The sequence below is a fragment of the Delftia sp. WSY_22 genome, assembly GCF_043104185.1.
In the GTDB taxonomy this organism is placed as follows: Bacteria; Pseudomonadota; Gammaproteobacteria; order Burkholderiales; family Burkholderiaceae_C; genus Comamonas; species Comamonas tsuruhatensis.
Map to the genome: position 1 here is coordinate 1 of NZ_JBICKN010000017.1, position 57060 is coordinate 57060.

The 57060-nt window shown below is 66.6% G+C and carries 48 protein-coding genes, 1 pseudogene and 1 riboswitch (1 of these 50 only partly in view); of the genes and pseudogenes, 24 read left to right on the top strand and 25 right to left on the bottom strand.

Annotated elements, in window-relative coordinates; genetic code table 11:
• Positions 1-136 precede the first annotated feature (136 nt).
• From ACF8NF_RS08645 to ACF8NF_RS08665, 5 genes are all read right to left on the bottom strand, one after another.
• A complete protein-coding gene (locus ACF8NF_RS08645) occupies positions 137-850 on the bottom strand; it encodes an ABC transporter ATP-binding protein (protein ID WP_013801790.1) in 714 nt (237 codons plus the stop codon).
• On the bottom strand, positions 850-1644 hold the full coding sequence (locus ACF8NF_RS08650; protein WP_016453222.1) for an ABC transporter ATP-binding protein: 795 nt from the start codon (positions 1642-1644) through the stop codon (positions 850-852). Before ACF8NF_RS08650 ends, ACF8NF_RS08645 begins: the two co-directional genes overlap by 1 nt.
• Entirely contained in the window at positions 1641-2591 is a 951-nt protein-coding gene (locus tag ACF8NF_RS08655; protein ID WP_016450646.1) for a branched-chain amino acid ABC transporter permease, read from the bottom strand. The genes ACF8NF_RS08650 and ACF8NF_RS08655 overlap by 4 nt, the downstream gene beginning before the upstream one ends.
• A 2-nt stretch (positions 2592-2593) precedes the next feature.
• On the bottom strand, positions 2594-3514 hold the full coding sequence (locus tag ACF8NF_RS08660; protein ID WP_016450647.1) for a branched-chain amino acid ABC transporter permease: 921 nt from the start codon (positions 3512-3514) through the stop codon (positions 2594-2596).
• Between the two features lie 110 nt (positions 3515-3624).
• Complete coding sequence (locus ACF8NF_RS08665) at positions 3625-4800, bottom strand: ABC transporter substrate-binding protein (RefSeq protein WP_016450648.1); 1176 nt, start codon at positions 4798-4800, stop codon at positions 3625-3627.
• Between the two features lie 197 nt (positions 4801-4997).
• Here ACF8NF_RS08665 and ACF8NF_RS08670 point away from each other — a divergent pair, with 197 nt between their 5' ends.
• Together ACF8NF_RS08670 and ACF8NF_RS08675 are read left to right on the top strand one after the other, a co-directional pair.
• Entirely contained in the window at positions 4998-5903 is a 906-nt protein-coding gene (locus tag ACF8NF_RS08670) for an alpha/beta hydrolase (RefSeq protein ID WP_065347527.1), read from the top strand.
• The gene (locus tag ACF8NF_RS08675) at positions 5900-6388 is read left to right on the top strand and encodes a MarR family winged helix-turn-helix transcriptional regulator (RefSeq protein WP_034395585.1); all 489 of its coding nucleotides are present in this window, start codon (positions 5900-5902) and stop codon (positions 6386-6388) included. The genes ACF8NF_RS08670 and ACF8NF_RS08675 overlap by 4 nt, the downstream gene beginning before the upstream one ends.
• Positions 6389-6410: 22 nt before the next feature.
• Here the strand turns inward: ACF8NF_RS08675 and ACF8NF_RS08680 are convergent, their stop codons facing one another.
• The 3 genes from ACF8NF_RS08680 to ACF8NF_RS08690 all read right to left on the bottom strand — a co-directional run bounded on the left by ACF8NF_RS08680 (position 6411) and on the right by ACF8NF_RS08690 (position 10412).
• A complete protein-coding gene (locus ACF8NF_RS08680) occupies positions 6411-8024 on the bottom strand; it encodes a diguanylate cyclase (protein ID WP_392450457.1) in 1614 nt (537 codons plus the stop codon).
• A gap of 250 nt (positions 8025-8274) precedes the next feature.
• A complete protein-coding gene (locus ACF8NF_RS08685) occupies positions 8275-9171 on the bottom strand; it encodes an oxidoreductase (protein WP_392450458.1) in 897 nt (298 codons plus the stop codon).
• A gap of 161 nt (positions 9172-9332) precedes the next feature.
• Positions 9333-10412, bottom strand: coding sequence for an SDR family oxidoreductase (locus ACF8NF_RS08690; RefSeq protein WP_016450652.1), 1080 nt, complete (start codon positions 10410-10412; stop codon positions 9333-9335).
• A 72-nt stretch (positions 10413-10484) separates the two neighbouring features.
• Here ACF8NF_RS08690 and ACF8NF_RS08695 point away from each other — a divergent pair, with 72 nt between their 5' ends.
• The 3 genes from ACF8NF_RS08695 (at position 10485) to ACF8NF_RS08705 (ending at position 13451) form a co-directional block, all read left to right on the top strand.
• Positions 10485-10874, top strand: a complete 390-nt coding sequence (locus tag ACF8NF_RS08695) for a MerR family transcriptional regulator (RefSeq protein WP_016450653.1) — start codon at positions 10485-10487, stop codon at positions 10872-10874.
• A 202-nt stretch (positions 10875-11076) separates the two neighbouring features.
• A complete protein-coding gene (locus ACF8NF_RS08700) occupies positions 11077-11760 on the top strand; it encodes an energy-coupling factor ABC transporter permease (RefSeq protein WP_016450654.1) in 684 nt (227 codons plus the stop codon).
• Between the two features lie 524 nt (positions 11761-12284).
• Positions 12285-13451 carry a GGDEF domain-containing protein gene (locus tag ACF8NF_RS08705; RefSeq protein WP_392450459.1) on the top strand — a complete coding sequence of 389 codons (1167 nt, stop codon included), beginning with the start codon at positions 12285-12287 and terminating at the stop codon, positions 13449-13451.
• A 96-nt stretch (positions 13452-13547) separates the two neighbouring features.
• Here ACF8NF_RS08705 and ACF8NF_RS08710 read toward each other — a convergent pair whose 3' ends face one another.
• Positions 13548-14264, bottom strand: a complete 717-nt coding sequence (locus ACF8NF_RS08710) for an aspartate/glutamate racemase family protein (RefSeq protein WP_392450460.1) — start codon at positions 14262-14264, stop codon at positions 13548-13550.
• 73 nt (positions 14265-14337) lie between these two features.
• On the opposite strand from ACF8NF_RS08710, the gene ACF8NF_RS08715 reads away from it, so the two are divergent.
• The 5 genes from ACF8NF_RS08715 (at position 14338) to ACF8NF_RS08735 (ending at position 20373) form a co-directional block, all read left to right on the top strand.
• Complete coding sequence (locus tag ACF8NF_RS08715) at positions 14338-15153, top strand: helix-turn-helix domain-containing protein (protein WP_034367637.1); 816 nt, start codon at positions 14338-14340, stop codon at positions 15151-15153.
• A gap of 369 nt (positions 15154-15522) precedes the next feature.
• Positions 15523-16755 (top strand): EAL domain-containing protein, encoded by a 1233-nt coding sequence (locus ACF8NF_RS08720; RefSeq protein ID WP_034367634.1) that lies wholly within the window; start codon positions 15523-15525, stop codon positions 16753-16755.
• Positions 16756-17070: 315 nt separating this feature from the next.
• Positions 17071-18180: an acyl-CoA dehydrogenase family protein gene (locus ACF8NF_RS08725; protein WP_026062547.1), complete on the top strand. Its 1110-nt coding sequence runs from the start codon at positions 17071-17073 to the stop codon at positions 18178-18180.
• A gap of 49 nt (positions 18181-18229) precedes the next feature.
• Complete coding sequence (locus ACF8NF_RS08730; RefSeq protein WP_016450660.1) at positions 18230-19096, top strand: phosphate/phosphite/phosphonate ABC transporter substrate-binding protein; 867 nt, start codon at positions 18230-18232, stop codon at positions 19094-19096.
• A gap of 8 nt (positions 19097-19104) precedes the next feature.
• The gene (locus ACF8NF_RS08735) at positions 19105-20373 is read left to right on the top strand and encodes a ferritin-like domain-containing protein (RefSeq protein ID WP_016453232.1); all 1269 of its coding nucleotides are present in this window, start codon (positions 19105-19107) and stop codon (positions 20371-20373) included.
• A gap of 53 nt (positions 20374-20426) precedes the next feature.
• Here the strand turns inward: ACF8NF_RS08735 and ACF8NF_RS08740 are convergent, their stop codons facing one another.
• Entirely contained in the window at positions 20427-23285 is a 2859-nt protein-coding gene (locus ACF8NF_RS08740) for a midcut-by-XrtH protein (protein ID WP_392450461.1), read from the bottom strand.
• A gap of 300 nt (positions 23286-23585) precedes the next feature.
• Here ACF8NF_RS08740 and ACF8NF_RS08745 point away from each other — a divergent pair, with 300 nt between their 5' ends.
• From ACF8NF_RS08745 to ACF8NF_RS08755, 3 genes are all read left to right on the top strand, one after another.
• Positions 23586-23936, top strand: a complete 351-nt coding sequence (locus ACF8NF_RS08745; RefSeq protein WP_128422723.1) for a hypothetical protein — start codon at positions 23586-23588, stop codon at positions 23934-23936.
• 181 nt (positions 23937-24117) lie between these two features.
• Entirely contained in the window at positions 24118-25311 is a 1194-nt protein-coding gene (locus tag ACF8NF_RS08750) for a helix-turn-helix domain-containing protein (RefSeq protein ID WP_074924035.1), read from the top strand.
• A 93-nt stretch (positions 25312-25404) separates the two neighbouring features.
• A complete protein-coding gene (locus tag ACF8NF_RS08755) occupies positions 25405-27222 on the top strand; it encodes a methyl-accepting chemotaxis protein (protein WP_392450464.1) in 1818 nt (605 codons plus the stop codon).
• A gap of 7 nt (positions 27223-27229) precedes the next feature.
• Here ACF8NF_RS08755 and ACF8NF_RS08760 read toward each other — a convergent pair whose 3' ends face one another.
• The 9 genes from ACF8NF_RS08760 to ACF8NF_RS08800 all read right to left on the bottom strand — a co-directional run bounded on the left by ACF8NF_RS08760 (position 27230) and on the right by ACF8NF_RS08800 (position 36997).
• Positions 27230-28027 carry an SDR family oxidoreductase gene (locus tag ACF8NF_RS08760; protein WP_154834033.1) on the bottom strand — a complete coding sequence of 266 codons (798 nt, stop codon included), beginning with the start codon at positions 28025-28027 and terminating at the stop codon, positions 27230-27232.
• A gap of 1 nt (position 28028) precedes the next feature.
• Entirely contained in the window at positions 28029-29039 is a 1011-nt protein-coding gene (locus tag ACF8NF_RS08765) for an ABC transporter substrate-binding protein (RefSeq protein WP_046239925.1), read from the bottom strand.
• A gap of 38 nt (positions 29040-29077) precedes the next feature.
• On the bottom strand, positions 29078-29839 hold the full coding sequence (locus tag ACF8NF_RS08770) for an ABC transporter permease (RefSeq protein WP_046239926.1): 762 nt from the start codon (positions 29837-29839) through the stop codon (positions 29078-29080).
• Complete coding sequence (locus ACF8NF_RS08775) at positions 29836-30621, bottom strand: ABC transporter ATP-binding protein (RefSeq protein WP_016450563.1); 786 nt, start codon at positions 30619-30621, stop codon at positions 29836-29838. The genes ACF8NF_RS08770 and ACF8NF_RS08775 overlap by 4 nt, the downstream gene beginning before the upstream one ends.
• A gap of 1 nt (position 30622) precedes the next feature.
• Entirely contained in the window at positions 30623-32110 is a 1488-nt protein-coding gene (locus ACF8NF_RS08780; RefSeq protein WP_392450465.1) for an acyl-CoA reductase, read from the bottom strand.
• Positions 32107-33225, bottom strand: coding sequence for a long-chain-fatty-acid--CoA ligase (locus ACF8NF_RS08785; RefSeq protein ID WP_047475310.1), 1119 nt, complete (start codon positions 33223-33225; stop codon positions 32107-32109). The genes ACF8NF_RS08780 and ACF8NF_RS08785 overlap by 4 nt, the downstream gene beginning before the upstream one ends.
• Before the next feature lie 66 nt (positions 33226-33291).
• Positions 33292-33383: riboswitch (TPP riboswitch) on the bottom strand.
• Positions 33384-33443: 60 nt separating this feature from the next.
• On the bottom strand, positions 33444-34493 hold the full coding sequence (locus ACF8NF_RS08790) for a DUF418 domain-containing protein (protein ID WP_046987487.1): 1050 nt from the start codon (positions 34491-34493) through the stop codon (positions 33444-33446).
• Positions 34490-35116, bottom strand: a complete 627-nt coding sequence (locus ACF8NF_RS08795) for a TetR/AcrR family transcriptional regulator (RefSeq protein WP_252653308.1) — start codon at positions 35114-35116, stop codon at positions 34490-34492. The genes ACF8NF_RS08790 and ACF8NF_RS08795 overlap by 4 nt, the downstream gene beginning before the upstream one ends.
• Before the next feature lie 51 nt (positions 35117-35167).
• Positions 35168-36997 carry a CocE/NonD family hydrolase gene (locus ACF8NF_RS08800; RefSeq protein ID WP_203400745.1) on the bottom strand — a complete coding sequence of 610 codons (1830 nt, stop codon included), beginning with the start codon at positions 36995-36997 and terminating at the stop codon, positions 35168-35170.
• A 216-nt stretch (positions 36998-37213) separates the two neighbouring features.
• Here ACF8NF_RS08800 and ACF8NF_RS08805 point away from each other — a divergent pair, with 216 nt between their 5' ends.
• A complete protein-coding gene (locus ACF8NF_RS08805; protein ID WP_016453244.1) occupies positions 37214-37714 on the top strand; it encodes a MarR family winged helix-turn-helix transcriptional regulator in 501 nt (166 codons plus the stop codon).
• A 6-nt stretch (positions 37715-37720) separates the two neighbouring features.
• On the opposite strand, the gene ACF8NF_RS08810 is transcribed toward ACF8NF_RS08805, so the two are convergent.
• Entirely contained in the window at positions 37721-38608 is an 888-nt protein-coding gene (locus ACF8NF_RS08810) for an amidohydrolase family protein (RefSeq protein ID WP_392450466.1), read from the bottom strand.
• A 195-nt stretch (positions 38609-38803) separates the two neighbouring features.
• On the opposite strand from ACF8NF_RS08810, the gene ACF8NF_RS08815 reads away from it, so the two are divergent.
• From ACF8NF_RS08815 to ACF8NF_RS08835, 5 genes are all read left to right on the top strand, one after another.
• Positions 38804-40513 carry a tannase/feruloyl esterase family alpha/beta hydrolase gene (locus ACF8NF_RS08815; protein WP_160854530.1) on the top strand — a complete coding sequence of 570 codons (1710 nt, stop codon included), beginning with the start codon at positions 38804-38806 and terminating at the stop codon, positions 40511-40513.
• A gap of 194 nt (positions 40514-40707) precedes the next feature.
• Positions 40708-41856, top strand: coding sequence for a porin (locus ACF8NF_RS08820; RefSeq protein ID WP_016450572.1), 1149 nt, complete (start codon positions 40708-40710; stop codon positions 41854-41856).
• Between the two features lie 47 nt (positions 41857-41903).
• Positions 41904-42896 carry a tripartite tricarboxylate transporter substrate-binding protein gene (locus ACF8NF_RS08825; RefSeq protein WP_016450573.1) on the top strand — a complete coding sequence of 331 codons (993 nt, stop codon included), beginning with the start codon at positions 41904-41906 and terminating at the stop codon, positions 42894-42896.
• A 71-nt stretch (positions 42897-42967) separates the two neighbouring features.
• Complete coding sequence (locus ACF8NF_RS08830; protein ID WP_016453247.1) at positions 42968-43453, top strand: Rrf2 family transcriptional regulator; 486 nt, start codon at positions 42968-42970, stop codon at positions 43451-43453.
• Complete coding sequence (locus tag ACF8NF_RS08835; RefSeq protein ID WP_016450575.1) at positions 43440-44339, top strand: NAD(P)/FAD-dependent oxidoreductase; 900 nt, start codon at positions 43440-43442, stop codon at positions 44337-44339. Before ACF8NF_RS08830 ends, ACF8NF_RS08835 begins: the two co-directional genes overlap by 14 nt.
• A gap of 87 nt (positions 44340-44426) precedes the next feature.
• Here the strand turns inward: ACF8NF_RS08835 and ACF8NF_RS08840 are convergent, their stop codons facing one another.
• From ACF8NF_RS08840 to ACF8NF_RS08850, 3 genes are all read right to left on the bottom strand, one after another.
• Entirely contained in the window at positions 44427-44645 is a 219-nt protein-coding gene (locus ACF8NF_RS08840; protein WP_016450576.1) for a hypothetical protein, read from the bottom strand.
• Between the two features lie 61 nt (positions 44646-44706).
• Positions 44707-45519 (bottom strand): class D beta-lactamase, encoded by an 813-nt coding sequence (blaOXA, locus tag ACF8NF_RS08845; RefSeq protein ID WP_338500416.1) that lies wholly within the window; start codon positions 45517-45519, stop codon positions 44707-44709.
• A 143-nt stretch (positions 45520-45662) separates the two neighbouring features.
• The gene (locus tag ACF8NF_RS08850) at positions 45663-47354 is read right to left on the bottom strand and encodes a long-chain fatty acid--CoA ligase (RefSeq protein WP_016450578.1); all 1692 of its coding nucleotides are present in this window, start codon (positions 47352-47354) and stop codon (positions 45663-45665) included.
• A gap of 227 nt (positions 47355-47581) precedes the next feature.
• Between ACF8NF_RS08850 and ACF8NF_RS08855 the strand changes: the two genes are divergently transcribed.
• Positions 47582-48121, top strand: a complete 540-nt coding sequence (locus ACF8NF_RS08855) for a pyridoxamine 5'-phosphate oxidase family protein (RefSeq protein WP_034369154.1) — start codon at positions 47582-47584, stop codon at positions 48119-48121.
• A 1-nt stretch (position 48122) separates the two neighbouring features.
• On the opposite strand, the gene ACF8NF_RS08860 is transcribed toward ACF8NF_RS08855, so the two are convergent.
• Positions 48123-48626: a hypothetical protein gene (locus tag ACF8NF_RS08860; RefSeq protein ID WP_016450580.1), complete on the bottom strand. Its 504-nt coding sequence runs from the start codon at positions 48624-48626 to the stop codon at positions 48123-48125.
• Positions 48627-48628: 2 nt separating this feature from the next.
• Complete coding sequence (locus ACF8NF_RS08865) at positions 48629-49531, bottom strand: LysR family transcriptional regulator (RefSeq protein ID WP_016453252.1); 903 nt, start codon at positions 49529-49531, stop codon at positions 48629-48631.
• A 257-nt stretch (positions 49532-49788) separates the two neighbouring features.
• Here ACF8NF_RS08865 and ACF8NF_RS08870 point away from each other — a divergent pair, with 257 nt between their 5' ends.
• The 4 genes and pseudogenes from ACF8NF_RS08870 to ACF8NF_RS08885 all read left to right on the top strand — a co-directional run.
• Positions 49789-54813 (top strand): DUF6765 family protein, encoded by a 5025-nt coding sequence (locus ACF8NF_RS08870; RefSeq protein ID WP_392450467.1) that lies wholly within the window; start codon positions 49789-49791, stop codon positions 54811-54813.
• Positions 54798-55823: a right-handed parallel beta-helix repeat-containing protein gene (locus ACF8NF_RS08875; protein WP_343740403.1), complete on the top strand. Its 1026-nt coding sequence runs from the start codon at positions 54798-54800 to the stop codon at positions 55821-55823. The genes ACF8NF_RS08870 and ACF8NF_RS08875 overlap by 16 nt, the downstream gene beginning before the upstream one ends.
• 239 nt (positions 55824-56062) lie before the next feature.
• On the top strand, positions 56063-56740 hold the full coding sequence (locus ACF8NF_RS08880; RefSeq protein WP_392450468.1) for a hypothetical protein: 678 nt from the start codon (positions 56063-56065) through the stop codon (positions 56738-56740).
• Positions 56725-57060, top strand: a pseudogene (locus tag ACF8NF_RS08885) (hypothetical protein) (its annotated part continues 621 nt past the right edge of the window); the annotation flags it as partial. The gene ACF8NF_RS08880 and the pseudogene ACF8NF_RS08885, both read left to right, overlap by 16 nt.

Genomic DNA, 57060 nt, shown 5'->3' on the forward strand with positions numbered 1-57060 from the left:
CCTGTAAATGTAAGCAATTTCCCATCTTGGATACAGGCATGTATTTGAATGGCATGCCACCCATTGATCTTCAATGCCATTCAACCCTCCATCGCGTCTTGAATTTCGCCTTGAACTGCGAATGCATTGCGCGTGCTCACACTCCCAAATACCGTTCCCACAGCGCTCTGTCCCCATCCAGCGCGGCCGAGTCTCCGCTCCATACGACCTTGCCGCGCTCCAGGATGAGGTGGCGGTCGGCCAGGCCCAGCAGGCGCTCCACGTATTTGTCGATGACCAGGATGGTCTGGCCAGCGGCGCGCAGCTGGGCCAGGCAGGACCAGATCTCTTCGCGGATGCGGGGGGCCAGGCCCTCGGTGGCTTCGTCCAGGATGAGCAGGCGCGGGTTGGTGACCAGGGCGCGGCCTATGGCCAGCATTTGCTGTTCACCGCCCGACAGTTGGTTGCCCATGTTGGAGGCGCGCTCGCCCAGGCGGGGGAACAGCGCGAACACGCGCTCGGGCGTCCAGGGCTCGGCCGCGCCGGGACTGCCCGAATTGCGATGTGCCACAAAGGCCGTCAGGTGCTCGCGCACCGTGAGGTTGGGAAAGCACTGGCGACCTTCGGGCACGATGGCCACGCCGGCGCGGGCGATGCGGTCGGTGGCCCAGCCGGCGATGTCCTGCCCGGCAAACACCATGCGGCCAGCGCGCAGGGGCAGCTGGCCCAGCAGCGTGCGAAGCAGCGTGGTCTTGCCCATGCCGTTGCGGCCCAGCAGGGTAACGACCTGGCCTGCCTCGATGCGCAGGTCCACGCCGAACAGCACCTGGCTGGGTCCGTAGCCGCTTTGCACGGCCTGCATTTCGAGCATCACGCGCCCTCCTTCACTTCTTCGTCTCCCAGGTAGGCCTGGCGCACATCGGCGTTGCCACGTATCTCGTCGGGCGTGCCGGTGGCGATGATGCGGCCGTAGACCAGCACGGAGATGCGGTCGGCCAGGCGGAACACGGCCTGCATGTCGTGCTCCACCAGCAGCATGGCGGCGCGGCCGCGCAGGGATTCGATCAGCTCGGTCAGGCGCAGTGTTTCATCAGGCCCCATGCCGGCCATGGGTTCGTCCAGCAGCAGCACGCCGGGCCGTGCGGCCAGGGCCAGCGCGAATTCCAGCTTGCGCTGCTCGCCATGCGGCAGCGTGCCTGCGGGGCGCTGCAGCAGGCTGGCGTCGATGGCGCATTCACGCGCCAGCTCGCGGGCCTGCTCGTAGAGCGCGGTCTCGGCCGCGCGCGGGCGCCAGAAGCGGAAACTGCTGCCGGCATGCGCCTGCACGGCCAGCACCAGGTTGTCCAGCACGCTGGACTGCTTGAAGATGTTGGTGATCTGGAACGACCGCGACAGCCCCGCCGCCACGCGCTGGTGAGCGTTGAGCGCGCTCACGTCGCGCCCGGCCAGTGCCAGGGTGCCGGCGTCGGCCGCCAGCGTGCCCGACAGCAGATGGATGAGCGTGGACTTGCCCGCGCCATTGGGGCCGATCAGCGCATGGATCTCGCCAGGCGCCAGCGACAGCGAGACATGGTCGGTGGCCAGCAGCGCGCCAAAGCGGCGCACCAGGCCCTTGGCCTCCAGGGCCGGGGTGGGGATGGAGATAGGTGTGGCCGCGCCGCTCATGCCTGCCTCCCGCGTGCGGACCACAGGCCCGTCAGGCCGCGTGGCGCGCCGAACACCACGCACAGCAGCAGCAGGCCCAGCGGCAAGTGCCAGTACCCGGTCCACATGCGAAGCACTTCCTCCAGCGTCAGCATGACGACGGCGCCGGCCACGCCGCCCCAGCGCAGGCCCACGCCACCGACCAGCACCATGATCAGCAGGTTGGCCGACTGGGTCCAGTGCATGAGGCTGGGCGAGATGAACAGGTTGTGGTTGGCCAGCAGCGCGCCCGCCAGCCCCGCCACCGCGCCGCTGAGAACGAAGGCCACGAGCTTCAGGCGGTAGACCGGGTAGCCCAGCGACTCCATGCGCGACTCGTTCTCGCGCACGCCCTGCAGCGCCTTGCCGAAGCGCGAATCCACCAGCCGGCCGAACAAGGCCATCAGTACCGCGAACAGCGCCAGCACCACGTAGTAGAAAGAAACGTCGTGGCCCAGGTCCAGCCCGGGCAGCACGGAATGGCCGGGCAGGTTGAGCCCGTCCTCGCCGCCGTACTGGCGCAGCGAGATGAAGATATAGAACAGCATCTGCGCAAAGGCCAGCGTGATCATGATGAAGTACACGCCGCGCGTGCGCAGCGACACGGCGCCCGTGGCGGCGGCCAGCAGCCCGGCCAGCAGCGCGGCGGCAGGCCAGGCGACCAGGGCCGAGGTCACACCGTTCATGGCCAGGATGCCCACCGCATAGGCCCCCGCACCGAAGAAGGCCGCGTGCCCCAGGGCCACCATGCCGCCATAGCCCAGGATGAGGTTCAGGCTGGTGGCGGCCAGCGCGTAGATCAGCACGCGGCGCACGAAGGAGATGTAGAAGTCCAGCCCCAGTGCAGGCGCCACCAGCGGGAACACCGCCAGCGCCAGCAGGGCCAGCGCCGTCCAGACGAATGTGCCGCGGAATCTGCTGTGTTCCATGCTCAGCCTCGCGCAGGGAAAAGGCCGGAAGGACGGTACACCAGCACCACCGCCATCAGCACGTAGATGGAAATCGCCGCCAGCGTGGGCCCCACGCTGGACGCCACGGCCGGGGAGAACACCTGGCGCAGCAGCATGGGCAGGAAGGCCCGCCCCGCCGTATCCACCATGCCCACCAGCAAGGCGCCCACCAGGGCGCCGCGTATGGAGCCTATGCCACCGATGACGATGCACACCAGCACCAGGATCAGGATGTCCTCGCCCATGCCCACCTGCACCGAGGTGATGGGTCCCAGCAGCGCGCCCGCCACCGCCGCCAGCATGGCGCCCAGCGTGAACACGCCCAGGAACAGCAGCGGCACGCGCACGCCCATCAGCGTGGCCATCTGGCGGTTGGAGGCGCCTGCCCGCACCAGCACGCCGGCGCGCGTGCGCGTCACGAACCAATACAGGCCCAACGCGGCGGCCAGGCCGAAGACGATGATCATCAGCCGGTAGGCCGGGTACATGAGATCGGGCAGCAGCTGCACGGGCCCGGACAGCGCAGCCGGCATGTTGAGCATCACCGGCGCCGGGCCCCAGACCATCTTGACCAGGTCATTGGCGATGAGGATGACCGCATAGCTGCCCAGCACCTGGGCCAGGTGGTCGCGCACGGCAAGGCGCCGTATCAGCACCAGCTCCAGCACCATGCCCGCCACGCCCGTGGCCACGGCCGCCACCAGCACCGCCGCCGTGAACGAGCCCGTGCGCTGCAGGGTCTCTGCCGCCACATAGGCGCCCGCCATGTACAGCGAGCCATGGGCCAGGTTCATGATGTCCATGATGCCGAACACCAGGGTCAGCCCGGCCGCGATCAGAAACAGCATCAGCCCGAACTGCAGGCCATTGAGCAATTGCTCCAAGAGCAGCGTCCACGTCATCCACACGCCCCTTGCCGCGGGCGCATCGGCCCGCGCGCGGTCAACAAATCATCCGGCTTTGAAAATCAAGATCAAGGCACGCCGCGCCCGACGGGGGCGCGGCGGCGGGGTCACATCTTGCAGTCGTTGACGTAGACGTCCTGATATTTATCGAACACCTTGCCCACCAGCTTGTTGGTGATGCGGCCGCTGCCATCCTTCTCGATCACGCGCTGGTAGTAGGCCTGGATGGGGTAGTGGTTCTTGCCGTACGTGAAGGGGCCGCGCACCGAGGCGTAGTCGGCCTTCTCCAGCGCCTTGACGATGGCCTGGCGGTCCGAGGCCTTGCCGCCGGCCTGCTTGACCGCCGCATCCATGGCCATGATCACGTCATACGCCTGGGCCGCGTAGACCGAGGGGTTGCGGCCCTTGTACTCCTTGCGGAAGGCCTCGACGAAGGCCTTGTTCTGCGGCACGTCCAGGTCATGCGCCCATTGCGCGGTGTTGACCATGCCCAGCATGGGCTCGCCCACGGCCTGGATCACGTCCTCGTCGGCCGAGAAGCCCGGGCCGATCAGCTTGACGCTTTGCGACAGGCCCGTGGACACGAACTGCTTGACGAAGTTGATGCCCATGCCGCCCGGCAGGAAGATGTAGACCGCATCGGGCTTGGCCGCGCGGATCTGGGCCAGCTCGGCCGCGTAGTCGATCTGGCCCAGCTTGGTGTAGACCTCTTCGCCGGGCGCGGTCTTGTAGCCGCGCTTGAAGCCGACCAGCGCATCCTTGCCGGCCGGATAGTCGGGCGCCATGATGAACATCTTCTTGAAGCCACGGTCGGCGGCCAGCTTGCCGGCTGCCTCGTGGAAGGCATCGTTCTGGTAGGACGTGCCGAACCAGAACGCATTGCACTGCGCGCCCGCGAACTGGCTGGGGCCGGGATTGTTGGACAGGTAGGGCACCTTGGCGCCGAACAGCGCCGGGCCCACGGCCAGGGCCACGTTGGAGCCGATGGGGCCGGTGAAGAAATCCACCTTGTCGCGCTGTATGTAGCGCGTGACCAGCTGGCGCGCCTGGTCGGGGTTGCCGCCCATGTCGGTCTGCAGGAACTCGGCCGGCTGGCCGCCCAGCTTGCCGCCCAGCTGCTTGATGGCGAGGTTGAAGCCGTCACGCGCCTCGGCGCCCAGCGCGGCAAACGGCCCGGAAATATCGTTGGCGATACCGACCTTGATGGTGTCCGCCTGCGCGAGCGCGGGAACAAAGGCAGGGGCCAGGGCCGCTGCGGCCAGGAAGGGGGTGAGGAAACGCATGCTGCTGTGCTCCTTGCGCGGGCCGCGCGGATGACAATCGGTGGTGAGGCAGTCTTCCGTCACGCTGGACGGGAAACTCTGTAAGGGCTGGAACGGTTGGCGCGGTTCTTAGTTTAGGTTTAAAGTATTTTGCAGAACAAGTCTGGGACTTGTACCAATACCTGCCATACAAACCATTTCGCGCCATCTCCGTTCCAATGCCCGCACTCTACCGTCACTACGACCGCGCCGGACTCGATGTCCAGTACAACGCCCGCGCGACGGTACCCGACATCACCCCCATCATCAAGGCCTATGCCGACGACAGCCGGGCTGCGCGCCAGAGCCTGCCCTGCGCGCTGAACGTGGCCTATGGCGAGCATGCCGACGAGCTGCTGGACATTTTCCCGGCAGCAACCGGGGCGGCAGGCGCCCCTGTTCTCTTCTTCATCCACGGCGGCTACTGGCGGCTGCTGTCCAAGGACGACTCCAGCAGCATGGCGCCCACCTTCACGCGCGCCGGCGCCGTGGTGGTGGCCCTGAACTATTCGCTGGCGCCCGCCGTCACGCTGGACCGCATCGTGGACCAGACACGCCGCGCCCTGGCCTGGGTGCATGCGCACATCGCCCGCTACGGCGGCGACCCGGGCCGCATCCATGTCTGCGGCAGCTCGGCCGGCGGCCACCTGGCGGGCATGCTGCTGGCCGGCGGCTGGCATGCGGACTACGGCGTGCCCGAGGACGTGGTGCGCGGCGCCGCACCGCTGTCGGGCCTGTTCGACCTGCGCCCGCTGGTGCACACCCACATCAACGAATGGATGCGCCTGAGCGAGCAGGACGCCATTCGCAACAGCCCCGCCCTCCTGCCGCACGGCGCGGCCTGCCCGCTCATCGTCAGCTACGGCGAGAGCGAGACCGATGAATTCAAGCGCCAGAGCGACGACTACCTGGCCGCCTGGAACCAGCGCCGTGGCCCCGGTCCATCGTCAGGCCAGTACGTGGCCATGCCCGGCACCAACCATTTCGACATCGTGCTCACCCTGAACGACCCGGCCAGCCCGCTGACGCGCGCCATCCTCGCGCAGATGGGCTTGAGCGCCCCCACACCGCAGAACCAGCCATGACCCACGCTCCCGACCTGGAGTCGCGCGCCGCGCCCGACGACCACCATGCGCTGCGCCTGTGGCTGCGCATGCTCACCTGCTGCAACCTCATCGAAGGCGAGATCCGCAACCGCCTGCGCAGCGAATTCGACACCACCCTGCCCCGCTTCGACCTCATGGCCCAGCTGCAGCGGGCGCCAGAGGGCATGAAGATGGGCGAGCTGTCGCGCCACATGATGGTGACCAACGGCAACATCACCGGCATCACCGACCAGTTGGAGAAGGAGGGCCTGGTGGTGCGCACCAAGGTGGAGTCCGACCGGCGCAGCTCCGTGCTGCACCTCACCCCGCTGGGCCGCAAGACCTTTGCGCGCATGGCCAAGGCGCATGAGTCCTGGGTCATGGGCATGTTCGGCGACATGCCGCAGGCCAGCCGCAACGACCTGTACCAGGCGCTGGGCGACCTCAAGCAGCAGGTGGTGGCCCACCGCTCGCCCATGGACTGAGCGCGCGCAGACCCAACCCCATTCAGCCCTGCACGCAGTTGCGCCCTGCGGCCTTGGCGCGGTACAGCGCACGGTCGGCCGCTTCCACCAGCGCCACGGCGGCACCTTGGGTGGAGCCGTGGGTAGTGCCTTGTGTAGCGCCTTGTGTCGCGCCAGCCTCACCGCACTGCGCTGTCGCCACGCCGATGCTGGCCGTCACATGGCCGAAGCGGCTGCTGCGGTGCTCCAGGCCCAGGCCCTCGATGCGCGCACGCAGCCGCTCGGCCACCTGCAGCCCGCCGGCCTGGTCCGTATTGGGAAGCACCACGGCCAGCTCCTCCCCGCCGTAGCGCGCCGCCATGTCGCCGGGCCGCTGCACGGCCTGGGCCAGGGCGCGACACACTGTCTGCAGGCAGGCATCGCCTGCCACATGGCCGTAGGCGTCGTTGTAGCCCTTGAAATGGTCCAGATCGATCAGCAGCAGCGACAGCGGCGTGCCCTCGCGCACGGCGCGCCGTGCCTCGCGCTCCAGCACCTCGTCGAAGCGGCGCCGGTTGGCCAGGCCCGTGAGCTGGTCCTGGGCGGCCAGCACCTCCAGCCGGCGGTTGGCCTGCAGCAATTCCTCGCGCGCGCTGACCAGGGAGCATTCGGCACGCGAGCGCAGCCGCATCGCCGCCGTCAGCCGCCAGCCGATCAGCGCAATCGCCAGAAACAGCCCCAGCACCACGGCCAGCGTCAGCTGCGCCTGGCGCTGCCAGGAACTGAGCGCCTCGTCGCGGCCCAGGGCCACCGTGGTCACCAGCGGATAGCGCTCGCTGCGCAGGAAGGCATAGATTCTTTCCGTGCCATCCAGGCCCGAGCGGAACGACGCCGTGCCCGACATCGCCCCCGCATAGTGGCGCAGGAAATTGGGCGACTGCGAGAAGTCCCGGCCCAGGTCCTGCTCACGGAAGGGGTGGCGCACCAGCAGTTGCCCGCCCGGCGTGCTCAGTGAAATGGCGCCCTGCTCGCCGATGTCGATCTTGCCGAACAGCCGCAGGAAATTTTCCACACCCAGCGTCACCACGACCACGCCGGCAAACTGGCCCTCGCTGTCGGTATAGCGCCGGCTGATGGTGATCACCCATTCGCTTGTGGAGCGGCTGCGGATCGGCGGCCCGATGTAGATGCCTGACGACGGGTCGTCGCGGTGGTGCGTGAAGAAGTCGCGGTCCGCGCTTTGCGTTCCTGGGGGAAACGTCCCCTTGGACGACATCAGCCAGCGCCCCTGCGCGTCCACGACCAGCAGCTCGTTGAGCTGGTTCAGCAGCTGCTCCTGGCGGTTGACCAGATGCAGCACGCGCTCCAGGTGCGCGGCACCGGCGCCATCCAGCTCCAGCCTTTCGGCAATGCCCAGCAGCAGCATGGAGCTTTGGGTGATCACGCCTTCGGAATAGGTATTCAGCGTCTGCGCCAGATTGCGGTTGACGGTATCCACCTCGGCCAGCGTGCGCTGGCGTGCAGCCACCAACTGCCACACCGTGGCCGCCGATACCGACACGAACACCACGGCCAGCAGCCAGCCCACCAGGCGGGTATCGCGTTTGACGGGCCGACCGCTGCGGCTGCGGCAGGCCCTTGTCCACCAATCCCTCTTCGTCACATGCACCTGCGCCATCTCGGCGGTCTCGCCGCCGTCCGATCTTGGGGTTTTCTGCGTCCGGGTTCAACGCCAGTGCAGCTTCCTTCCGCAAGCGATTCCCGTCCTCGACCCAGGTCGAGCCGGAAAAACCCGCGAACCCGGTATTGTCCCCGGCTTCGGAAAAATCGGCCGGCAGGGTTGGGATTGGGGGGTGCTGCCGGCAGTTTCAGGCTGAATGCGGATGGCAGACCTGTGATCACAGGCCTTATCGTCAAGGCATGGGTGATCAGCCGGGGCCGTCGCTCGCGGCAGCAAGAAGCGGCACCAAGACATCACCGATCGGGGTCGGAACCCCGCGCGCCCGGCCGCGGCGCGCGATAACGCCGTTGCGGATATCCCATTCGAGCGGACGGCCTGCTTCGCGATCCGCCAGTATGGACGTGCCCAGGTCGGCAGGGGATGCCTGGAACTTGTCGAGGATCGCCTGCGGGACCTCATCGCCCAGTTCAGCACCTTCGGCGCGTGCCACGGCCAGGCACTCCTGCAGGTAGTCCAGTGTGAGCTTGGAGATATCGTGCCGGCCGTACATGCCCGAGCGGCGATGCGTGAGCGCCATGAGTCCGGCCGCCGCGTTCTGCAGCAGCTTTTGCCAGGCCAGAGATCTGAAATTCGAAACCAGGTCTACCAGGCACCGGGAGCCTTGCAGTGCCTGCGCAACCACGAGGGAGGCCGCTTCGTCAGGCAGACTGATCCGAGCATCGCTGCGCAGGAGCACCGACCCATCGGATTGCGCCTGCGCAGGGAACCACACGACTGCAGGAACGACTCGCCCCTGAGGGCACAGCGCAGTGACACTCTCCAACTGCTCGATCCCGTTTTGCAGGACACACACGACGGTTTGCGGGCCGCTCAACGCCGCAAGCCATTGCGCAGTGGCAGCGGTCTGAGTCGCTTTGACCGCGAGAAAAACGAGGTCCACCGGGCGTGCAATCTGTGCTGGATCCGTTCTCACCGGCCCGGGAACAACGATGCGAACACCGCTACCTTGCAGCACCAGGCTGTCGCGCGGCGTACGGCCGCAAAGCATGGGCGTACGGCCGACTTCGTGCAACGCAGCAGCGACGGTGGTCCCGATCGCACCGGGCCCCAGGACAGCGATTCTTGTATGGACTTGTTGATTCACTGAAGCGGATTCCTCGAAACGGATGCTCGGCGCCGGCCTCGACACCTGAAAAAGACAATTATGGAGTGCCACGGGCGCAGTGGAGGGCTGCTCTTGGCTGTGCCTGCATAGGTGCAATGCATCTTGATAGTTTCTCAGTATTCATCCCGGCAAAATACACGTCAGTGGACTCTTTCATTGGGCATGCAATATGAGTTGACGAACATTGCAGTATTCCGTAACGATTGACGAATATCCGGCTTTGATATTCCGTGCCTTTTGGCGAATTGCTCGACCGCCGCTGTGTCAAAACGCGTAGTCTGGATGAAGTCCAGGGCTTCGGCATCCGTATTCAAAAACCGTGCGACCGGAGGAATGCTCAAAAGCCATTTCAGCAATCGGAGCGAAATATGATGCTTTGGGGACTTTATTCCAAGAGGTTGTGCCACCTCTGCCAGGAGTTCTCGCAAGTTGGGACTTTGGTCGTCAAGCGCCAGAAGCTCCTGACCGGCCATGGAAGGATCAAAAGCGCAAGCCGAAACCAGCTCGACCAGATAATCCACAGTGACCAATGGCAACCAGTGCTCTGCGCTACCGGGCACTGCAGCCAGTTTTCCCTGCGCCAGATTGCGTATCAGATCCACCAGTGGCTGGCTGCAAGGTATATGTCCCGTGCGGCTATGACCACAGACCGTTGCGGGGTGCACGACGGTCATTTTCCCTCCCTTGGCAGCCATGAACTCCAGGGTCGCGAAATGCGCCTCCAGTTTGCTCCCCTCGTAAGCGCCGACACGCCGATAGACGGCAGGCCAATGAGTCCTTTCCGGATGGCCGGGATCAATTCCGATGCGCTGCAGATGTTCATTGTTCTTCAGCATATAGCCGCCGATCATCACCAGCCGGCTATCTTGCTGCGCTGCCAACAACGCCACGCGCTTTGCACCTTCCACATTCACTGCACGCGAATGCTCCATTGAAAGGCCCCACGCGAAGTGGGCGCCCAGGTGGAACACAACTTCGGCCTGCCGCAAAGCCTCTCGATCGGAAAGACTCAAGCCGAGGCTCTCCTGCTCCAGATCGCCAGCCACGGCAAAGACACGGTTTGCGACACCTCCCAGATTATCGACCTGCTCCCGCAGTTGCGCCAGGCGCTCCGGGCGACGCATCAGCACCCGAATCGTGTGACCTTTTGCGCTCAGGCATGACACCAGATGCTGGCCGATGAAGCCGGTCCCTCCCGTAACAAAGCACTCCACGCTCATTTTTCTGCTCCTTGGCACGATGAAAAATCGAGTGTAGACTGTCGACCCAACTCTATAGTCAAGCGTTTTTTCATGAATATCGGCGAACTCGAGGTCCGCAGCGGCGCCAGCCGCCATACCCTGCGCTACTACGAGAAGATCGGCCTTATCGCACCATTGCGGCGAAACAACAATTACCGTGTTTACACACCACAAACCCTGCAGGATCTTGGATTTATCCAGCGCGCACAAAGCATGGGATTTTCTCTTGCGGAAATAGGCGAAATTCTGGACGCGCAGAGAAACAAGTCAATCGATTGTGCCGAGGGTGCCAAGTTGATTGAAAAGAAAATGCTGGAGATCAGAAAGAAAATCACTGAGCTCAAAAGCATTTATCGGTATTTGGACGAGGAGCGTGCAAATCTCGAGGCCAGCGCTGCCAAGCAACTTGAGCTTCAGCGACTCAACAACGCCTTGAAGTGAGCTGTCGGCATCCAGACAACAGCGGCAATCGCTGCATGGCTGCCCCCGGCATCACCCGAGTGCATCCGCGCAGCCTGGACAGAAAACGCATCTGCCGCGCCAAGGCATGGCGCAGCCATTCATCCACGGCTATGCTCAATACCTTTGCCGTTGCGCAGCCGGCGCCCGCCCTGCAACGGACCTTGACTGTTCAGGACCTCCCATGCACATCGAACCCGGCGTCGTCAGCCCCGAAAAAATCGCCCTCAGTTATGTCACCGCCGCAGCGGCCTTCGGCCTGACCGCCGCCCTGGCACGGCAAAGCCTGCGCGACAACGGCGGCTGGCTCGCGCTGCTGGCCCGCAGTGTCATCACCACCGCGCTGGTGTTCAGCTTCTTCGAGGTGTTTCCGCACGAGCCGGTCGGCGTGTCCGAGGTCCATCTGATCCTGGGCTCGACCTTGCTGCTGATGTTCGGCGCGGGAGCTGCGGCCATCGGCCTGGCGTTCGGCCTGCTGGTGCAGGGCCTGTTCTTTGCCCCCTTCGACCTGCCGCAGTACGGCATGAACGTCACCACCTTGCTGGTGCCGCTGTATGCGGTGAACCAACTGGCGCGCCGGCTGATTCCCGCCGGCACGGCCTATGTGGACATCAGCTACAGGCAGGCCCTGGCCCTGTCCACCACCTACCAGGGCGGCATTGTCCTGTGGGTCGCGTTCTGGGCCATCTACGGCCACGGTGCCAGCCTGACAACCTTGACCGAGGTGGCAAGCTTCGGTGCTGCCTACATGTGCGTCGTGCTGGTGGAACCCCTGGTGGACCTGGCGGTGCTGTGGCTGGCCAAGCGCCTGGCGACCTTCACCCAAGGGCCGCTTTTCAATACCCGCCTGCACGCCGTTGCCGTCTGACAGGGCCGGCTCCCCCGGTCACGGTTGACGCCCCATAGGGCATCTTGCCCCGGTGCTCCCGCCTTGCCGCCCCCGGGCCACCATGGCAAAGCGGGGAGCGGCAGGTGCATGGACGGCCCCGCGCGCAGCCGTGGCCGCTTCCTCTTGGTCCAGCATGACCAGGTCCCTCTTCATCAGCCTGCCGGCAAGCGAGCTCGGCAAATCCACCGCCTTCCACAATGCCCCGGGCTTCCAACAGAGCCCGCAGCCCAGCAGTGAGGACGGCTTCGCCATGGCCTGGAGCGGCGGGATGCCTGCGCAGTGCAAGGACCCGGCGTTCGCCTCCGCGACGTGGCCTTGGCAACGCGGCCGACGCCGGAATCGCTGCAGCCGGGTGATCGGGCAAGCCTGAAAACCCGCTTCCTGCGACAATCCGCCCCGCTCGCTTTGCTCCACTGCATCGCGACGGCACGGACCGTCGCCGCATTGCTCCTTGTCTGGCGGCTCTCACAAGGAGCGCGCCTGCGCCGATACCTCCATCGCCCATGGCTCTCGACCCCTTCACCCTGCTCGTTCTCACCACGGCCATGGCGGCCGCTTCGGCGCTGTATCTGGCTGCGGAATGGAGCAGCGTGCGCGAACGCTCGCTGCTGCTGTGGAGCGCGGGGTTCGCCATCATCGTCGTGGGCTGCGTGCTGGCCCTGCTGCGTTCCAGCGGCCATGTGCTGCTGGGCATCTGGTTTCCCAACGGCCTGCTGATCGCCGCCCACTGGCTGTTCCTGGCCGGGGTCGCCGGATTCATGCGCGTGCGGCTGTCGCACTTCTGGTGGCTGCTGGCCGTCGTCTGGCTGGCCATGCTGTTTCTGCCAGACGGGCCCTGGTGGTCCAAGGCGATGCTGGGCATCCAGTCGCTGCTGATCGCCATCACCACCTTGCGCGCCGGCCTGCTGCTGCGCCCGCATGGCGGCGCGCTGGGCATGGGCGCGGCGCAGTTGAGTTTCGTGCTGCTGGCCCACGGCCTGTTCTACCTCGCCAAGGCCGGATCGACTGTGGCGCTGGACGCCTTCGTCAACCTGGGCAATTTCCGCGGCACGGTGATCCTGATCTCGCTGGTGGAGGGCGTGATGGCGATCATGCTGCTGGCCATGTCCATGACCGGGACGGAGCGCCATCGCCGCGAGGAGCGCATCGCGCAGATTGCCGCCCGCGATCCGCTGACCTCACTGGACAACCGCCGCGCGCTCTATCTGCGCGCACCGGCGCTGCTGGCACAAGCCTCGCCGGCCCGCCCCGGCGCCCTGCTGCTGATCGACATCGACCACTTCAAGCAGGTCAACGACCTGCACGGCCACGATGCCGGCGACCGCCTGCTGGTGACGCTGAGCGACCTCATCCGCAGCGTGCTGCCTCGCGGCGCACTGGCCGCGCGGCTGGGCGGGGATGAGTTCGTGATCCTGCTGCACAACGTCTGCGGCACGGCCGCACAGGCGCTGGGCCAGGACTTGCGCGAGGCGTTCGTGCAGCAGGCGCGCGCGATGTTCGCGACGCCGCAGCCCGTGTCCCTGAGCATCGGTGCGGCCTTGTTCGACCAGCCCGGAACAGAGCTGTCCCACTGGCTCAAGCAGGCCGACGAGGCCCTCTATGCATCGAAGCGCAAGGGACGGGACCGGATGGAACTCGCCCCGCTTGCGCCAGGGCGGCCCCACGGATGATCTGCTTGCCGCAGGTGGGCCGCTTGCGTGCGCTTGCAGGTCACATCTGCCGCTGATAGGGGTCCGGGCCGGTTCAGTCCGGGTCGTTTTGGCGCCTCAAGGCGTCAATGCAAAGTCCACCGCAGCCTCGGCATGCAAGGCCGTGGTGTCCAGCACGGGCACGGGGCAATGCGCCTGCTGCACCAGCAGGCTGATTTCCGTGCAGCCCAGCACCATGGCCTGGGCGCCCTGCCCGGCCAGCTGCGCCATGATGCGCTGATAGGTGCGCCGCGACTCTTCCCGTATCCGGCCTGCGCACAGTTCCTCGTAGATGATGCGGTGCACTTCGGCGCGGTCCGCCTCCTGCGGCACCATCACCTCCAGCCCCTGCTGCCGCAGGCGCTCGCGCATGAAGGGCTGCTCCATGGTGAAGCGGGTGCCCAGCAGCCCCAGCCTGCGGTGGCCTGCCGCCCGGGCCGCATCGGCCACCGGGTCGGCAATGTGCAGAAAAGGGATGCGCACCGCTGCCGCAATGCGGTCTGCCAGCTTGTGCATGGTGTTGGTGCACAGCAGCACCCCATCCGCCCCGCCATCCTGCAGCCGCCGCGCGGCATCTTCCAGCAAGGCAGCTGCGTCATCCCAGCGGCCTTCATGCTGGGCCAGCTCGATGGGGCCAAAATCCACGCTGTACATGAGCAGTTTTGCAGAGCGCAGCGGACCCAGCCGGTCGCGCACGCCCTGGTTGATGAGCCGGTAGTACTCGGCGCTGGACTCCCAGCTCATGCCCCCGATGAGACCGATGATGCGGTGAATTTCCGTGTGGTTTGCGTTCATGCCTTCAGTGTGGGCAGCGCCCGGTTTCCCGTCTATCAAGAAATTTCAGTTCAAGACACAAGGCGCCAGGGTGATGAAAGTTCAGGAACTACCGGGATTCGAGGTGCAGCTGCTGGGCCGCGCGGCCTATAGCAGCCATGACCCGACCCGCCTTCATTCGCTGGGCATTGCGCTGGAGCGCCAGCAAGGCGTGCATGCCATTGGCAGCGACCGCCGCGTGGACTTCGACACATGGCCCGGCACGGTGGCACGCACGCCACCGGGGGTGGATGTGTTTTCCGAATCGGCCACGGGCGGCGAGTACCTGGTGGTTCGCTGTACCCCTGCGCAATGGGAGCAATGGCTGGACGACGCAGTGCCTGACACCGAAGCCCGGCGCGTTGTGCACCCTGGCCAGCGCGCCGCCTTGCAAATTGCGCACCAGCTGCGGCAACTGCTGCTTTGCCCCGAGACGGACACCCTGGCAATAGAGCAGGCAGCCCTGCACTTCATGGCCCGGCAATGCGTCGATGCGAGGGATGTGCCCCATGCGCCCATCCCGCGCATCGATGCATTGCGCCCGGTGTATCGGCCGGTTCTGGAGCGCATGGCGGCCGAGTTTGCACAGCCGTTGAGCATTGCCCAGCTGGCCCGGATGACCCGTCGCACCCCGCTGCGTTTTCTGCGTGAGTTTTCCCAGCTGCTTGGCATGACTCCGCATGCCTATCTTGTGGAGACCCGCATACAGGCGGCCCGCTCCATGATGCGGGCGGATGCCGATTCGCTGGCCTGTATCGCCCACGATTGCGGCTTCAGCCATCAATCGCACATGGGAGCCGCGTTTCGCAAACATCTGGGGCTGACGCCCAGCCAGTACCTGGCCCGCATTCGCCATACGGCCAGGCAGTGACCGATGGAGCACCTGGACCCGTCACGCCCGGGGCATGCGGCATGACCGGTGTTCCAGGCGGTGCAATGAACTTGCAAGTTCCCGCGTTGGCTTTTCATTCCCATTGTCAATCCGAACAGACGGACTCGACCTGCGCACTTCAACCGCGCATACTTAGGGCCATTGCTCTCCCCCTGTTCTGATTTGCGATGGCGCGGCACCCCCAACCTTGCCGTGTTCCTGCCAATGGAGCGGACTACCGATAATTCATTCCCGTTATCAACGGCATATCGTGCCGCTCGGCCATGCCGGGCAGAACTGAGGACCGCCAATCCGCCAGCAGCGTGCCCATTCAATGTGCGTACACATCTGATAGAGCAGATCAATGAAATGACCCCTCGAAAATCCACATTCGCACCTTTGAGCAGAATTTTTGCTTTCGCCATTGAACTGGATGGAGTGGACCGTGTGCTGTCCGTGGTCCGGCGGCATCTTGGCATGGATGTGGCCTTTGTGGCCCGATTCCGCGAAGCGGATCGGGTGCTGGAGCATGTGGACGAGAGCACTGGCGGAGTGATTTTCCGGCAGCAGAAGATTCCATTGAACGAGGGCTATTGCCAGAAGGTGGTCAATGGCGAATTGCCGCAGTTGATTCCAGACACGTCCCGTTTACCCGCTGCACAGGGAATACCGGAGACGCACACCATTCCCATCGGCTCGCACCTGAGCGTACCGATCCGCCTGGATGACAACCGTCTGTACGGCACCTTGTGCTGCTTCAGCCACCAGCCCAATCCCGCGCTGGGTGAGCATGATATGTCGCTGTTGCGGGCATTCTCAGATTTATTGGGACTGCATTTCAGTGCAACTTCTGCGGTCCAGCATGCAAGGGACAAAGCGGCCAACGAAATCCGCCTTGCCATGCAGGGCAATGCGCTGCGCCCTGTATTTCAGCCCGTATACACCATCGCGACAGGCAAGCTGCACGGTTTTGAGTGCTTGTCGCGCTTTGACCTGGAGCCATTTCGCCCGCCAGACCAATGGTTCAAGGCAGCGCACGAAGTAGGCCTGGGGCTGGAGCTGGAGCGCCATGCAATCGACACGGCGCTTGGCGCGCTCGGTCGCCTGCCAACCGATTGGCTGCTCGCAGTCAACTGCTCGCCGCAGCTGATCCAGTCGGGGCAGCTGCCCCGGCTTCTGGGTTCGGACCAGGATCTGTCGCGCGTGACGCTGGAAATCACGGAGCATGCCGCCGTGGATGACTACAGGGCTTTGGCCGATGCACTGGCTCCGCTGCGGCGCCGGGGCGCGACCTTGGCAGTCGACGATGCCGGTGCCGGCTACTCCAGCATGCGGCACATCCTGCATCTTCAACCGGACATGATCAAGCTGGACATGAGCATCACGCACGACGTCGATACCGACCGCAGCCGCCGTGCGCTCGCCAAGGGGCTCACGAGTTTCGCGCACGAAATAGGAAGCGTGGTGGTCGCCGAAGGTGTGGAGACTGCCGAGGAATTCAATGCGCTGGCAAGCCTTGGCGTGGATCTGGCCCAGGGCTACTTCTTTGCCAAGCCGATGGGGTCAGCACAGGCGCTGGCCATGGGGCTTGCCAGGGCCTAGGGCCCAGGCGTTCAAGCTTTCGAGCCTGCGTGAATGCGTGAATGCGTGAATGTGCTGTGGCGACGCAGCGTTCTCCCGCCACCTTGACCGGGATCAAGCGCACACCAGCCATGGTGCCCGAGCAAGGCGCCCGTTGCGCGAAGCCGTAGTGCACCCGGCGCATAATCGCCTGCATTCTTTCCCCAGCCCATCCGCCATTGCAGGTCTGCATGCGGCAGGCGCGTCCAGCGGCCATCGCGGCGCCCCAGCATTTCCCCAGACTTCCAGCAACAGCCTCCCGGCAGGCGGTCATGGGCATGCCTACGGTGAACCCAGATGGAAGTTTTGAAGCAACTCGAACCCCTCATGCGCGACATCATCGCGCCCCAGGCCGCGCAGATCGACGAGCAGGCACGCTACCCGCGCGCCGCGCTGGATGCACTGGCGGCAGCCGGCCTGCTGGGCCTGATCAGCGCCAGCGAGGTGGGCGGCCTGGGCAAGGGCCTGGCCGAAGCGGTGCAGGTCGTCGAGCGCATTGCCCAGGACTGCCCCTGCACGGCCATGGTGCTGACCATGCACTACTGCGGCGTGGCGCTGATCGAACCCTTTGCCGACGACCCTGTGCGCCGCGAGATCGCGGCCGGCCGCCACCTCACCACGCTGGCCGTGTCCGAAGCCGGCTCGCGCAGCCATATCTGGGCGCCGACGGGCACGGCGACCGCCGCTGAAGATGTCATCCACCTGAACGCGCTCAAGAGCATGATCACGTCGGCCGGCGAGGCCGATTCCTATGTCTGGATCTCGCGCGCCACGCAGGGCGAGGGCAATACGCTGTGGCTGGTGGACAGCCGGCTGCCGGGCCTGTCCATTCCCGGACGCTTCAACGGCATGGGGCTGCGCGGCAATGCGTCCTCGCCCATCGAGGCACGCAACGTGGGCGTTCCACGCGCCCGCATGCTGGGCGCCGACGGCGAGGGCGAGGCCGTGAAGGGCCGCTATCTGATGCCCTTCTTTCCCACGCTGATCGCCACCACGTCCATCGGCCTGATGCAGGGCGCGCTGCGCCGCGCCGTGGCCCATGTGGCGGGCACGCGCTTTGCGGAAAGCGGCAGCTCGCTGGCCGACCTGCCCACCATCCGCGCCTACCTGGCCCGTGCCCAGCTGCGCCTGGAGCAGGCCCGCCTGCTGCGCGACGATACCGTGGCCGCCGTGCAGGCGGCCCGGGCCGATGCGCGCACCCGCCTGCTGCAGAGCAAGGCCGCAGCCGCCGAGGCCGCACTGGAAGTGACCGACATTGCCATGCGCGTGTGCGGCGGCGCCGCCTTCCGCAAGGAGCTGGGCATAGAGCGCCTGTTCCGCGATGCGCGCGCCGCCTCGGTCATGGCGCCCACCACCGATGTGATCTACGACATGCTGGGCAAAGGCATGTGCGACGCCGCCGCCTGAGCCTGAACGGCAGAACCCCCTCCTCCCCCATCCAGCAAAGGACTTCCGCATGACGACAACCGCCCCCGTGATCAAGCTCGGCGCCGTGGCCTACGCCCCCAAGGTGATCACCATCTGGGAAGGCTTCAAGGCGTATTTCATCGAGCGCGGCTACTACTTCGACTACGTTCTCTATTCCAACTACGAGTCGCTGACCGAGGCGTTGATGGCAGGCGATGTGCACCTGGCCTGGAACTCGCCGCTGGCCTTTGTGCGCGCCGACCGCATGGCCCGCGCGCGCGGCCTGCGCGTGGAGTCCATCGCCATGCGCGATACCGACCTGGACCTGCATTCGCTGCTGGTCGTGCCCGCAGACAGCCCCATCCAGAGCGTGCAGGACCTGCGCGGCAAGACCGTGGGCTTCGGTGCCGTGGATTCGCCCCAGGCCACGCTGATCCCGCTGGACCATCTGCGCCAGCAAGGGCTGGTGGCCGGGCGCGACTACACGGCACGCCGCTTTGACGTGCTGGGCGGCAAGCACGGCGACCACATCGGCGGCGAGCGCCTGGCCGCCGCCGCCATGGTGGCCGGCGAGATACAGGCTTCATGGATGGTGGGCAAGAACTACCTGGCCTTTGCGCGCGAAGGCACGCTGCCGGCCGGCGGCACGCGCGTGCTGGCCACCTCGGGCGCCTTCGACCACTGCAACATGACGGCCGGCCCGCACATCGATGCCGGGCGTGCCGCCGCCTTCCGCGACATCCTGCTGGCCATGTCCTGGGACGACGCGGCCGTGCGCCCGCTGCTAGAGCTGGAAGGCCTGAAGGTCTGGCACCCGGGCCGCGGCACGGGCTACGGCCTGCTGGAGCGCGCGGTGACGGACGAGGCCTTCTACGACGCCGAAGGCCGCATCACCGTGCAGGACTACCGTTACTGATACGCGCCATGGCCATGCCTGATTCCGACAGCGGCGCCCTGCCCGCCTCCACCCAGCCCGCCTCCACCCTGCCTGTCATCGACCTGCAGGGCCTGGGCTTCGATGCCGGCGCCCATCTGCTGGTCAAGCACGCGCTGGCCGCCCTGCCCGTGGGCGGGCAACTGCGCGTGACCGGCAGCGCGCCGGCCTGGCAGGCCCAGCTGTCGGGCTGGTGCAGCGACCAGGGCCATGGCCTGCGCTGGGAGGATGGCGTGGATGCAGCACAGGCCATGGCCATCGTGGCGCGCGGCGGCGCCCAGGCCGGGCGCTGGCGCGGCGCGGCGCAGACGGGCCGCAGCGATGCGCGCTCGGGCGACGGTGCCGTGGCCGCGCAGGCCCAGCCTTTCTGGGGCCTGGCCGCGCGTGGCGCGCAGGTGGAAGCCGGCGCGCCGGCCTTCCATTTCCGGCTCAGCGACAAGCTGCAGGTCTGGACCGACAGCGCCTCCGACCTCTACGCCCAGGCCGCGGCCGCGCAGTGGAATGCCGACACCGACATCGACTGGAACGACGCACCCGAGCTGCCCGCGCCGGTGGAGGACGCCATCGTCCAGCTCATGACCTACATGGTCGAGAACGAGAACGCGGCCCTGCTGGTGCCTGCGCGCTTCCTCGGCCAGCTGCACCCGCACTACCGCGAACTGCAGGCTGCGCTGGCCATCCAGGTGGCCGACGAGGCGCGACATATCGATGTCTTCACGCGCCGCATCCGCCGCCATGGCCGCGAGCCCGCGCTGTCCACGGCGGGTGGCCAGGCCTCGCTCAAGAGCCTGCTGGACGAGACGGATTTTTCCGTGGCGGGTTTCCTGCTGTCGGTACTGGGCGAAGGCACCTTCGTGCACCTGCTGCAGTTCCTGCAGACCGAGGCGCCCGACCCCCTCACACGCCAGATCTGCCGCCTGGCCGCGCGCGACGAGGCGCGCCATGTGGCCCTGGGCATGTCCCACCTGCTGTACCGCCTGCAGCACGAGCCCGGCTTCCAGCACCAGCTGGCCCAGGCCGTGGAGCAGCGCTTCGACAACCTGGCCGGCACCTCGGGCCTGAACGAGGAAGTCTTCGACGCCCTGATCCTCATCGCCGCCGGCGCCCTCACCCCCGAAGCCCTGGCCCGCGGCGCCGCCCGCGTGCAGCAGCTCATGCGCGACATGGCCGACGGCCGGTTTTCCAAGCTGCTGCGGCTGGGCTTCGAGCGCGGGCATGCCGAGCGGCTGGCTTCGCTGCATACGCGCAATTTCATGTAGGCACGAGAAACGGACCCGGTGCGCGGTGCGCGGTGGCATAGGACCGGCGCCGGTCAATCCACGATCAATTTGCTGTTGTTCAGCAGCTGCGTGATGATCTGCTGATCCGTGGCGGCACCGGAATACAGCGTCTGCAGATTCACGCCTTCCAGGATGATCTGCTGGGTCTCGGCCGATGCCGAATAGCTTGCACCCACCGCATGGGAGTCCGCACCGAAGCCGCCCGTGTGGCTGACATGGACCCAGGTATCACCTCCTGTGATCTCGAAGTGCAGGTAGTCGGCCAGGTTGCCTGCGGCATTGCCGGGGCCTGCGGATTCACCCTGCAGCAGGTCGCGCAGGTCCAGTACATCACCGCCTGCGCCGTTGGCTCCCGCGGCCGCCATGGCGAAGTTCTGGATTCGGTCCATGGCCGGCGTTCCTGCCGCCCCCTGGTCTCCCAGCGACCAGGCAAAGACATCCACGAAGTTCTCGCCCGCATCACCGCCGCTCATCAGATCGTTGCCGGGGCCACCGGCCAGCAGGTCCGTGCCCGACCCCGCATTGAGGGTGTCGTCGCCGCTGCCACCCATCAGCACATCGGAGCCTGCGCCCGCCGACAGGTTGTCGTCGCCAGCGCCTCCGAAAACGATGTTGTTTCCGTTGTTGGCGCTGATGGTGTTGGCGCCGTTGCCACCGGTGATGTACTCGTTGGCCGAGCTGCCTGTATAGCTGCCGCTATGGGTCGTGGTGACATCCACGGTCGTATATGAGGCCTTGAGCGTGACCACGGTGGATGTCGATGCCGTGAAGCCGCCGCTCACCTCCGTCGCCGTGACCTGGACCGTGAGATTGGTGGCGTTCGTGGTGTAGCTGCCAGGCAGATTCAGGATGAGATTGGGCAGGTCGGCTTCGGTGAACTGCCAGACACCACCACCCAGGTTCGTGCCCGCATTGAATGACAGATTGGTGGGCAGTCCACTGATCCTGATCGACAGGGTTTCCGAGCCATCCGTATCCACCAGCTTCGTGGTTATCGGAAACCTGACGCTGGCCCCGCCTGTGCCTTGTGCGATGGCCAGCAGGGACTTCAGGACAACGACCGGAGAAGCGCTGGCCGCTCCAACCGACAGATTGACCGTGCCGATACTGGTACCGCCGCGCCCATCGGTGACGTCGTAGAGAAAGCTGGCCGGTCCTTCGTAGCCTGCCGCGGGCGTGAACAGCACCCCGCCCGCCTGCGATGCAAGGCTGCCATTGATCGGCGAATGAGCCAGGGTGATGGTCAGGCTGTCGCCGTCGGCATCCGTGTCATTGGCCAGCAACGTGGCAAAGCTGATGCTCCGCGGGATGTCCGTGGCAACCATCCATTGATCTGCCACGGCAACCGGTGCATCGTTCACGGGAGTGACCGTGATGGAAACGGTGACGATGTTTCCCATGGCCAGCCCATCGCTGGCACGGTAGGCAAAGCTGTCGGAAACCGTCTCGCTGCCGTTGTGGATATAGGTGAAGGTGCCATTGCCGTTCAGCGTCAGGGACCCGTTCGCCGGACCCGTCACCAGCACCGCGACGAGCGGATTGCCGTCAGGGTCCGTGTCGTTGGCCAGCACGCTGGTTGCACCGCTGGCAAGGACCGTGGCCACAGCGCCCTCGGCCACCACTATCGCATCGGAGACAGACACTGGCGGTTGATTGCCGGCGGGCGAAGCAGCAACCGTCACCGACACGCTGGCCGTGGCAAAGCCGCCCCTGCCGTCGCCAATGGTGTAGGTGAAGCTGTCGCTGCCGGTGAAGTTGGCGTTCGGCGTGTAGACCGGATTGCCCGTGACGGCATCCACGACCACGGAACCGTGGGCGCCCTGGGTGATGCCGGAAACGGTCAGGCTGTCCCCATCCGCATCGCTGTCGTTCCCGCGCACGGCGATGGCGACGGATGTATCGGCATCGGTGGTGGCCGTATCGTTGCCGGCCACGGGCACCCGGTTCACGAAAACACTCAGCGTGCTGGACGCGCCGGTCTGCACGGTGTAGCCGATGGCCAGCGGATGGCCGCCGCTGTAGTTCGCATCCGCCTGGAAAGTGAAGCTGCCGTCTGCCTGCAGCGCGAAGGTCCCGCGCCCCGCCACGTTCCGGGAGCTGCCGGCCGCCACGGTCTGGCCTTCATAGGTGAAGCTGGCGACCACGAGCGCCCCATCGGCATCGGAATCGTTGGACAGCACATTGCCCGTGCGCTGCCCGGCCGTGTCCACCTGCACGCTGTCGGGCGCAAGCACGCTGGCGTGGCTGCCGTGCGCGGCGGCCGCCGCGTTGGCGCACAGCTGCGCCACATCCACCCAGCAGGAGCCGCCCGCCTCCAGCGTGGCGCCGACCGCGCAGGCGCTGCCGGGACGTGGGGCCGTCGTAGGAATCGTGCCCGGCACGCCCAGCGGAAAGCAGGTGTTCCACACAGGGTCCGTGATGCCGGTGATTTTCAGCCGTAGCGATGTCTGGTTGCGGTAGACCACGGGCAGGAAGCCCTGCGGCGCTCCAGCGGCGCCCAGGGCGCTCGCCTGCACGGGAATGACAAGCGTCTCGCCCGCAGCCTGGTTGAAGGCTTCCTGCAATTCCTGTATCTGGGCCTGCACCCGGTCGCCCCAGGCCGCCGTGGCCGCTGTCGCCACGACAGCACCGCCCAGGGCCCAGGCGCGCAGGCTGGCCGGGGAAATCCGCCCTGTGCGCACCCCCCATGCAAGGCAGGCCCCCATGGCCAGTGCCAGCAGCGCAAGAGCGCCAGGGTGGTCCACAGGAATCGCCGCCGGCGCCACGGCCGCCAGCGGTGCCGCAGTGATGCTCTGGGCCTGGGCTGCCGGCACGGCACAGGCCACGGCCAAGGCGCCCAACGCCTGTGCGAGCCACGTGCCGCGGGCAAGGAATTGGAAAAGTTGCAGCATGGGTCTGGCCTGGAAGAAAAGATCCGAAGATCCGAACAGGCGGGGAGCGGTCCCCGCCACTGCCTTCAGGCAGGCTACAAATGACTGCGCTGCTGACAATTTCTTACTTTAGACGACGGCCTGCGCAGCGCATATCCCTGAAAGCAGGTAATTGGCCAGCGGGCACCGGCTCTGGCAAGGGCCGCTCGAAGGCCGCACGACCCCTCCAATGCGCCCAGCTCGTCCGACCGCCCGCCCTTGCCTGGCAGGTACCGGCCCAGATCCACCCCGCCCACATGCGGGCCGCATATCACTCGACTTGTGACAACCCTAGAAAACTCAGGGATTTTCTCGCGGGCCTTTGTGATTTTTCCCATCAGAAAAACCGAGCCGCATCAGCGAATTAAGTCAATGGAGCCGGAGAAAGTTTCGCAAAAAGACAAACGCCTGCGCAATCTGACAAGAGAAAGCTTTTCCAAATGTAAACAATTGTTTATTCAGCCTGTAAGATTCCTCCAGTCAATCAGTGTTTCCCATGGGACAGGCCTGCGCCACCCCACAGATGCATTCATCATGAAAATGCATCAATCGAGCAGGATCATTGATTTTTTCATGCAAGAATTCTTACTCAATCCATCTTTTGACGCACAACATCCACGGCCACCCAGATGAGAGCGCATCCAGATTGTGGAGAATAATATCCGACCATCACCAGCGTACTGATCAGGGAAACAATAAAATCAGCCGGGCCGAGCAATTGCTGCAGGCCTGCAAATGGCCGGAGCCGCCGATATATCCATCATTGGTACTCAGGCATATTCAGGAAGCGCAGGCGATTTTCGAATTGCACCGCATGCCTGACCGCGCGGTGTCGTCGCGCATCGCAGCGGCCTTCATCCATTGCCAGCTGGGTGAGGAGCGCAATGCCATTTCACTGGCCACGGCGGCCATGGCCAATCCCGCGCTGCTGCCGCCCGAGGCCCTGGTGCGCGCCACCTATGTGCTGGCGCTGGCGCATGGCCGGCTGGGCGAGCTCGATACCGCCCTGCAATTGATCGAAGGCAAGGACCATGATTTTGCGCAAATGGCGCCCGGAGACAGCCCCTGGCTGCCCGCCCTGATCACCTGGGCCAGGGCGCAAATCCTCTGGAAGGTCTTTCTTTATAAAAACCACCAGGACCTGTGGTGCGGGCCGCCGCCCGATTCAGGCCTGGTCCAGCTGGGTGCCGCTGCGCCCGACAGCGCTGCCTTGCAGGACCTGCTGGGGAATGTGGGCCGCCAGCTGCCAGCGGGCCTGGCCTGGCCGTACAGCGAGCTGCTGCGGCTGTCGCTCAAGGGGTTGGAGTCGGGCCGGCGCGAGGCTGCCGCCGTGGTCCGCGCCATTGAGCGCATCGGCATCCACTACCAGGCCAAGAACCCGCCCATTGCAGGCTGGGCCTGGCTCAGCAGTGCGCTGGTGCATTGCAGCAAGCGCCAGTACGGACAGGCGCTGCAGGCCGCCGTACTGGCCAAGTCCACGGCGCAGACCTACCAGTTGGAGGGCCTGTACCGCAATGCGCTGGTCTATGAGTACCACATACAGGAAACGCAGGGCGATTTCGCGGGCGCACTGTCCACGCTGAAGGCGCTGAACATCATGCGACTCAAGAGCATGGCCATCAGTCCTTATCTGGAGAAATCACGATTCACGGCCATGGACGAGGCGCGGTTGCATGACCTGGAACCTGCCTATGTGAAACGCGCCCTTCAATACATAGAAGACAACCTGGACAAGAAACTGCTGGTGCAGTCCATTGCCGACCATTGCCGCGTCAGCCGCCGCACGCTGGAAGTTTCATTTCGCCATAGCCGATCATGCAGCATTGGTGAATATATAAGACAAAGCCGTATCCACCTGGCTGCGGAATCCTTGCTGACCACGGATCAAAGCATAGGACAGATTTCCTCCCGGCTTGGATATTCCTCCCTCTCCACATTTTCCAGGGATTTTTCCGGCCATTATGGGATACCGCCATCGGCCTGGGTTCGGCACCACCGGCTGACGTGATTTGAAAAATCCTGGAATGCATATGACGGGCGTGTATTCAGGCCCTACCGATCACCCGAAGCAACACGCAAAGTAGGACGCAAAGGAAGACGCATGAAATATCTGAAGAATATGAAAACGGGCTCCATGCTGGGTCTGGGTTTCTCGGTTCTCATCCTCATCGCGCTGTCGATTGCGCTGCTGGGCCGAGCGCGGCTGATCCAGGCCTCGGACGATGTCTCCTACCTGGCCGACACGCGCATCACCAGCCTGCTCAGGCTGGTGGAGGTCAAGAGCTCGGTTGAGTTCATCTTCCGCGGCGTGCGCAGTCTGGCGCTGATCGAAGACCCTGCGGAAAAGGCCCTGGCCAAGGCCACGCTGGACACGCAGCGCCAGAAGATAGGCCAGCTCATGGAGCAGTTCCGCGAGGGACTGAGCACGCCGCAGGGCATCGCCCTGTACGACCGCATGAGGAATGCGCGCACCGCCTACCTGCCGCTGCTGGACCAGTTCATGGCCGCGGCCATGCGGCATGACCTGCCCACTGTCTCGGCCATGCTGGGCAGCAGCGGAGAGTTCCGCAGGCAGCAGGACGCGTTCTTTGCCGCCATCAACGACATGCTGGCCCACCAGCAGGTGCGTGCCACGGAAACGGCCCAGGCCACCGAAGGCAAATCGCTGGCCGCCGGCCGGCAGATGCTGTCGCTGGCCCTGGCCTCGCTGTTGCTGGGTGCGCTGGTGGCCTGGGCCATCACCCGCCGCATCAAGGGCCTGCTCGGTGGCGAGCCGGCCTACGCGGCCCAGGTCACGCAGGAAGTGGCCAAGGGCAACCTGGCGGTGAACGTACAGCTGCGCCGGGGCGATACCACCAGCCTGCTGGCCAGCCTGGAGGCCATGCGCGCCAGCCTGGCCGGCATCGTCAGCCAGGTGCGCCACAGCAGCGAATCGATTGCCACGGGCGCCAGCCAGATCGCCTCGGGCAACGCCGACCTGAGCGCGCGCACGGAAGAGCAGGCCGCCAACCTGGAGGAAACGGCTGCCTCCATGGAGCAGATGACCGCCACCATTCAGCAGAACGTGGACACGGTGCGCAGTGCCTCGGGCCTGGCCCAGTCGGCCAGCGCCACGGCCGTGCACGGCGGCGAGGTGGTGCATGGCGTGGTCAGCACCATGGAGGACATCACGCACAGCTCGCGCAAGATCGGGGAAATCATCGGCGTGATCGACGCCATTGCGTTCCAGACCAACATCCTCGCGCTCAATGCCGCCGTGGAGGCCGCGCGTGCCGGGGAACAGGGCAAGGGCTTTGCGGTGGTCGCCTCGGAGGTGCGCTCGCTGGCCCAGCGCTGCGCCAATGCGGCCAAGGAGATCAAGGGCCTGATCAGCGAGAGCGTGGGCAAGGTCGCCGCCGGCTCCCGCCAGGTGGCCGAGGCCGGCAGCACCATGAACGACATCGTCACCCAGACGCACCGCGTGGCCGAACTGATCTCCGACATCGGTGCCGCCACGCAGGAGCAGTCCCAGGGCGTGACCCAGGTCAGCGACGCCGTGCAGCAGCTCGACCAGGTGACGCAGCAAAACGCTTCCCTGGTGGAAGAGTCTGCCGCTGCTGCCGACAGCCTGAACAAGCAGGCCGCGCAACTGGTGCAACTGGTCAGCGTGTTCCGGCTGGATGAGAACGCGACCCGCCCCCAGGCCGCCCTGTCCAAGTCCACGACAGTGGCAGCGGCCGTGCCGGCGCGTGCACAGACCGCCAGGCCGTCTCCCGCGCTGGCCCCTGCCGTGCCCCGCCCCGCCAAGCCCTTGCGCGCGGCAGCGGCTGCGGCCTCCAGCGCGCCTGTGGCGCTGCCCGCCAAGGCGGCAACACCCCGCCGCGCCACGGCGGCCGGAATGGCCGAGATGGCCGAGGCCGATGAGTGGGAGCAGTTCTAGAACAGGCTCAGCGCATCACCAGGCCGCCATCGACGAACAGTACCTGTCCCGTCATGAAGCCGCTCAGTTCCGAGGCCAGGAACAGCACCGGCCCCGCCACGTCTTCGGGGCTTGCCAGGCGGCGCAGCGGCGTGGCGGCCATCAGCGATTCGCGGAAGGACTCGCGCGTGTCCTGCGTGCCCTGCGTGGGATAGACCAGGCCCGGCGCCACGCAGTTGACGCGTATGCCCACGGGCCCCAGCTCGCTGGCCAGGTTGCGGCTGAAGGCCACCAGCGAGGCCTTGGCCGTGGTGTAGTCGTGGTAGGGCACGACGGGGTGCTCCACCAGGTTGCTGGCGATGTTGACGATGCTGCCCCGCGCACGCTGGCGCATCTGCGGCAGCACGGCGCGGCAGACGTTGAAGGCCGCGCCCACGGCACCGTCGTACTGGGCCTGGTAGTCGCTCCAGTCCAGGTCGTCGAAACGGCTGCGCCGCTCGGGATCGAAGGCATAGGGCCTGAAGGCGTTGTTGACCACGATGTCGATGGCGCCGGCCTCGCGCGCGATGGCCTCGGCCATGGCCTGGACGGCAGGCTGCGAGCCTACATCGGCCTTGATGGCCCAGGCATCGCCTCCGGCCTGCTTGCCCGCAGCCTGGCAGGCCGCCACGGTGCGGGCGGCGGCAGCGTCGTTGGACAGGTGGTTGACCGCCACGAGGGCGCCCTCGCGCGCGAAGGCGGTGGCAATGGCCGCGCCTATGCCGCGGCCGGCGCCGGTGACCAGTACCACCTTGCCTTGCAGGCCCAGGGAAGACGGCTGTGCCATCTCAGGCCCCGGGCAGCAGGCTGGTGTCCACCACGTCGGACACCTTGATCTGCCTTTGCACCATGCCCAGCGCGCGGTAGGCGTCGGCGCCCTTTTGCAGGGCGGCCAGGTCGAAGCTGCCCAGCGGCTTGCCGGCCTGCAGCGGCTGCGAAGACGCATTGCGCAGGCGGATCACGTCCAGGTTGATGTCGCGCTGGGTGCCGTCGATGGCGTGCTTGCCGGCCAGCGTGGCGGCCTCCTCAGGGTTGGCCATCATCCAGGCGGCGCTGTCGCGGTAGCCCTTGAGGAAGGCGCGCAGCAGGTCCTTCTTGTCGCGCAGCGTGTCCTCGCGCACCACGAACATGTCGCTGGAGATGTTCAGGTGATCGCGCACCTGCATCACATCGACCTCGCCAATGCCTTTGCGCAGGCCCACGGCCAGGCCGGTGTCGGTGGCGGCCGTGGCATCGACCTGGCCCTGCATCAGCGGCGCGAAGTTGAGCAGGCCGGTGACGACGATGGTCACGTCCGACTCCTTGAGGCCGGCCTGGTGCAGCATCACCAGCAGGTTCTGGCGCGTGCCGCTGGACAGGCTGTAGACGCCGATCTTCTTGCCCTTGAGGTCCGCCGGCTTGCGGATGCCGGCCGACTTGAGCGAGACCACGTTGAACACGTTCTGCGGGTAGATGTCGTAGATGGCGACCAGCTTCTCGCCCTTGTCCAGCGCCATGAAGAAGGAGCCGGGGTCGGTGAAGGCCACATCGGCCTGGCCGCTGAGCATGTTGCGGATGGCGTCGCCGCCGCCCGCGCCGGGCAGGTAGGCCAGCTCCACGCCCTGGGCCTTGAAGAAGCCCTTGTCGGGCTCGGCCAGGATGTTGGTGATCTCGCTGATGGGCTTGCTCCAGCCCGCCAGGCGGATCTTGCCTTGCACAGGAGCGGCCAGGCAATTGCCGGCCAGCGCCAGGCCGGCAAAACCGGCAGAGGCGCCCAGCAGGCTGCGACGGGTGAGGAAGGGGGATTGCGGTGTGTGCATGGCGCTTGGGGAAAAGGTTGCGGAAGTGTTCAGGGTGGTCAGGCGGCGCGCGAGCGCAGCAGCCGGCGCTCCAGCACCAGGCAGGCCTGGTACAGCAGCAGGCCCATGGCGGCGATCAGCACCAGGGCGGCGAACATGAGGGTGGTGTCCATCATTCCCTGGGCGGCAATGACCACGGCGCCCAGGCCCCGGCTGGCGCCCATGAATTCGGCCACCACGGCGCCGACCAGGGCCAGCACCACGGCCACGCGCAGGCCCGCAAGAATGGCGGGAAGGCCCGTGGGCAGCTTCAGGCGCAGCAGCGTCTGCAGCCGCGTGGCGCCCAGCATGCGAAACAGCTGCAGCCGCTGGGCATCGACCTGGCGCAGGCCGGTCAGGGTGTTTTCCATCAGCGGGAAAAAGCAGATCAGCGCCGTGATCAGCACCGTGGGCAGCATGCCGAAGCCGAACCACAGCACGAACAGCGGCGCCAGCGCCAGCTTGGGCACGACCTGGCTGACCACCACGTAGGGCTTGAGCACACGCTCCAGCAGCTCGGATTCAGCCAGGGCCATGCCCGCCAGCAGGCCGATCGCGCTGCCGGCCGCCAGCCCCAGCAGCAGGGCCTGGAGCGTCGCCCAGATGTGCGGCCAGAAATAGCCCGTGGCCAGCCCCGTCCACAGCGATGCCGCAATGGCCGAGGGCGCCGGCAGCACCAGGGCGGACAGGCCCCATTGCCGCACCAGCAGTTCCCACAGGCCCAGCAGGACCAGCGCCAGCGCGGCGGCCAGCAGGCGGGCATGGAACAAGGACATCGTCATGCCGCCGTCCTGTCCAGGGCTGCGCGCACGCGGGCGCAGTGTTCGTTGAACGCCGGCCCGTGGCGCATGGCCTGGGTGCGCGGCGCGGGCAGATCGACCGCCATATCGGCCACGATGCGCCCGCCGTGCATGAGGGCGATGCGGTCGCCCAGGTAGACGGCCTCGTTGATGTCGTGGGTGACGAAGAGCACCGTGGTGCCGCGCTCGCGGCAGGTGCGCAGCAGGTCGTCCTGCAGCTCGGCGCGCGTGATGGCGTCCAGCGCGGCAAAGGGCTCGTCCAGCAGCAGCAGCGGCGGATCGAGGACCAGCGCCCGCGCCAGCGCCACGCGGCTTTGCTGCCCGCCCGAGAGATGGCGCGGATGGCGCTGCGCATGGCTGGCCAGGCCCAGCTGCTGCAGCAGCGCCAGGGCGCGTTGTTCGTCCTGCGGCGCGGGTCGCCTTTGCAGCGACACGGGCAGCAGCACATTGCCCAGCGCCGTATGCCACTCCAGCAGCGTAGGCGCCTGGAACATGAAGCCCAGCTGCGGGCCGGGCTCGGCCAGCTCGGCGCCACGCAGCAGGATGCGGCCCGACTGCGGCCTGAGCAACCCCGCCGCCAGCTTCAGCAAGGTGGTCTTGCCGCAGCCGCTGCGGCCCAGCAGGCAGTGGACCTCACCGGCCTGCACGCGCCAGTCCACGCCGTCCACCACGGGCGGGCGGCCCGGGTAGGTGAAGACCACTTGCTCGACATCGAGAAACGCCATGGTTGCAGCCCCGTCCGTCCCCTCTTGCAGGTTCGCCATGTCAGTCCGCATACGGCGCAAACGGCTGCGCCGCCGCCTCGGCAGATTGCTCTATCTCGGTCATGCGCACCAGGTCCAGCAGGTTGAAGCGGCCGTCATGGTGCCAGCCGGCCTCGGGCATGCTCATGGAGCCGATGGCACTGATGCGCGTGACGCCGGCCGCCCCCAGCAGGCCCGCCAGCCGGTACAGCTGCTCGGGCGAGGCGGCAATGCCGGCCGTCTGCAGGTAGTCGCGCTGCGCGGCCACCACGGGCACGGCGTCATCCAGGCGGTCCACGCCCACCACGGCAATCGTGCGGTACAGGGCCGTGGGCGCCAGCGGCTGCAGGCTGTCGCTGTACGCCACGCTCCAGGGCGCGTCCACCGGGCCCAGCAGGTGCTGTTCGTCACCCGACCATTCCACGGCCTGCTGCCAGCGGGCCACGGCGGCGCCCTCCTCCAGCTCCAACGGCCGGCGCGCAAAGCGCCGCTGCAGGTTGGCCAGTTCGGCCGCCAGGTAGTCGGCAAAGGCACGCGCAGAGACTGGGGCGCCGCGCTCCACGTAGAAGACATGGGGCGAGTAGCAGCCCTGCTGGTCGTAGCGCATCACGTCCCAGGCCGCCAGCCGCGCCACGGCGGGCGCCTTGAGCGTGTCCAGCGCCTGGGCGCCCACCATGCCGAAGCCCAGCTTGTGGCCATGTGGCAGAAAGCGCGTGGTCACGGGCAGGCGCTGGCGCAGCGCCTGCAGCGTCTGGTTGCCGCCGTAGGCGAGCACGGTGTCGGCCTCGGCGTGGAGCGCGGCGGCGGCATCTCCATTCGCGCCATCTGCCCCATCCACACCCCCCGCTCCGCTCCACCACACCACGGCCAGGCAATCGGCCAGCGGCGGATGCACCTCGGCCAGCAGCCGTGCGAACCAGCCCGCGAACAGCGGCTCGGCGCTGGCCAGCTTGCCAATGGCTGGCGCCTTGACCAGCAGGCCGCAGACCAGGCTCCACAGGGACAGCGCAGGCACATTGCCGGCCCAGCTGTGCATCAGCAGGTCGGGCCCGAAGGCGCGCACCGCGCCGCCCTTGGGCGCGGGCTGGAAGCCGTCGAGCACGGCCGGGTTGGCAAAGTCCTCGGCCACGAAGCGCCGCAGCTGCGCGGCGCGAAAGGTCTTGAAGAAGCCCGTCAGCCCCAGGCGCACCATGTCGGCGTCATAGCCGCTGACCACGGGCAGCCAGGTCTCGGCCTGGCGCCGATAGGGATCGCTGCGGTCCAGCAGGCGGGCAATGGCACGGTCGATGGCATCGATGATCTCGGCCACGGGCATGGCCCTGAGGTGGCGGTCGGCGGCACGGCGCACATGGGCTGCCAGCGCATGCATCTGCGGGCCGGTCAGCAGGGGCACGGAGACTTCCAGCCGCACGCCGCTGCGTTCGAAGGGCAGCACATGCCACTGCACCTCGTCCTCGCGCAAACCAGGCAGGTCGGGCAGGTAGCCGGCCGTGATCCTCTCGATGTTCATGCAGCAGCGGCCTTCACGAATTCATCGACCGCCAGCGAGCAGCCCTTGGCCGCTGCGCCCTCGGCACGCCCCAGCAACAGGAAACCGCTGTTCTCGCCATGGCCGGCCCACAGGCCCACGTCCTCGGTGAGGATGGTGGTGACCGCGTTGTAGTTGGCCAGGTCGCAGTGCACGAGAATGCCGCGCTCGCCGGGTGCCACGCTGCGGCCGGTGACGGGCTCGACCAGGCGCGAGCGTATCCAGTGCGGCCCCGACTTGACCGAGGGCAGCGTGGCATTGCCGTCGTCATAGAACTGCGTGCTCAACTCGGTCATGCCGTACATGTTGATGCAGTGGCTGCGCGGCACGCCCAGCAGCCGGGACAGGTCGGCGTAGAAGTCCTCCAGCGGCAACTCGCGCGACTGGCCCTTGTAGCCGCCCGTGTCCAGGATGCGGCTGCCCGGCGGCAGGCAAAAGCTGCGGCCCTGCTCGCGCAGCGCGTCCATCACATGCACCAGGCTGAAGCTGGCGCCCAGCAGCGCATAGGGGCGGCCGCTGCGCTCGGATTCCTCCAGCACGGCGCACAGGCCGGGCATGTCCAGGCCGTCGGGGGTGAGGAAGTAGCGGCTGTCGGGAGTGCCGAATTCCGTCTTGGCCAGCGCCAGGTAATGCGCCAGCGAAGAGTTGGGCATGGCCTGCTCGTCGGGAAAGAGAATGCCCATGGGCAGGCGCTCGTGCCCGGCCATGAAGCGCTGCGCGAAGTTGCGCGTCATCGACGCATCGTAGACATCGAGCGCGGGATGGAAGTGGCGCCCGCGCGAAGACAGTCCCTTGGCCTGGCCCGTGGTGCCGCTGGTCATGAACACGCGCTCCGCGGGCGAGGCCGGCTCGCTGCGCAGCTCCATGGCCTTGAACGCATCGATGGGCACGGCGGGAATGTCGCTCCAGGTCTTCACATTGCGCAGCGTGGCGCCGCGCCGCTGGCAGAAGCTGCGAAACGGCGCATTCGATTCGTATTGGTAGGCGAACAGCCGCAGCGCCAGTGCGTCGAACTGCTCGTCGGTGCAGCCGTCCATGGCGATGAATGCAAGCAGGTCTGCGACCAGAGAAGCCGCCTGGGGCCGGGCCTTGTCCATGGAATTCCTTCGAGAGCTGGGACGTGATGCTCCGAAGGCGCCCCGCCCGTGGCGCATGGGCGGCCACGCAGGGGTGCAAGCTCTTCTTCCGCCGGAATGACCCGGTTCAAGTTCTCGGGTGTGGATCTCAGCACTGGCGTGCACCCCGGAGCGGAGGGCTATCTTACAGCAGGGTCGCCAACGCCGCAGGCCCGGGGCCATCGCCCTGCAAGACTGCGTCAGCCCAGTGCCGTCAGCCGCCGCATCACCCATTCCACGGGCCCCTGCGCCACCTTCTTGCTCCAGGCCCAGGCGGCCAGGCTGGCGATGATCACGTACAGCGCGGCGGCCACGGCCACTTCGCGCAGGCTGCGCGATCCGTCCAGCGCGCCCATGGCCTCCAGCAGCCCCATGCCGATGAGGATGTGGGCCAGGTACAGGGTCAGCGTCATGCGCCCGGCCGGCAGCAGGCCGCGCCACGGTCCACCGGGCCAGCGGTCGGCCAGCCGCAGGCAGGCGCCGATGGCAATGCTGGCGCAGCCCAGGCCCATCAGCAGGTAGGCAGGGCCGGGCGGCATGGGGCCGGTGGCCAGCCAGGGAGCCCAAGCGCTGCGGGCCGCAAGCGCCGAGACGGCGCAGGCCAATCCCACCATCACGCCACCCGCAGCCACCAAGGTCCATTGCACGCGCGGCTCGGCCAGCGGCAGGCGTGCCAGCAGCATGCCGCACAGGAAGAACGCAAACCACGGCAGCACCGGATGGAAGCCGTTGAACAGCAGGTTGCGCGCAAAGCCGGCCGGCTCCCACAGGCCCTGGTAGGACAGGCTGGCCCAGTCCCAGCCCTGGCTGTAGTCCAGCTGCAGCAAGGCCCAGGCGGACAGCACGGCCACTGCCGCCATGCCGGCCAGCAGCGCCCGTGCGCCGGCCTGCAGCCAGGCGATGGCCAACACGAAATACACCGCGTAGTAGTGAATGATGTCGGCCGGAAAGATCAGCAGGTTCATGCCACCGGCCACCAGCAGGAACAGCGCGCGGCGCAGCGTCCAGAGGCGCGCCGTGGCCGGCTCCAGCGAGCGCGTGGCCAGCACCAGGCCCAGGCCTGCCAGCACCACGAAGGTGGCCGAGGCCTTGCCCTCCAGGAAATGGAAGAACGACAGCAGCCAGCCAGGCTCCTGCAGCGCGGGATGCATGGCCTGCTTGAAGTTGACGAACACCATGCCTGCCAGCGCGAGGTAGCGCGCCAGGTCCAGCCCCGCCAGGCGGGCGCCCCTGCCGGTGGCATGCCTCATGTCGCGTCTCCCTGTGCCTCGCCTCCAAGAAGGCAGGCCAGCAAGGCGGGATGCAGCACATCGACCCCTTCATCCGCCCCCGCGTCTTCTTGCGGCGTCACCGCCAGCGCAAAGCGCAGCGCATCGCTTTCCACGGCATCCAGCAGCAATTGCGCGGCCAGGCGCACGGGCACGGCGGGCCGCAAGAGGCCCTGCTGCGCCCCGCGCTCCATGAAGCCTGCCAGTCCGTCGAGCATGCGCCTGCGGTTGGCCTCGAAGGCCGGCGCCAGCCCGGGCGAACGCGCGATCTCGGACAGGCACTCGGCGCTGAGCACGGCCCATTCCCGCTGGCGGCACAGCGCCTGGTAGGCGGCCAGGAATTGCGCCACCACCGGCAGCGAAGGGGCTGCGGCCCGCTCCAGCGCCTGCAGCAAGGGCAGCAGCTCGGTCTGCTCCTGCGTGGCGACCTCGGCAATCAAGGCCTCCTTGCCGTCGAAGTGGTTGTACAGGTTGCCCAGGCTCACCGAGGCAGCCTGCGCAATGTCGCGCATGCTGGTGCAGTGAAAGCCGCGCTCCACGAAGCACTGCAGGGCAGCCTGCACGATGAGGGCCCTGCGCTCGCTGATGTCTTCCTTCTTTTTCATGCCCCGAATGATGAACGAACGTTCATTCATAGTCAACACCGGGGCACGAAGTCACAGCGGCGGCATGGGGCCCACGCCCGAAGGAACGGCCTCCTCGTTGGGCCTGCAGGGCTGGCGCAGCATGCGTCGGCAGTCCGGCAGCTGCCGCTCATGGGCATAGGCGATATGGCCCAGCACGATCTTCGAGGGCCGGCTGCGGTCCAGCCAGACGGTGTTGGTCGAAGGCGTGGACAGATGGTCGAAGGCCCAGTACCCGGTCTGCGAAGGCGTGTCCAGGGTCACGCGCAGGCTGGAGCCCGCGCGGAACACATGGGCGAATTTCTGGATTTCCACGCGCATCAGCGTGGGCTCGCCGGGGCGCAGCGGGCGCACGGCGGCCTCGGTGAAATCGCCCCAGGGCCGCAAGGCGGTGGAGCGCTGGCCGTCCAGCGCGCGCATGGAGGCACGCAGCCAGCCGCGCTGCACGAACATCTCCTGGCCGTCGGGACGCACCTCCGAGACGGTGACCTGCACATCGGTGTCGCCGGCCGTGGCGCTGAGCCACAGGTCCAGCGAGGCCTCGCCATAAAAGCTCAGCGCGCGCGGCAGCGGGGCCGTGGTAAAGCGCAGCAGGCCCTGCCCGGCGGGGCTGGCCATCCATTGGCCCGCGCCGGACTCGGTATCCGCGTCGGGATGGTTCGCATCGGCGCCCGGCAGCGGGTAGCGGTAGCTGGCCGATTGGCGCTCGGCCTGCGGCGGCGCATCGCCCAGCCCGCCGCCCGGCTGCAGCCACAGCGTCATGGGCGTGACGCGCACGGGCAGCCGGTCAAAGCTGGCCACGGCCGAGGGGCGCAGCTGCCCATAGTCGCCCCCACCGTTCATCCACTGCATTTCCTGCGCCAGCAGCACGCGCGGCGTGTGCTCGAAGCCGTTGCTCTCGCCCTTGAGAAAGCGCGCGTAAAAACGCTTCATGGTCTCGCGAATAAAGGGGGCGCTGTCGGTGTGATGGTCGCCGTTGGAGCTGATCAGCCACATCTTGTCCGGGGCGATGCTGTCCTCGTAGTAGCCCATGCGGGTGCCCACCTGCTCGTCCTGCCAGGACTGGGTGCCCAGCGTGGGGATGTCGATGCGGTGCGTGGTGTACATGGCGCTCTTGCGCGCGTAGCGGGCGCCGAAGAAGCGGTCCTCGTCCAGCCAGCGCGCCATGTCCAGGTCCGGGCGCTGGATCTTGCGGATGTTGTCCTCCACGACCTGGGCGCATCCGGTATCGCCGTCCAGCGCCTTGGCGTCCTCGGCGGCCTTGCGCCATATCGCGGGGAACTGCCCCCACCAATTGGCGGGAAAGCCGATGTTCTGGATGCCGCCCGGATAGGCCACGTCGCGGTAGGGATCGGCCACGTTCTTGCCAGGTGCAATCGCCTTGAGGCTGGGCGGACGCTGGGCCGCCACCCACAGCTGGTCGTAGCCCGAGTATGAATAGCCCACCATGCCCACCTTGCCCGTGGACCACGCCTGGCGCGCAGCCCACTCCACCGCGTGCGCCCCGGCCGCGCCCACGGAGGCGTCGGCCCACTGGTTCTCGCCCGTGGAGCAGCCCGTGCCGGGCACGTTCAGGCCCATCACGGCATAGCCTTCCTTGGTCCATTCCTGGGTGGTCTGGTCCGTGACCGAGCCCGATCCGTAGCCGTCGTACTCCATCAGCACGGGAAACGGCCCCGGCCCCTTGGGAAAGACCACCGAATAGCGCATCTTGTTGCCGTCAGGCAGCTGGATGTAGCCCCAGATGCGCGGCCCGGGGTTGGTGCTGCCCGAGGAGCCCCCGCCGCAGGCCGCAAGGCCCAGGGCAAGGGTGGCGATGCCGGCCGCGCCGAGCCACGCGCGGGAATGGCGAAAAGTCATCATGGATGGTCCTCCTGGTTGCTGATGCAGTCATGCCCGCAAGGGGGCAGGCCGCAATGTAGGACCGTCCGGGCGCATGGCGCACGCGCAGGCTGAAGGGGGGCTGAAGCACGCCTGAAGACAGGCTGAAGGCGAACGCGGCCAATCGCCACGGCCTTAGGCCCCGGACCACGGCAGCCGCGCGCCACACTATGATTCGATTTTCAGTTCCTTGACCCCATGCCCCGCGCCCGCACATCCAAGCCCGCTCCGTCCGAAGAGAACACGGCCCCGTCCGGCACCACAGCGCCGGGGCCGTCCATCGACGCCTCTTTCCTGCACACCCTGGTCGGCTACAACGCCCGGCGTGCCTCGATGTCCATCATCGAGGTGTTCGTGGAGCGCATGGCCACCCACGATCTCAAGATGGTGGAGTTCTCCGTGCTGTCCCTGGTGTCCCACAACCCCGGCATCACCTCGCGCCAGCTGTGCACGGCGCTGGACGTGATGCCGCCCAACCTGGTGGGCCTGATCGCCGCGCTGGAGCGGCGCAAGCTCATCGAGCGCCGCCCCCATCCCACAGACCGCCGCGCCGTGGGCGTGCACCTGACGCCGGCCGGCGCCGAACTCACGGCCCAGGCAGAAAGAACGGCGGCCCAGCTGGAGATGGATGCCACCTACCGCCTGACCGATGCCGAGCGCAAAACGCTGATCCAGCTGCTGCAGAAGATCTACAACTGAGCGCGCTCAGTCCGCCTTCTGCGCGGCGGGCAGGTCCAAGCCCAGCAGCCGCACCGCATTGCCCTTGAGGATGCCGGGCATCACCTCGGGCTTGAAGCCGGCTTCCTGGAAATCCTTCATCCAGCGCTCGGGCGTGATCAGGGGATAGTCGCTGCCGAAGAGCACGCGGTCCCTGAGCAGGGTGTTGGCGTACTGCACCAGCTGCCGGGGAAAGTACTTGGGGCTCCAGCCCGACAGATCGATCCAGACATTGGGCTTGTGCAGGGCCACGGACAGGGCCTCGTCCTGCCAGGGAAAGCTGGGGTGGGCCATCACGATCTGCATGTCGGGAAAGTCGATGGCCACGTCGTCCAGGTGCATGGGATTGCTGTAGGCCAGGCGCAGGCCGCCGCCGCAGCGCATGCCGCTGCCAATGCCGCTGTGGCCCGTGTGGAAGATGGCCGGCAGTTGGTGCTCGGCCACCACCTCGTAGATCGGCCAGGCCATGCGGTCGTAGGGATGGAAGCCCTGCACCGTGGGGTGGAACTTGAAGCCCCTGACGCCCTCTTCCTCGATCAGCCGCCGCGCCTCGCGCGCACCCATGCGGCCCTTGTGCGGATCGATGCTGGCGAAGGCCACCATCATGTCGCTGTTGGCCCGCGCAGCCTCGGCGATCTCCTCGTTGGGAATGCGGCGCCGGCCCAGCTGCGATTCGCTGTCCACCGTGAACATCACCAGGCCCAGGTTGCGCTCGCGGTAATAGGCCACGGTCTCGGCGATGGTCGGGCGCCGGCCGTTGCCGAAGTACTTGTCGGCGGCGCGGTCGTACTCCTCGCCGTAGTTGTCGAACGGGTTCCAGCAGCTCACCTCGGCGTGCGTGTGGATGTCGATGGCAATGAGTTTTTCGTGGTCCATGTCTGTCTCCTGTGCGGCCTGCTGCCTGCCCCGCAATCAAGGGGAAGTCCCAATAAGAAATTCGCAAAGGCCGCTTGAATTGGTTATTAAATATAACCAAAATCGCGGCCATCAGAAAGCGATGCAGATGCAGGCAACGGCTGCCACGCAACGGATTCGCGCTGAGGCTTCACACCACCTTCCGAGGAGACAGACATGGACAGAAAGATCCACAAGACCCGTTCCCGCGCCTTGCCGGCCGCGCTGGCCGCCGCCCTGCCCGCCCTGCTGCTGTCGGCCTGCGGCGGCTCGAGCGACGGCATCGCGCAGCTGGCCGAGGCCCGCCCCGCCACGCTGCTGTCGTGCACGGACCTGGCCGCGAAAATATCCTTCCCCAACACCCGCATCACCGCCGCCGAGACCGTGGCCGCCGGCACGCTGGCGGTGGCAGGCAAGCCCATTGCCGAGCACTGCCGCGTGACCGGCCGCATGCACGAGCGCGTCAGCACCGTGGATGGCCAGAACTACGCCGTGGGCTTCGAGATGCGCCTGCCGCGCGACTGGAACGGGCGCTTCTTCTACCAGGCCAACGGCGGGCTGGACGGCGTCGTGAGCACGGCCGTGGGCGCGCTGGGCGGCGGGCCGCTGGGCAACGCGCTGCAGATGGGCTTTGCCGTGCTCAGCTCCGATGCCGGGCATGCAGGCAGCCTGGGTCCCTTCTTCGGCCTGGACCCGCAGGCGCGACTGGACTATGGCTACCAGGCCGTGGGCAAGCTCACGCCCATGGCGCGCAGCGCGCTGCAGACGGCCTATGGCAAGGGACCTGACCGCTCCTACCTGGGCGGCTGCTCCAACGGCGGGCGCCACGCCATGGTGGCGGCCTCGCGCTATGCCGACCAGTACGACGGCATCATCGCCGGCAACCCCGGCACGCGCCTGCCGCTGGCGGCCATTGCCAACATTGCCGGCGCCCAGGGCTATGCGAAGCTGGCGACCACGCCCTCGGACCTGGGCACGGGCTTCACCCAGGCCGAGCGCCGCCTGGTCAGCCAGGCCGTGCTGGCCCGGTGCGATGCGCTGGACGGGGCCACCGACGGCATGGTGCAGGCCGGCGCAGCCTGCCAGGCGAGCTTCGACCTGTCGCGCGACGTGCCCACCTGCGGCGGTGCGCGCGACGGCAGCTGCCTCAGCGCCGAGCAAAAGAGCACCATTGCCGGCCTGTTCAAGGGCGCCACCACCAGCGGCGGCAGCCGCATCTACAGCAGCTTCCCATATGACGCGGGCCTGGATACGGCCGGCTGGGCCGGCTGGAAATTCTCCAACCCCATCAGCCGCGACTCCGGTGCCGTGGCCTTCATCTGGCAGACGCCGCCGGAAAGCGCCGCCAGCTTCAACGACGCGCAGTTCGCCCTCAACGGCAGCGTGGACAGCATGCTGGCCAAGGTGCAGGCGACCAACGGCACCTTCACGGAAAGCGGCCTGTCGCTGATGATGCCGCCCGACTACGGCAAGCTGCCCGTGCTGCGCAACCGGGGCGCCAAGCTCATGGTCTACCACGGCACGGCCGACCCCATCTTCTCCAGCGATGACACCGTGCAGTGGTACGACACGCTGCGCCGCAACCATGGCGACGCCGCCGACTTCGCCCGCCTGTACCTGGTGCCCGGCATGAACCACTGCAGCGGCGGCCCGGCCACCGATCAGTTCGACATGCTCAGCTCCCTCGTGGCCTGGGTGGAGAAAGGCCAGGCGCCGGACCGCGTGATCGCCAGTGCGCGCGGCGCGGGCAACGCGGGCGGCGCCAACGCCGACCTGCCCGCCAACTGGTCGCCCACGCGCACCCGGCCGCTGTGCCCCCATCCGCTGGCCGCCCGCTACAACGGCAGCGGCGACATGGAAAGCGCTGCCAGCTTCAGTTGCCGCTGACCATGCACTGAAGGCGGGCGGCGCCTGAACGGTCACCTGAAAGGTCACCTGAACGGCCCGCCCCCTCCGCCCCCATCCACCCCTTGTCCGCAGTCCCGCCCCCGGCGGGGCCGGGCCCCGCTGCGCCTGAGAAAAGGCGCGCGGACACCCACGCCAAGACGGCAACGATTTTTCAAACCAGAGGAGACATCACCATGAAAACCACCCCATCCCCGCGGACCCTGGCGGCCACCGCCGTGCTGGCCCTGGCCGGCTCCGGCGCCAGCTTCGGCGCCTTCGCGCAAGGCACCTCCAGCGTCACGCTCTACGGCATCGTCGATGTGGGCGTGGAGCACCTGAACAATGTGGCGGCGGGCGGCGGTCTCAGCCGCATGCCATCGACCACCAGCATGGTGCCCTCGCGCTGGGGCCTGCGCGGCAGCGAGGACCTGGGCGGCGGCCTCAAGGCCATCTACACGCTGGAGTCGGGCTTTGCGCCCGACCAGGGCACCTTCAACCAGGGCGGGCGCGGCTTTGGCCGCCAAAGCTGGGTGGGCCTGGGCGGCAACTGGGGCAGCCTGACCATGGGCCGCCAGAACTCCATGCTGTTCTGGTCGCTGCTGGACTCGGACATCATCGGCCCGGCCGTCTTCGCCATGGGCTCGCTGGACGCCTACATTCCCAACTCGCGCGCCGACAACATGCTGGCCTGGCGCGGCAACTTCGGCGGGCTGGCACTGGGCGCGGGCTACAGCTTCGGGCGTGACACCGTCAATGCCGGCCCCAGCCCGGCAGGCACCAACTGCCCGGGCGAGAGCGGATCGGACACGCAGGCCTGCCGCCAATGGTCGCTGTACGCCAAGTACGACACACCGGCCTGGGGCGTGGCGCTGGGCTACGAGCAGCAAAACGGCCGCACGCCGGCCTCGTCCACCGACCCGGTGTTCGGCGGCATGAACTCCAGCGCCAAGCATGACGAGCGCCTGCACCTGGGCGGCTACTTCAAGCTGGCCGGCGTGAAGATCGGCGGCGGCCTGCTGCGCCGCGACAACGACGGCGACGCCGTCAAGCCACGCAGCAACCTGTGGTACGTGGGCGCCTCCTACCCGGTCACCGAGGCCCTGGTGCTCGAAACCCAGTGGCTCACGCTGCGCTACCGCGGCGTGTCGGGCTACGACTCCGACCTGCTGGTGGCACGCGCCATCTACAACCTGTCCAAGCGCACGGCGGTCTACACGCAGCTCGGCCACATCCGCAACGACCGCCTGGCCACCGTCTCGGTCAGCGGCGGCGCGCCGGGCAGCAACACCGCGCCGGGACGCTCGCAGACCGGCATCAACGTGGGCATCCGCCACATGTTCTGAGCCGCTTCCATCCGCCTGCCTTTCCCATATTCACCAGGAGACATCCCATGCAGATGCATCGCCGTCATTTCGTCCAGGCCCTGGGCAGCGCCGCCGCCCTGGGCTCGCTGTCACCGCTGCAAGCCCTGGCCCAGGCACTGGACCAGGTCAAGATCATGTACGGCTTTCCGGCCGGCAGCTCGGGCGACAGCGTGGCCCGCCGCGTGGCCGAGCGGCTGGGCGGCACGCCCTACAGCAAGGGCCCGGGCTTTGTGGAGAACAAGCCCGGCGCCGGAGGCCGCATCGCGGTGGAGGCCTTGAAGAACTCCCCGCCCAACGGTTCCGTGCTGGCACTGGCCCCCGTATCGGCCTTCTCGGTCTATCCCCACATCTACCCCAAGCTGACCTACAGGCCCGAAGACGCAACGCCCGTATCGATTGGCGCCGTGATCTACCACGGCCTGGCCGTGGGCCCCGCCGTGCCGGCCGAGGTCAAGACGCTCAAGGACTTCCTGGCCTGGGCCAAGGCCAACCCCGACCGCGCCAGCTTCGGCTCGCCGGGCGCGGGCTCCATGCCGCACCTGCTGGGCGCGCTGCTGGGCCTGCGCTCGGGCGTGGAGCTCAAGCACGCGCCCTATCGCGGCACCGTGCCCAGCATCACCGACCTGGTGGGCGGCCAGATCGCGGCCACCATGAACCCCAGCGGCGACTACCTGCAGTACCTGAAGGCTGGCCGCCTGCGCGTGCTGGCCACCTCGGGCAGGCAGCGCTCGCCCTTCCTGCCCGAGGTGCCCACCTTCACCGAGCTGGGCTTTCCCGATGTCACGGTGGAGGAATGGTTCGGGTTCTACGCGCCCGCCAAGACCCCGGCCGCCACCATTGCCAACGCCAATGCGGCCATCACCGCCGCGCTCAAGGACAAGGCCGTGATCGACGGGCTGGCGGCCCTGGGCCTGCTGGCGCGCGGCAGCACGCAGCAGGAGATGGCCGCCGACCAGCAGGCCGAGTTCGAGCGCTGGAGTTCGCTGGTCAAGCAGATCGGGTTCACGGGCGAGTCCTGATGGCGCACCCGGACGGCAGGTCCATATCCCTTCGCGAAACAAGGCCACACTCATGCAACAAATAATGTTTCATGAAACAGAACAGCCAATTCTCGGACGTCCTGCATGTGCTGCTGCACATGGCCGAGGGCGATGGACCTGCCACCTCCGACATGCTCGCCGCCGCGCTGCAGACCAACCCGGTCGTGCTGCGCCGGCTGATGTCGGGCCTGCGCGATGCAGGCCTTGTCACCTCCGCCAAAGGCCATGGCGGGGGCTGGGTGCTGTCTTGCGAGCTGGACCGCACCACGCTGCGCGACGTGCATGAAGCCTTGGGCGCCCCTGATCTGGTGTCGCTGGGCTTCAGGGAAGACCGGCCCGAATGCCTGGTCGCCCAGGCCGTGAACGAAGCGCTGAGCAACGCGGTGCAGCAGGCCGAGGCCGCCCTGCTCGCGCGCCTGGGCTCGGTGACGCTGGCTGCCCTGTCCCAGGACTTCCATGCCCGCCTGGCGCGCCACCGCGCAGCGGGCGGCCAGGGCTGGTACCAACTGCAGGAGCACCAGCATGAAACACATTGATTTCGCCATCATCGGCGGCAGCTATGCGGGCCTGTCCGCCGCCCTGCAACTGGCGCGTGCGCGCCGCCAGGTGCTGGTGGTCGATGCCGGGCTGCGGCGCAACCGCTTCGTGGACCAGGCCGGCGAGACATCGCACGGCTTTCTCACCCAGGATGGCGTCGCCCCCGCCCAGATCGCCGCCCAGGCCCGGCAGCAGCTGATGGCCTACCCCACCGTGCAGTGGCTGGACGGCACGGCCGAGGACGCCCGCGTGGCGCCCGATGGCCGGCTGGAGTTCCATGCAGCGGGCACCGCCATCAGCGCTGCCCGCCTCGTCCTGGCGCTGGGCGTGCATGACAGCCTGCCGCCCGTGCCGGGACTGGCCGAGCGCTGGGGCCGCAGCGTCTTCCATTGCCCGTACTGCCACGGCTACGAGATGAATGCGGGCCGCATCGGCATCATTGCCAGCTCGGCCCTGGCCCATCACCACGCCGTCATGCTTCCCGACTGGGGCCAGACCACCCTGCTGCTCAACGGCGCCTACGCGCCAAGTGCCGATGAGCTGGCCGCCTTCGCACGCCGCGGCACACAGGTGGAGGCCACCCCCATCGCCCGCCTGGAAGGCCGGGCCGACGTGCTGCTGCAGGACGGCCGCCGCCTGGTCATGGATGGCCTGTTCACCCAGCCGCGCACCCGCATCGCCAGCCCCGTGGCCGAACAGCTGGGCTGCGCCCTGGAAGAAGGCCCCATGGGTCCCTTCATCAAGGTCGCGGAAGGCCAGGCCACCAGCGTCCCCAACGTGTTCGCCTGTGGCGACGCGGCTCGCGCGGCCGGCAACGTGGCCATGGCGGTGAGCGATGGCGCCATGGCCGGCATTGGCGCGCACCGGTCGATGATGGGATGGTGAACTGCGGCGCCTGCCCTAGAGCGTGCTATGCACTTTGATGTGCCCGTGAAAGCCGGGAAAGGGGTCCGGAACGAGGCGTAGCACGCTCTATCCGAAGACCGCGCCGCCCGCATCCAGCGCGGGCGGCCGCAGAAGATCGGCATTGACGCCCATGGCCTCGCTGGCCCGCTCCACGGCCTGCCAAAGAGGGGCGGGCATCTGCAGTATTTCTTCGGGGGAATTCGCGCGGGCAATCCAGTCGCTGATCTCAACGTGCTGCTCGGGGGTGAGCAGGTCCAGGTTCAGCATTTCGTCAATGGTCTTCATCGGGTGTCGGTCTGTCGCTCGTGTGCGGAAGGTGTACGGAAAAGGAACGGCCCGTGCATTGTCAGCGGTCCACGGCAGGCAGTCGCTGCAGCAGGGCATCGCGGGCGCGCAGGCCGGCATTGGGCTTTTGCGCCTGCTCGTCCTGGATCAGCGTGGCGAACACCAGCCTGCGCTGGTCCTTGGTGGCCCAGCCCACGTACCAGCCATAGGCCCGGCTGGCGTCGTAGCGGTTGTCGCTGCCCGGCGAGCCCGTGCCCGTCTTGCCATGCACGGTCCAGCCGCCCACGGCCACTGGATGCCGGGTGATGCGCGCGGTCATATCGATGGCCTGACTGTTCACGGGCAGTTCCCGGCGCACGATCTTGCGCATGAAGGCCACCTGCTCGGCCGCCGAGATGCGCAGCGAAGACACCACCCACACGCCGTTGTGGCCCGGGTCGGCCACTGGCACGGCAGAGACATCCTCGTTGCCATAGCGGAAGGCCTTCACGTAGGTGTCAAAGCGCTGCTGGCCCAGACGCATCACCACCTGCTGCGAGTACCAGAACACCGAGTCTTTCATCCACGCCTGGGGCGTGATATCGCGCCGCCAGGCATCGCCGCCCCAGTCCGGATACTCCGGTTGGTACGGCCACGCGGGCCGGGACTCGTCCTGCAGGATGCCGGCGTCATAGCCCATCAGGCTGATGGCGATCTTGAAGGTGGAGGCCGGCGTGACCCGCTCGGCGCAGGCCGGGCCGCTGTGCACCAGGGACTGGCCCGTGTCGGCGTCGGCGACGAGGGTGCACAGTTCGTGCGCGACAACGGGGACGGGAACGGAAACCCAAAAAAAAGCTGCCACGGCCGTGGCAGCGGTTCCAGGAAATCTATGCATGTGCTGTGCGCTGCGGTGTTCGTATCTGGCGCGCGATCATAGATGCGCGCGCAGCCTTTGCAGAGCCCCTGCAGCAAACAGCCCCACGGCGCCCTGGGCAAGCGCGTGTGGGACTTGCCCATGGATGGGAACTGCCCGCGGGGCTACGCCTGCGCCTCCTGCAACTGCCGCCACATCACCTTGCCGCTGCCGCTCTTGGGCAGGGCCTTGACGAACTCCACCACCTTGGGCGCCTTGTAGACGGCCATGTTCTCGCGGCACCACTGGATGATGTCCTCGGCCGTGGTGTCTTCCTTGCCGGCACGCAGCACGACGACGGCCTTGACCGACTCGCCCCGGTAGGCGTCGCGCGTGGAGATCACGCAGGCTTCCTGGATGGCGGGGTGGCGGAACATCAGCGACTCGACCTCAGCCGGCCAGACCTTGAAGCCGCTGGCGTTGATCATGCGCTTGAGGCGGTCGGTGATGAAGTAGTAGCCGTCCTCATCCACGTGGCCCAGGTCGCCGGTGCGAAAGAACCGCTTGCCGTCGATCTCCATGAAGACCTGGGCCGTGGCGTCGGGGCGCTTCCAGTAGCCGTCGAAGACCTCGGGCCCGTGGACCACGATCTCGCCCTGCTCGCCCTGGGGCACTTCGGCACCGGTGTCAGGATCGATGACGCGCGCCTCCGTGCTCATGAAGGGAATGCCCAGGCACTGCTGCTTGGGGTGCTCGGACGGGTTGCTGTGCGTGGGCGCAGCGGTCTCGGTCAGGCCGTAGCCCTCGCAAAAGCGCAGGCCGTATTGCTCCAGCAGGCGCTGGGCCACGGCCTGGGGCATGGCCGCGCCGCCGCCGCCGATGTACTTGAGGCTGGTGAGGTCGAACTGCGCGAAGTTGGGGCTGCCCAGCAGGTCGATGACCATGGTGGGGATGTTGGTCCAGCTGGTGACCTGGTAGCGCGAGATCAGCCGCCCGGCCAGCTCGCGGTCCCAGCGCGGCATGACCACCACGGTGGCACCCATGAAGATGGCCGTGTGCAGTACCGACACCATGCCCGTGATGTGGAACATGGGCACCACCGCCAGCACGACCGCCTCGCTGGTGCCGCTGCCCCAGTAGCTTCCCGCCACGGCGTTGTGGTTGATGGAGCGGTGCGGGTGCATGCAGCCCTTGGGGTGGCCCGTGGTGCCGCTGGTGTAGGGCAGCACGGCCATGTCGTCGCGGCCCACCACATGGGGCGGCGCAGCGTCGGTGCAGGCCAGGGCCTGCTGCCAGGTGTGGACGCTGCCGCCCTCCAGCACAGCCGGCTCGCGCCGGGTGAGCAGCCAGTCGTGCCACTGCGCAGGCGGCGCATCGTCGCCCTGCACACCGGCATCGAAGGCATCGGTGAACTGGGTGACGATCAGGTGATCGAGCCGCTGGCCCGGCGCCAGCGCGTTGCTGGCCTTGGCCAGCTCGGGGGCCAGGTCGGCCGTGGTGATGGCGACCTTGGCGTCGGCGTCGGTGATGTAGTGCTTGAGCTCCTCGGCCATGTTCATGGGATTGACCGGCACCACCACGGCATTGGCGCGGAAGATGGCGTAGTGCGCCAGGATGAGCTGAGGCGTGTTCTGCATCAGCAGGATCACGCGGTCGCCGCGCTGCACGCCCAGGCTGTGCAGGTAGGCCGCCATGCGTTCCGTGCCCTCGCACAGCTCGCGGTAGCTGATGGAGCTGCCGAAGTAGCGGATGGCCGGCTTGTCGGGATAGCGGCGCGCGTTGACGGCCAGGTTCTCCCATACGCTGGTGGCGGGCACGGTGATGGAATGGGGCAGACGGCTGGGCCAGAAGGCGTGGTGCGCGGGCAGGGTCGACATGGACGGATGGGCGTTGAATGGTCGGTGAGTGGATCGGACGGCGGCAATCCGCCTTGCCAGCGAGGCTAGGCGCACACCCGGTTCCCGGCATTGGGGAAGGCCCCAGGGAATCGTCGCCAAAGTGACGCTTGAGCGCCCATGGCATACCGATGCCACCGCAACTCGCCTTGTGCTTTCGCAAGCCGGCCACGGGCACGCCACAAGTACGCCACGGGTACGATGGCGCCATGCCCTCCACGCCCGCCATGCCCCACCTGTCCCGCCTGCAGCTGTCGCTGCGCGATCTGCTGGCCCGCCGCCGCAGCGCGGCCCTGGCCACCCAGCCCGCCGACTCCCCTGCCCCCGGGGCTGGCGATGCACTGCCCGCTCCCCGTCTGTCCATGGTGCCCTGGGCCTGGAATGCGCAGTTTGGCTGCTTTGTGCTGCACGTCAGCGCACTGGCAGCGCACACGCGGGCCATGGAACTGCACCCGGCCGTCAGCCTGCTGGTGTGCGCGGCCGAAGTGGACGGCGAGGGCGTGCATGCACTGGAGCGCGTGGCCATTGAAGGCGTGGCCAGCACACCTCCGCCCGGCAGCGTGCTGGCCGATGGCGCGCGCGACAGCTATGTGCTGCGCTTCCCCGAAGCCGCGTTCATGACCGATCTGGGCGACTTCCGCTTTGTCTGCATCACGCCATCCATCGCCCGGCACGTGGCGGGCTTTGGCGCGGCGCGCGATGTGTCGGCCCATGACCTGATCGAAGCACTGAGCATCCAGCCCAGCTGACTCACGTGCCCCGCACGTGGGCCGCGATCAGGGCGCCCGCCGCATCGCCCTGCCCCGCCACGCAGGCGCGCACATGGTCCTCCCACATCTGGCCCTGCTGCTCCACCTGGGCATGGACAAAGCGCTGCAGCATGCGCCGGGGATCGTCGCAGCGCTCGTAGGCATAGGGATCGCCGCGCGTGCACAGCGCCTTGAACTGCAGCCAGGCCGCCTGCCGCGTGACGGGCATGCCCTGCAGGCGCTGCCACTGGTGCAGCAGCTCATGGGCAAAGATGCCTGCGATCTGCGGATGCGACAGGCGCAGCGGCTGGCGCGGATCGGACTGCATGAAAAAGGCACGCGGCATGAAGATGCGCCCGCCATTCATGGACAGCGCCCTGCGCGTGTCGCCCAGGCGGCGCAGATAAAGGCGCATGCGCGGCAGCAGCGCATCCAGCGAGGCACCGAAGTGCGTGCGCACAAAGGCCTGTTCCTGCGCATCGAGCGGCCGGCTCCAGAACACCATGCTCAGTCCCCCGGCCCCTGCCGATAGCGCCGTGCCATGAAATCCACGAAGGCACGCACGGCCGGGCGCAGATGCCGCGTGCGCGGATACAGCGCGTGGTAGCTGTACTGCCCCAGATGAAAACAGGGCAGCACCCGCACCAGCTGGCCGCGCTCGATGGCCGAGCGCACGGTATGCCAGGTCAGCGCCGCAATGCCCCGCCCCGCGCGTGCGGCCTCGAAGATGGTGGCCACCGAATCGGTGCGCAATGCCGCTAGCGGCTGGACCTCAGTGACAGCACCCTGCCCGGACACCACGCTCCAGCGCAGCTGGGCCGGACCCGCAGCAAAGGCCAGGGCGCGGTGCGCGGCCAGTTGCTCTGGCGCCTGCACCACCCCGTGGCGCATCAGATAGGCGGGCGAAGCCACCAGCACCAGAGGCGAATGCGTGAGCAGCCGCGCCTGCAGCCCGCTGTCCGGCAATTGCCGGCTGATGCGCACGGCTGCATCCACGCCCTCGGCCACCAGGTCCACCAGCCGGTCGGTGCACAGCAGTTGCAGCTCCAGATCCGGGAATTGCTGCTCGAACTCGGGCAGCCAGTCGCCCAGCTCGATGGCGCCCACGGCCAGCGGCAGCGTGATGCGCAGCACGCCCGCCACGCGTGCGCGGCGCACGGCCAGCGCGGCCTCGGCCGCATCGAGCTGCTCCAGCAACTGCACGCAGCTGAGGTAGTAGCTGCGCCCCGCCTCGGTCAGGCTCAGCCCGCGCGAATTGCGCTGCAGCAGCTGCGTGCCCAGTTCCGACTCCAGCCATTTGACATGGCGCGAGGCGGTCGAATGCGTCATGCCCAGCCTGTCCTGCGCCGCCGTGAAGCCCTGCGCATCCACTACGCCGCAAAACACCCGCATGGCCTGCCATCTGTCCATTGCCCGTGCACTCCTTTGGCGGGGATTGTGGGGCATGCGGGCGGCCGCATTCCGTTGCGCCACAGCCCCACGCCGGCCCCTTTTCCGCCCCATTCCTCCCTTTGGGCCGCAGAAACAGACTATTCCTAGAGACAAGCACGCCGCAGCTGCCTAGATTGACCGGCAACCCGGACACAGGCTTGCCTCCACCAGCTCCCCGCCAGACGCATGGCCGCCTCCTGCCCGAGATTCCTAAAAATCCCGAGGGAGAAACTCACATGCACCCACGGCACACGCTGCTGCGCAGCGCCTTGCTATGCATTGCCGCACTGCTGGCCCAGGCCACGCCCACCCTGGCGGCTGCCGCTCCCAACCTGGGCGGCGGCTCCGGCAAATGCGACCCCACCGTACAAAGCTGCGCCCCCGGCACGGGCCGCGGCATCGACCTCGGCGGCGGCGGTGGCGGCTCGGGCGGCGGCACCTGCACCCCCACGCCCGGCGGCAGCCCCTGCGGCGGCGCCGGCCCCGCCACCCAGGGCAACTCCAGCAGCACCCACCAGGGCGCAGGCAACCCAATCCACCTCATCAACGGCAACAAATACCAGCGCGAAGTGGACATGCCCGCCTTGCCAGGCGTGCTCGGCCTGGAAGTCGTGCGCCACTACAACAGCAGCTACAGCCGGGCCTACGTGCCGCCAGGCCTGCTCGGCCGCGGCTGGCTGCTCAGCTACGAGGCCCGCCTGTACGACCACCCCACCAACCTGCAGATCGTGCAGGCCGACGGCACCCGCATCATCTTCAGCAAGCTGCGCGAGCACCCCAGCCTGTGCGCCAGCCAGCAGCCGGGCAACGGCATCTTGCGCATCGAAGGCCCGGATACAAAGGGCACCAAGGAAACCAAGCCCGGCCAGGAACGGCACTACACCTGGCAATGGATGGACGGGCGCGAGCTGCGCTTCAACCACCGGGGGCGCCTGACCCGCATCAGCCTGCCCTCGGGCGAACAGGTCCGCCTGGACTACAACGCCAAGGGCAACCGCCTGCTCAAGGTCACCGACCCGCAGGGGCGCAGCCTGCGCCTGCACTACGCCCAATCGTCGAGCGAGGACAGCTTCACCGGCGTGCAGGCCATCGACACCCCGCTGGGCCGCATCGGCTACCGCCACGGCAGCGCACCGTTGCCCGGCAGCACCCAGCCCCAGGCCAAGCTGAACGCCAGCCTCGTGCAGGTCAGCCTCCCGTCGGCCGATGGCCAAGCCCCGGTCCAGCGCCACTACCACTATGAGGACCCACGCCACCCCACCTTGCTCACGGGCATCAGCGTCCAGGGCCAGGGCAGTGACGGCAAGCCCATGGACGAGCGCATCGCCAGCTACGCCTACGGCGACACCGGCCGCGCCATCTTGAGCGTGCGCGGCCCGCCGGACAGCCAGCAGGAAAAAGTCACCCTGGACCTCAGCCAGCCCTGGAAGAACACCCTCACCAACAGCCTTGGGCAAGCAACCACCTACCACTACGACACCATCGGCGGGCAATGGCGATTGCTTGAAGTGCGCGGCCCGGGCTGCGCCAGTTGCGGCCCCGGCGACATGCGCTACCGGTACGACGCGCAAGGGCGCCTGACCGACGCCACGCGGCTCGATCCCGCAGGCCGCCCGCTGGAAGGCACGCGCACCGAGCTGGACCCCTTCGGCCGCCCGCTGGCCGTGTACCGCATTCCCTACACACAAGGCCAAGCCCGGGCCCCGCAGCTGCAGGTGCGCTACGGCTACGGCAAGGACCCCTGGAAGCAATACGGCCCCGAACTCATCGCCCGGCCCAGCGTCGTGCCCGGGCGCGAACACCAGATCCGCATCCGCTACAACAGCAGCCGCCAGCCGCTGCAGATCACCGAGACGGGCTTCAGCCCATTGGATGCCCAGGGCCAGCCCGCAGGCAATGCGGACGGCGCCATGCCCATCGAACGCAGCACGCGCTACCGCTACACCGAGATCAACGGCCGCAGCGTGCTGGTGGACATCGACGGGCCACTGCCCACCTCGCTGGCAGGCTATGACGACGGAAGCCCGGCGCAGAACGACCTCACGCGGCTGCGCTGGGATCGCAGCGGCAGCCACGTCAAGCGCGTGCTGCAGCCCGATGGCACCACCGTGGCGCTGGAGCATGACCAGGCCGGGCGCATCACGACCCGCACCGAAGACGACGGCGTGCGGCGCCTTCAGCGCCAGATGCGCTACAGCGCCCTGTCCGCCAACGCCCTGCAGACAGAAGAAATCACCACCAGCGGCTGGCTGCTGGACGCCGACGGCCAGCCCCGCGCCAGCAGCCAGCTGAGCCTGAATCCATACCGCATCCGCCACGACGCCCTGGGCCGCCCCAGCCAGGCCATCGACACGGCAGGCCGCAGCACCACCTGGGCCTACCAGGGCAGCACCCAGGCCAGGCTCGATGGCCTGGGCAACCGGGGCCAGATCGAACGCGACAGCGAAGGCCGCATCAAGCGGCTGGGCCTGTACCGCGAAGGCCAGGACCTCCCCGAACGTGCGGCCTACTACGGCTGGAATGCGCAAGGGCGCCTGAGCCACCGCCTGCTGCCCGATGGGCGCCTGGACAGCTACACCTACGGCGACGCGGGCGAGCTGCTCCAGCACACCGATGGCGACGACACCCGCACGCGCTGGCTGGACAACGGCAGTCTCCATGCCAGCCTGTCGCAAACGCCCGATGGGGCGGTACGGCTGGCATTGCAAGGCCCGGCCAGCGCGGCGATGGAGCAGATCACCAGCAAATCCCGGAGCACCCAACCCGCCGAACGCCGCCAGGCCCTGCACGACGACTTCGGCCGCACCGTCTGGCTCCAGCTTGCCGATCATGGCCGCCAAAGCGCACGCTACAACGAAGCCGATCAATTGCGGGTGCACACCCGCGCCGACGGCAGCAGCACCCACTACCAGTACGCTCCCAGCGGGCGTCTGCTGTCCAAGCGCTACGAAGCGGCGCCCGGCGCAGATCGTCGCTCTTCCTCGCAAACCCGGCTGCACTACCAGGGCCGGCTGCTGCAGACCATCGATAGCAACTGGCAGCGCGAGTCCATCGAATACGACGCCCTGGGCCGCCCCGTGGCACGCACCATTGCGCTGGCCACGCCCGACGGCCAGGGCGAGCATACCTACCGCACCGCCACGCGCTATGGCCCGGACGGCCGGGTCCACAGCCGCACCCTGGCCGATGGCCGCGTGCTCGTCACCCGGCGCGGCCCCGCCAGCGACGGCGCCAGCGTGCAAGGGCTGCAACTGCAAAGCGCTTGGGTGGCCGGCCTGCTGCAGGCCAGCGACCACTGGCTGGGCGCCGGCGCCACAGGCTTGCTCGAACGCCTGCTGCCCGCGCAGACGGTGGTCGGCGACATCCAAACGGACGCCTTCAACGGCCTGCAGCACTACACGGCAGGCAACGGCCTGGCCACCTCGCGCCAATACGACATTGCCGGGCGCCTCACGCAGCAGACCACCGGGCAAGGCACATCACAAGGCAGCGCACCCATCCTCAGCCAGCGCTACCGCTACGGCGTGGGCCCGCGCATCCGCGCCATCGAGCAGGAGTGGCCACCAGCGGGCCTGCACAAGACCGACTACCGCTACCAGGGCTTCGGCAGGCTGGTGCAGGACAACGCACCGTCAGCACCAGCGCCCGTGCAGCGCGACAGCCAGGGTCGCACCGTCCAGGACGCATTGCACCGCTACACCTACACCGAGGCAGGACAGCTCCAGGGAATCAGCGACCACCAGGACCGGCCCATCGCCAGCTACCGCTACAACAGCCTGGGCCAGCGCGTGGGCAAGACCGTGCACCAGGGCGATGGGCAAACGCACAGCCACTACCTGTGGCAGGACAACCGGCTCGTCGCGGAAATGGATGGCGAAGGCCGCATCACCAGCCAGTACCTGTACCTGAACGAGGGGACTCGCACCCTGCCCATCGCCAAGCTGGAATCCGCGCACAACCGGGACAACGCCAGCGGCAAGGCGCGCATGCTGCACATCCACAACGACCACCGGGGCAGTCCGCAGGCCATGACGGACGCAGGCCAGCGCGTGGTCTGGCGTGCCCGCCAAACCCCCTGGGGAGCGCCGGCCATGCATCAGGCCGGCCACACAAGCCTGCCCCGGCAGCAGGCCGTGCTCAACCTGCGCCTGCCGGGCCAGTACTTTGACGAGGAAAGCGGACTGCACGACAACTGGCACCGCAGCTACGACCCGGCCAGCGGCCGCTACCTGCAGCCGGACCCGCTGGGCTACCCGGACGGACCCGATGCCTACCTGTATGCCGGCGGCGACCCGCTCAACCGCATCGATCCCACCGGGCTGTACCAGGAGGACATGCACTACTACATGGTCTTCTTCCTGGCCCTGGCCGCCGGCCTGGACTACGAACCTGCGCGCATTACGGCGCTGGCTTCGCAGTACGTGGATGACAACCCCATCACCAAGCCGCTGGACGATGCCAACACCCTCACCACGGTGGGCTCGATCTTCAAGAACCACCGGCAACTGCTGTGGTACCACTTCACGCTGTCCGACGACAAGGGCACCACGCTGCCCCAGTACGCCAACGACAACGTCAACAGCGTGGTGGGCAACCTGAGCCCGCAACTGAGCAACCTGCTCAACGCCAGCCGGCTGGGCAACCCGGCCCAGCCCTGTGCCGAATACCAGTTCCTGGGCGAATTCCTGCACTCCTACCTGGACACCTTCAGCCACCGGGACAAGGACAACCGGCCGTTCGATGCCATCAGCGCGAAGCTGGGCATAGGGCATGGGTTTGCGGGGTCCGAGCCGGATTACACCTATGACGAGGACATGCCAATACTGGGGAATATGCCTGATCCAGATATGCCTTATTGGGACAAGCGGGAGTATCGATCGCTGCAAGGGGAGAAGGCGGTTTATGAGTTTTTGACGCGGTATGGGGCTAAGCCGGCGGTGAGCTTTAAAGAGATAGAGAAAGTGCTGGAGAGATTCAATGCTATTCGAGAGACTGGAGGAAATTCACTAAGTAAATTTAATCTGCTAGAAGATACCATCAAATCCTGGATAAATGACGGCAAGCTAAAACTGACAAAGATAGATCAAGAAGGAAGATTAACTGAAATAAAAAAGATAGATCTTAAAAATACAGAGAATGAAGCTTACAACGAAGATCAAGCTGACGCTAATCGGGAAAAATATCTTGGAGCACTTGTTGGCCAAGAGGCTAAATATCCAGGAGTCTGCTTGCCAAGGAGTATCATATGCAAACCAGTGTGACAGTTAAGGCACTGACATTTATCTTGATAGTTTTGTCTTCCGGATTTTCCCAAGGGATGACCTGGGAAGAGTGGGCTGAAACTCGCCATCCACCCAGCGACACAGGACCATTGCCAGATGGCTGCAGCCCCGTCAAATATCGAGGGACCTTTCATCCCATTATTGAGTATGTCAGAGGACGAGGAGACCACTGTGTAGTTCACGATTTTGTACAGAGGAAATTAAGAGACTTCATTAATGGCAGGGAACGTGGATCACCAACAGATGAAGCCGGAAGGGGTAGTGTGATTAGTTTCTCTCAAGACAGCCATTCCAACATTGATCTAAGAAAACATCTTATATCTGGCAAGCCGTTTGAAAATACCCGCGGCATAGGCATGAATAGCAAATCACTGACTCACTTGGCAGTTCACAACGGAAAAATCGAAACGCCCGGTCCACTAGGTATTGGAATAGATATGGCACCTTATATAGAAGGTCGTCAGAGGCTACAGGAGTTGACAGAAGATCGTCCAGCAATCAAAGAAGTCGGCTACAGCCGTACATTCGCGGGTATTTGGGATTACACCCCACCCACCTTCTACACAGCAGAAAACCTCCAAATCAAATCCGGCGGCCGCGCCATCATCATGGCCGGCTCCGACAACGTGGTGCGCAACAACACCATCGAGGTCGATGGCCGCACCGCCGTCTATCTGTACGGCCCGCGCTCGCTGGTGGAGGGCAACACCTTCATCGTGCACATGAACCCGCGCGACAAGGCCCCGCTGCCCGCCATCCTCAAGCTGCGCGATGCCGATGGTTCCATCATCCGCAACAACCGCTTCATCGTGAAGCGCAGCGGGCTGTTCAGGAAGAAGGAAGAGGAACCCCAGGCCGGCATCAATCTGCTGGAGTCCAAGGACGTAGTGATCGAAGGCAATGTGTTTGAAGAGATCACATTGCCGGTGCGCAAGGATGCGGCCAGTACCACAACGGAGAGTGGAAACATTTCAAAAGGCAGCCCCTGATGGAATGGAGGTATTCGACGGCCATATGCGGCAACCCACTCAACCGGATCGATCCCACGGGCTGTACCAGGAGGAGGACATGCACTACTACAGGTCTTCTTCCTGGCCCTGGCCGCCGGCCGGCCTGGACTACGAGCCGGGGCGCGCATCACGGCGCTGGCTTCGCAGTATGTGGAGACAACCTGTCCGACGACAGAGGAACCACGCTGCCCCAGTACGCCAACGACAACGTCAACAGCGTGGTGGGCAACCTGAGCCCGCAACTGAACAACCTGCTCAACGCCAGCCGGCTGGGCAACCCGGCCCAGCCCTGCGCCGAATACCAGTTCCTGGGCGAATTCCTGCACTCCTACCTGGACACCTTCAGCCACCGGGACAAGGACAACCGGCCGTTCGATGCCATCAGCGCGAAGCTGGGCATAGGGCATGGGTTTGCGGGGTCCGAGCCGGATTACACCTATGACGAGGACATGCCAATACTGGGGAATATGCCTGATCCAGAGGTGCCTTATTGGGGCCAGCGGGAGTATCGATCGCTGCAAGGGGAGAAGGCGGTTTATGAGTTTTTAACGGCATATGGAACTAGCCCTGCGCTAGGGTTTGAGGAGATCAGGAAAGTGCTCGAGAGATTCAATGCAATCAGGGAAGAGGGTGCGGATTTTCCTGGAAAGGCTAGATTTTTGGAAGAGGCCATTAACAAACTGATTAAGGATGGAAAACTTAAACTAACCAAAAACACAGAAAATAGCGAAAAAACCAGAATTTTGGAAATAAATATAGAAAAGGGAGGTAGCGATGAATATAAAATAAAAGAGGCAGAGAAAAATAGGGGTAAATACTTAGAAAATCTTGCAGGTCAAGAACATAAATATCCAGGCGTTTGCTTGCCAGGCAGTAAAATATGCAAAGAAGTATAGTTTTTCTCTATTTTTCTGCTTTTGCTTGCATTGTCTTTGCAAGCTGCCAAGCTTTCCCCAAGAAACCACTCACGACGGAAGAATGGGCAGCGCGCCGCCATCCACCTAGCGACAAGGGCCCGCTGCCTGAGGGGTGCAAGCCCGTCAAGTATAGAGGTGGCTACTACCCTATCACGGAAGCTTTTGAAGGTTCTGGCCGTCATTGCGTCATTCATGACTTTGTGCAGCGTAAAGCGCGTGACTGGATCGAAGGGGGAATAGAACGTGGTAACCCACGAGGTGCAATTTTAGATTTCTACCACAGTAATAATGCTGACCTT

Coding starts and splice junctions, on each gene's coding strand:
- ACF8NF_RS08665 (WP_016450648.1), bottom strand. CDS start 4,800: ATGCGTTTCCTCACCCCCTTCCTGGCCGCAGCGGCCCTGGCCCCTGCC.
- ACF8NF_RS08770 (WP_046239926.1), bottom strand. CDS start 29,839: ATGACGATGTCCTTGTTCCATGCCCGCCTGCTGGCCGCCGCGCTGGCG.
- ACF8NF_RS08790 (WP_046987487.1), bottom strand. CDS start 34,493: ATGAGGCATGCCACCGGCAGGGGCGCCCGCCTGGCGGGGCTGGACCTG.
- ACF8NF_RS08815 (WP_160854530.1), top strand. CDS start 38,804: ATGGACAGAAAGATCCACAAGACCCGTTCCCGCGCCTTGCCGGCCGCG.
- ACF8NF_RS08810 (WP_392450466.1), bottom strand. CDS start 38,608: ATGGACCACGAAAAACTCATTGCCATCGACATCCACACGCACGCCGAG.
- ACF8NF_RS08650 (WP_016453222.1), bottom strand. CDS start 1,644: ATGAGCGGCGCGGCCACACCTATCTCCATCCCCACCCCGGCCCTGGAG.
- ACF8NF_RS08775 (WP_016450563.1), bottom strand. CDS start 30,621: ATGGCGAACCTGCAAGAGGGGACGGACGGGGCTGCAACCATGGCGTTT.
- ACF8NF_RS08855 (WP_034369154.1), top strand. CDS start 47,582: ATGCCCTCCACGCCCGCCATGCCCCACCTGTCCCGCCTGCAGCTGTCG.
- ACF8NF_RS08805 (WP_016453244.1), top strand. CDS start 37,214: ATGCCCCGCGCCCGCACATCCAAGCCCGCTCCGTCCGAAGAGAACACG.
- ACF8NF_RS08655 (WP_016450646.1), bottom strand. CDS start 2,591: ATGGAACACAGCAGATTCCGCGGCACATTCGTCTGGACGGCGCTGGCC.
- ACF8NF_RS08645 (WP_013801790.1), bottom strand. CDS start 850: ATGCTCGAAATGCAGGCCGTGCAAAGCGGCTACGGACCCAGCCAGGTG.
- ACF8NF_RS08825 (WP_016450573.1), top strand. CDS start 41,904: ATGCAGATGCATCGCCGTCATTTCGTCCAGGCCCTGGGCAGCGCCGCC.
- blaOXA (WP_338500416.1), bottom strand. CDS start 45,519: ATGCATAGATTTCCTGGAACCGCTGCCACGGCCGTGGCAGCTTTTTTT.
- ACF8NF_RS08720 (WP_034367634.1), top strand. CDS start 15,523: ATGACCCCTCGAAAATCCACATTCGCACCTTTGAGCAGAATTTTTGCT.
- ACF8NF_RS08670 (WP_065347527.1), top strand. CDS start 4,998: ATGCCCGCACTCTACCGTCACTACGACCGCGCCGGACTCGATGTCCAG.
- ACF8NF_RS08690 (WP_016450652.1), bottom strand. CDS start 10,412: ATGAGCGTGGAGTGCTTTGTTACGGGAGGGACCGGCTTCATCGGCCAG.
- ACF8NF_RS08700 (WP_016450654.1), top strand. CDS start 11,077: ATGCACATCGAACCCGGCGTCGTCAGCCCCGAAAAAATCGCCCTCAGT.
- ACF8NF_RS08680 (WP_392450457.1), bottom strand. CDS start 8,024: ATGGCGCAGGTGCATGTGACGAAGAGGGATTGGTGGACAAGGGCCTGC.
- ACF8NF_RS08875 (WP_343740403.1), top strand. CDS start 54,798: ATGCAAACCAGTGTGACAGTTAAGGCACTGACATTTATCTTGATAGTT.
- ACF8NF_RS08695 (WP_016450653.1), top strand. CDS start 10,485: ATGAATATCGGCGAACTCGAGGTCCGCAGCGGCGCCAGCCGCCATACC.
- ACF8NF_RS08660 (WP_016450647.1), bottom strand. CDS start 3,514: ATGACGTGGACGCTGCTCTTGGAGCAATTGCTCAATGGCCTGCAGTTC.
- ACF8NF_RS08820 (WP_016450572.1), top strand. CDS start 40,708: ATGAAAACCACCCCATCCCCGCGGACCCTGGCGGCCACCGCCGTGCTG.
- ACF8NF_RS08840 (WP_016450576.1), bottom strand. CDS start 44,645: ATGAAGACCATTGACGAAATGCTGAACCTGGACCTGCTCACCCCCGAG.
- ACF8NF_RS08740 (WP_392450461.1), bottom strand. CDS start 23,285: ATGCTGCAACTTTTCCAATTCCTTGCCCGCGGCACGTGGCTCGCACAG.
- ACF8NF_RS08705 (WP_392450459.1), top strand. CDS start 12,285: ATGGCTCTCGACCCCTTCACCCTGCTCGTTCTCACCACGGCCATGGCG.
- ACF8NF_RS08750 (WP_074924035.1), top strand. CDS start 24,118: ATGCCTGACCGCGCGGTGTCGTCGCGCATCGCAGCGGCCTTCATCCAT.
- ACF8NF_RS08785 (WP_047475310.1), bottom strand. CDS start 33,225: ATGGACAAGGCCCGGCCCCAGGCGGCTTCTCTGGTCGCAGACCTGCTT.
- ACF8NF_RS08850 (WP_016450578.1), bottom strand. CDS start 47,354: ATGTCGACCCTGCCCGCGCACCACGCCTTCTGGCCCAGCCGTCTGCCC.
- ACF8NF_RS08735 (WP_016453232.1), top strand. CDS start 19,105: ATGGCCATGCCTGATTCCGACAGCGGCGCCCTGCCCGCCTCCACCCAG.
- ACF8NF_RS08835 (WP_016450575.1), top strand. CDS start 43,440: ATGAAACACATTGATTTCGCCATCATCGGCGGCAGCTATGCGGGCCTG.
- ACF8NF_RS08725 (WP_026062547.1), top strand. CDS start 17,071: ATGGAAGTTTTGAAGCAACTCGAACCCCTCATGCGCGACATCATCGCG.
- ACF8NF_RS08755 (WP_392450464.1), top strand. CDS start 25,405: ATGAAATATCTGAAGAATATGAAAACGGGCTCCATGCTGGGTCTGGGT.
- ACF8NF_RS08830 (WP_016453247.1), top strand. CDS start 42,968: ATGAAACAGAACAGCCAATTCTCGGACGTCCTGCATGTGCTGCTGCAC.
- ACF8NF_RS08675 (WP_034395585.1), top strand. CDS start 5,900: ATGACCCACGCTCCCGACCTGGAGTCGCGCGCCGCGCCCGACGACCAC.
- ACF8NF_RS08730 (WP_016450660.1), top strand. CDS start 18,230: ATGACGACAACCGCCCCCGTGATCAAGCTCGGCGCCGTGGCCTACGCC.
- ACF8NF_RS08860 (WP_016450580.1), bottom strand. CDS start 48,626: ATGGTGTTCTGGAGCCGGCCGCTCGATGCGCAGGAACAGGCCTTTGTG.
- ACF8NF_RS08870 (WP_392450467.1), top strand. CDS start 49,789: ATGCACCCACGGCACACGCTGCTGCGCAGCGCCTTGCTATGCATTGCC.
- ACF8NF_RS08765 (WP_046239925.1), bottom strand. CDS start 29,039: ATGCACACACCGCAATCCCCCTTCCTCACCCGTCGCAGCCTGCTGGGC.
- ACF8NF_RS08760 (WP_154834033.1), bottom strand. CDS start 28,027: ATGGCACAGCCGTCTTCCCTGGGCCTGCAAGGCAAGGTGGTACTGGTC.
- ACF8NF_RS08780 (WP_392450465.1), bottom strand. CDS start 32,110: ATGAACATCGAGAGGATCACGGCCGGCTACCTGCCCGACCTGCCTGGT.
- ACF8NF_RS08795 (WP_252653308.1), bottom strand. CDS start 35,116: ATGAAAAAGAAGGAAGACATCAGCGAGCGCAGGGCCCTCATCGTGCAG.
- ACF8NF_RS08715 (WP_034367637.1), top strand. CDS start 14,338: ATGAAAGTTCAGGAACTACCGGGATTCGAGGTGCAGCTGCTGGGCCGC.
- ACF8NF_RS08800 (WP_203400745.1), bottom strand. CDS start 36,997: ATGATGACTTTTCGCCATTCCCGCGCGTGGCTCGGCGCGGCCGGCATC.
- ACF8NF_RS08865 (WP_016453252.1), bottom strand. CDS start 49,531: ATGGACAGATGGCAGGCCATGCGGGTGTTTTGCGGCGTAGTGGATGCG.
- ACF8NF_RS08710 (WP_392450460.1), bottom strand. CDS start 14,264: ATGAACGCAAACCACACGGAAATTCACCGCATCATCGGTCTCATCGGG.